Source organism: Streptomyces sp. NPDC020996 (assembly GCF_040641355.1).
Lineage (GTDB): Bacteria > Actinomycetota > Actinomycetes > Streptomycetales > Streptomycetaceae > Streptomyces.
Window position 1 is genome coordinate 1 of sequence record NZ_JBFADM010000068.1, and the last position, 45,028, is coordinate 45,028.

31 protein-coding genes are annotated in these 45,028 nt (G+C 73.5%); 19 read left to right on the forward strand and 12 right to left on the reverse strand.

All coding sequences use genetic code 11. From position 1 onward, the window contains the following. Positions 1-59 precede the first annotated feature (59 nt). The 7 genes from pstB to pstC form a co-directional block, all read right to left on the reverse strand. The gene (pstB, locus tag AB0G63_RS32800; RefSeq protein WP_360757831.1) at positions 60-941 is read right to left on the reverse strand and encodes a phosphate ABC transporter ATP-binding protein PstB; all 882 of its coding nucleotides are present in this window, start codon (positions 939-941) and stop codon (positions 60-62) included. 41 nt (positions 942-982) lie between these two features. Then, the gene (locus AB0G63_RS32805) at positions 983-1,891 is read right to left on the reverse strand and encodes a sortase (RefSeq protein ID WP_360757833.1); all 909 of its coding nucleotides are present in this window, start codon (positions 1,889-1,891) and stop codon (positions 983-985) included. A 121-nt stretch (positions 1,892-2,012) separates the two neighbouring features. Continuing rightward, positions 2,013-4,007 (reverse strand): Ig-like domain repeat protein, encoded by a 1,995-nt coding sequence (locus AB0G63_RS32810; protein WP_360757835.1) that lies wholly within the window; start codon positions 4,005-4,007, stop codon positions 2,013-2,015. A gap of 129 nt (positions 4,008-4,136) precedes the next feature. Next, positions 4,137-6,929 carry a hypothetical protein gene (locus tag AB0G63_RS32815; protein ID WP_360757837.1) on the reverse strand — a complete coding sequence of 931 codons (2,793 nt, stop codon included), beginning with the start codon at positions 6,927-6,929 and terminating at the stop codon, positions 4,137-4,139. After that, positions 6,926-8,653, reverse strand: coding sequence for a phosphate ABC transporter substrate-binding protein PstS (locus AB0G63_RS32820; protein WP_360757839.1), 1,728 nt, complete (start codon positions 8,651-8,653; stop codon positions 6,926-6,928). Before AB0G63_RS32820 ends, AB0G63_RS32815 begins: the two co-directional genes overlap by 4 nt. After that, the gene (gene pstA, locus AB0G63_RS32825; protein ID WP_360757840.1) at positions 8,653-10,056 is read right to left on the reverse strand and encodes a phosphate ABC transporter permease PstA; all 1,404 of its coding nucleotides are present in this window, start codon (positions 10,054-10,056) and stop codon (positions 8,653-8,655) included. The genes AB0G63_RS32820 and pstA overlap by 1 nt, the downstream gene beginning before the upstream one ends. 1 nt (position 10,057) lies before the next feature. After that, on the reverse strand, positions 10,058-11,074 hold the full coding sequence (pstC, locus tag AB0G63_RS32830; RefSeq protein WP_360757845.1) for a phosphate ABC transporter permease subunit PstC: 1,017 nt from the start codon (positions 11,072-11,074) through the stop codon (positions 10,058-10,060). A 309-nt stretch (positions 11,075-11,383) separates the two neighbouring features. On the opposite strand from pstC, the gene AB0G63_RS32835 reads away from it, so the two are divergent. The 3 genes from AB0G63_RS32835 to AB0G63_RS32845 all read left to right on the forward strand — a co-directional run bounded on the left by AB0G63_RS32835 (position 11,384) and on the right by AB0G63_RS32845 (position 14,568). Next, the gene (locus tag AB0G63_RS32835) at positions 11,384-12,202 is read left to right on the forward strand and encodes an SAM-dependent methyltransferase (RefSeq protein ID WP_360757849.1); all 819 of its coding nucleotides are present in this window, start codon (positions 11,384-11,386) and stop codon (positions 12,200-12,202) included. Between the two features lie 223 nt (positions 12,203-12,425). Then, positions 12,426-12,935, forward strand: a complete 510-nt coding sequence (locus AB0G63_RS32840) for a hypothetical protein (protein ID WP_360757852.1) — start codon at positions 12,426-12,428, stop codon at positions 12,933-12,935. A gap of 100 nt (positions 12,936-13,035) precedes the next feature. Continuing rightward, complete coding sequence (locus AB0G63_RS32845) at positions 13,036-14,568, forward strand: SPFH domain-containing protein (RefSeq protein ID WP_360757855.1); 1,533 nt, start codon at positions 13,036-13,038, stop codon at positions 14,566-14,568. Between the two features lie 222 nt (positions 14,569-14,790). On the opposite strand, the gene AB0G63_RS32850 is transcribed toward AB0G63_RS32845, so the two are convergent. Then, positions 14,791-15,192 (reverse strand): metalloregulator ArsR/SmtB family transcription factor, encoded by a 402-nt coding sequence (locus AB0G63_RS32850; RefSeq protein ID WP_360757857.1) that lies wholly within the window; start codon positions 15,190-15,192, stop codon positions 14,791-14,793. Between the two features lie 133 nt (positions 15,193-15,325). Between AB0G63_RS32850 and AB0G63_RS32855 the strand changes: the two genes are divergently transcribed. The 3 genes from AB0G63_RS32855 to AB0G63_RS32865 all read left to right on the forward strand — a co-directional run bounded on the left by AB0G63_RS32855 (position 15,326) and on the right by AB0G63_RS32865 (position 19,277). Beyond that, the gene (locus AB0G63_RS32855) at positions 15,326-17,305 is read left to right on the forward strand and encodes a heavy metal translocating P-type ATPase (RefSeq protein ID WP_360757861.1); all 1,980 of its coding nucleotides are present in this window, start codon (positions 15,326-15,328) and stop codon (positions 17,303-17,305) included. Further along, the gene (locus tag AB0G63_RS32860; RefSeq protein ID WP_360757864.1) at positions 17,302-17,700 is read left to right on the forward strand and encodes a (2Fe-2S) ferredoxin domain-containing protein; all 399 of its coding nucleotides are present in this window, start codon (positions 17,302-17,304) and stop codon (positions 17,698-17,700) included. Before AB0G63_RS32855 ends, AB0G63_RS32860 begins: the two co-directional genes overlap by 4 nt. 302 nt (positions 17,701-18,002) lie before the next feature. Further along, positions 18,003-19,277, forward strand: a complete 1,275-nt coding sequence (locus AB0G63_RS32865) for an MFS transporter (protein ID WP_360757867.1) — start codon at positions 18,003-18,005, stop codon at positions 19,275-19,277. 52 nt (positions 19,278-19,329) lie between these two features. Here the strand turns inward: AB0G63_RS32865 and AB0G63_RS32870 are convergent, their stop codons facing one another. Next, positions 19,330-19,992 carry a hypothetical protein gene (locus AB0G63_RS32870; RefSeq protein WP_360757869.1) on the reverse strand — a complete coding sequence of 221 codons (663 nt, stop codon included), beginning with the start codon at positions 19,990-19,992 and terminating at the stop codon, positions 19,330-19,332. A 185-nt stretch (positions 19,993-20,177) separates the two neighbouring features. Between AB0G63_RS32870 and AB0G63_RS32875 the strand changes: the two genes are divergently transcribed. Further along, the gene (locus AB0G63_RS32875) at positions 20,178-20,909 is read left to right on the forward strand and encodes a hypothetical protein (RefSeq protein ID WP_360757871.1); all 732 of its coding nucleotides are present in this window, start codon (positions 20,178-20,180) and stop codon (positions 20,907-20,909) included. 61 nt (positions 20,910-20,970) lie between these two features. Here AB0G63_RS32875 and AB0G63_RS32880 read toward each other — a convergent pair whose 3' ends face one another. Further along, positions 20,971-22,146, reverse strand: coding sequence for an acyl-CoA dehydrogenase family protein (locus tag AB0G63_RS32880; protein WP_360757874.1), 1,176 nt, complete (start codon positions 22,144-22,146; stop codon positions 20,971-20,973). A 137-nt stretch (positions 22,147-22,283) separates the two neighbouring features. Here AB0G63_RS32880 and AB0G63_RS32885 point away from each other — a divergent pair, with 137 nt between their 5' ends. The 11 genes from AB0G63_RS32885 to AB0G63_RS32935 all read left to right on the forward strand — a co-directional run bounded on the left by AB0G63_RS32885 (position 22,284) and on the right by AB0G63_RS32935 (position 36,752). Further along, positions 22,284-23,474 carry a CoA transferase gene (locus tag AB0G63_RS32885; protein WP_360757877.1) on the forward strand — a complete coding sequence of 397 codons (1,191 nt, stop codon included), beginning with the start codon at positions 22,284-22,286 and terminating at the stop codon, positions 23,472-23,474. 190 nt (positions 23,475-23,664) lie between these two features. Then, complete coding sequence (locus AB0G63_RS32890; protein ID WP_360757880.1) at positions 23,665-24,330, forward strand: GntR family transcriptional regulator; 666 nt, start codon at positions 23,665-23,667, stop codon at positions 24,328-24,330. 122 nt (positions 24,331-24,452) lie between these two features. Continuing rightward, complete coding sequence (gene pepN / locus AB0G63_RS32895) at positions 24,453-26,888, forward strand: aminopeptidase N (protein ID WP_360757883.1); 2,436 nt, start codon at positions 24,453-24,455, stop codon at positions 26,886-26,888. Positions 26,889-27,098: 210 nt separating this feature from the next. Then, positions 27,099-27,860: a calcium-binding protein gene (locus AB0G63_RS32900; protein ID WP_360757886.1), complete on the forward strand. Its 762-nt coding sequence runs from the start codon at positions 27,099-27,101 to the stop codon at positions 27,858-27,860. 913 nt (positions 27,861-28,773) lie between these two features. Then, positions 28,774-29,652, forward strand: coding sequence for a BTAD domain-containing putative transcriptional regulator (locus AB0G63_RS32905; protein WP_360757888.1), 879 nt, complete (start codon positions 28,774-28,776; stop codon positions 29,650-29,652). 720 nt (positions 29,653-30,372) lie between these two features. Continuing rightward, the gene (locus AB0G63_RS32910) at positions 30,373-32,499 is read left to right on the forward strand and encodes a condensation domain-containing protein (RefSeq protein WP_360757891.1); all 2,127 of its coding nucleotides are present in this window, start codon (positions 30,373-30,375) and stop codon (positions 32,497-32,499) included. A 278-nt stretch (positions 32,500-32,777) separates the two neighbouring features. After that, positions 32,778-33,662, forward strand: a complete 885-nt coding sequence (locus tag AB0G63_RS32915; protein ID WP_360757895.1) for an AfsR/SARP family transcriptional regulator — start codon at positions 32,778-32,780, stop codon at positions 33,660-33,662. 175 nt (positions 33,663-33,837) lie between these two features. Next, on the forward strand, positions 33,838-34,716 hold the full coding sequence (locus tag AB0G63_RS32920) for a 4'-phosphopantetheinyl transferase superfamily protein (protein ID WP_360757899.1): 879 nt from the start codon (positions 33,838-33,840) through the stop codon (positions 34,714-34,716). Between the two features lie 190 nt (positions 34,717-34,906). Beyond that, positions 34,907-35,728, forward strand: a complete 822-nt coding sequence (locus tag AB0G63_RS32925) for an AfsR/SARP family transcriptional regulator (protein ID WP_360757902.1) — start codon at positions 34,907-34,909, stop codon at positions 35,726-35,728. A 183-nt stretch (positions 35,729-35,911) separates the two neighbouring features. Beyond that, complete coding sequence (locus AB0G63_RS32930) at positions 35,912-36,133, forward strand: DUF5988 family protein (RefSeq protein ID WP_351893895.1); 222 nt, start codon at positions 35,912-35,914, stop codon at positions 36,131-36,133. 118 nt (positions 36,134-36,251) lie between these two features. Then, positions 36,252-36,752, forward strand: coding sequence for a MarR family transcriptional regulator (locus tag AB0G63_RS32935; RefSeq protein WP_360757905.1), 501 nt, complete (start codon positions 36,252-36,254; stop codon positions 36,750-36,752). A 145-nt stretch (positions 36,753-36,897) separates the two neighbouring features. Here AB0G63_RS32935 and AB0G63_RS32940 read toward each other — a convergent pair whose 3' ends face one another. Both AB0G63_RS32940 and AB0G63_RS32945 read right to left on the reverse strand, forming a co-directional pair. Next, positions 36,898-38,622 (reverse strand): 3-hydroxyacyl-CoA dehydrogenase NAD-binding domain-containing protein, encoded by a 1,725-nt coding sequence (locus AB0G63_RS32940; RefSeq protein ID WP_360757908.1) that lies wholly within the window; start codon positions 38,620-38,622, stop codon positions 36,898-36,900. A 31-nt stretch (positions 38,623-38,653) separates the two neighbouring features. Next, the gene (locus AB0G63_RS32945) at positions 38,654-39,682 is read right to left on the reverse strand and encodes a beta-ketoacyl-ACP synthase 3 (RefSeq protein WP_360757911.1); all 1,029 of its coding nucleotides are present in this window, start codon (positions 39,680-39,682) and stop codon (positions 38,654-38,656) included. A gap of 548 nt (positions 39,683-40,230) precedes the next feature. Here AB0G63_RS32945 and AB0G63_RS32950 point away from each other — a divergent pair. Continuing rightward, positions 40,231-45,028 (forward strand): beta-ketoacyl synthase N-terminal-like domain-containing protein (locus AB0G63_RS32950; protein WP_360757913.1); only part of this gene is annotated, 4,798 nt, incomplete at its 3' end.

The following is a 45,028-nucleotide window of genomic DNA, read 5'->3' on the forward strand; positions in this document are numbered from 1 at the left end:
CTCGGAGCGACGATGGCGGGACAACGCGCCCCGTCAGCCGAAGCGGCTGGTGCGCCCCGTCAGCCGAAGCGGCCCGCCACGTAGTCCGCGGTACGGGTGTCCTGCGGGCTGGCGAAGATACGGTCCGTGGGGCCGTGCTCGACGATGCCGCCCGGGGTGCCCTGTTCGGCGAGGAAGAACGCGCACTGGCTGGAGACGCGCGCGGCCTGCTGCATGTTGTGCGTGACGATCACGATGGTCACCTCGCCGGCGAGTTCGTGGATCGTCTCCTCCACCCGGCGGGTGGAGGTGGGGTCCAGCGCCGAGCACGGCTCGTCCATCAGCAGCACCCGGGGGCGTACCGCCAGCGCGCGGGCGATGCACAGCCGCTGCTGCTGGCCGCCGGAGAGCGCGCCGCCCGGCTGGCGCAGACGGTCGCGGACCTCCTTCCACAGGCCGGCCCGGGTGAGCGACTCCTCCACCAGTCCGTCCTTCTCGTGGCGGTGCGCGCGGGTGCCCGTCAGCTTCAGCCCGGCCACCACGTTGTCGTAGATCGACATCGCGGGGAACGGGTTCGGCTTCTGGAAGACCATGCCGATGCGGCGGCGGGCGTCGGTCAGGCGTCGTCCGGGGCCGTAGATGTCCTCGCCATCGAAGAGCACCTCGCCGCCGAACCGCGCCGCCGGGATCAGCTCGTGCATGCGGTTGAGCGTGCGCAGGAACGTCGACTTGCCGCAGCCGGACGGGCCGATCAGCGCGGTGACCTGCCCGGCGGGCATCGTCAGGGACACCCGGCTCAGCACCTGGTGGCTGCCGAACCAGGCCGACACGGCACGGGCTTCGAGGGCGGCGGGGGCGACGGCCGGCCCGCCGGCCGCGGAAGGCAGCACGGCGGTGTCGGCCAAGGGGTCGGCCAGGGCGTCGGCCGGGGCGTCGGTCGGGGGGTAGGTGGTGTCCGTCATCTCGGTACCTCGGTTCACGGCGGGGCTGGGCGGGCGTGCGGTCACAGCAGGTTCGGCAGGAGTTCGGTCGCGCGCGTGGCCACCTCGAGGCCCAGCAGCGCGACGACCGGGGCGAAGACGATCCAGGTCTGCTGCCTGCCCCAGCGGTGCCAGGCCCAGACGGCGGCCACGGCGGCGGCCAGCAGCGCCTGCAGCCACATCACCAGCGGCCACGGCACCCCGGCCGGGCGGGCCAGCGGCTGTTCGGACTCCGGCAGCGTGCCGGGGCGGATGACGGCGGCCGGGGTCTGGAAGGCCGCGGAGACCAGGTCGGCGTCGACGCGCAGCACGCCGCCCGGCATGAAGCGCGGACCGGTGGCCGTCACCAGCACCAGGCGGCCCTTGCCGGCCGCCGGTGCCGCGGGTGCCGGATCGCCCGCCCGCCGTACGTCGAGCACCCGGTAGCGGGCCTTGCCCTGGCCGGTGACCACCGTGAGGGTGTCTCCGGCGGTGAGCCGCGCCAGGCGTCCGAACGGGCCGCCGTACGCCGCCGCACGGCCCATCAGCACGCTGCTGCCGGCCTGTCCGGGCATCGGGGTGTCCCGGCGGTGGCCGGGGCCGCCGGTCAGCACGGTGGAGTCGGTGCCTTCGAGGACGACCTGCCGGACACCGATCGCGGGGATCTCGATCAGGGCGAGCGGGGTGCCGGGCGCCAGCAGCGCACCCTGTTGGTCGGCCTGGGCCACCGGAGCGGTGCCCAGGGCGAGTTCGCCCCGCAGCTGGTCGAACGCGGCGTGCTGCGCGGAGCGTTCCTGGATCCCGCTCACCAGCAGCAGCTGAACGGTGATGCCCAGCAGCAGGGCGGCGACGCTGAGCAGGGCGCCCCGGGCGAGATGGCGGACGGCGGTGGCGGCCCGTACCCGTGGCCGTGCGGGGGACGAGGTGAGCGTGGTCTGCACGGCGACCGTCACGGCGGCCCGCCTCCTTCGCTGTTCATGGCGATATCGCCGGGGTGACGACTTCGCCGCTTGTGGGGGTTCGGGTGGGGTGGGCCCGGGGGACCGCGGCGTGGCGGTCCCCCGGGCGGTGGTGTCAGGTGGACTTGACGGTGAAGTTCGCGCCGTTCTTCGCGGACACCGTCGAGGAGCCCGCGTAGGAGGCGTGCAGGGTGTGGGAGCCGCGGCTCAGCAGGGGCAGGGTGACGGTCACCTTGCCGCCGCTCAGGGTGCCGGTGGCGATCACCCGCGTGCCCTCGTAGATCCGCACCGTGCCGGTCGGCGTGGTGCCGGTCGCGGCGACCTTCACCGCCACCTTGGCGTGCGCGGTGTGGCTGACCGTGCTGGGCGCGGAGGTGCTGACGGTCGGCGTGGCCTTCGTGACCGTCAGGCTGACGCTCGTCTTCGAGTCGAGGAGCTTGCCGTTGCCGCCGTAGGAGACCGTCAGCGTGTGCGTGGCCACCTTGAGGTGGTTCGACAGGCTGACCGTCGCCTTGCCGGAGCTGTCCAGGGTGCCGGTGCCCAGCGTGGTGGAGCCCTCCTTCACGGTCACCGTGCCGGTCGGGACCACCCCGTGCGTGCCCGTGACGGTGACGGCTACCTTCGGGGCCTTGCCGTACGCGGTCTTGGGCGCGCTCGCCGTCGTGGTGCTGCCGTACTTGACGGTGCCGGTCCAGGACGCGGCGGCGCCGGTGCCGTTGAGGTTGGCGGCCGAGACGGTGGCGGTGTAACCGCCGAGGGCCAGGTTGCCGAAGGTGTACGACTTGGTGGTGGCCGGGACGTCCTTGACGGCCGCCACGCTGCCGTCCGAACGGGTCAGCGTGAGCCGGTAGTCGGTCACCGGCAGCCCGGTGGCGGCGGGGGCCGTCCAGGTCAGCTTGACGCTCGCGTCGCCGAGGGTGGTCTTCAGGCCGGGCGCGGCCGGCGTCGAGGTGTCGATGCCCGACTCCTCCAGGCCGCCCAGCTTGGCGTGCTTGGCCACGCTGGTGGAGCCGTTGTACGGCTCGTTGACGAAGCCGAAGGCGGCGATGACCTGCTCGGCGGCGTCGGAGGCCAGCTCGGCGGTGTGGCTGCCGCTGGTGACGAAGACGTCGTAGAGGTCCTTGTCGAAGAAGATGCTGGTCGGGTCGATCGCCCGGCTCGGGACGACGTTGTAGACGTCGCGGCCGAAGGTGGAGTTCTCGTAGTAGGCGGTGACCGGCGAGAGCTTGCCGTTCACGGTCGTCACCGGGCTGGTGGCGCCGTTGTCGCCGGGCAGCTGCACCGCCGCCAGGTGGCCGCCCGCGGCGGCCGCGTCCTTGGTGTAGTCCGGGGCGACGCCGTTGACCTGCGCGATCCAGCTGCCGACGGAGAAGGGCGCCAGCGCGCCGTCCTCGGTCAGCGCGGCGTCGCCCTGGTTCTCCTGGACCGTCGGGACGTTCGGGGACAGCGTCGCGTCGGTCAGGCCGATCGCCGACAGGAAGAACTTGCGGGTGCCCGAGCCGCTCTGCGGGATCTTCGGGTGCACGGTCTGGCCGCCGACCTGGGTGAGCGAGCCGGAGTAGATGTCGTGCAGCTGGTCCACCGTCAGGGTGTCCAGGGCCGAGCCCTTCACCGCGACGCCGACCGCGTCCCGGGCGAAGGGGATGTAGGTGAGGGCGGTGCCCGACGTGCTCGGGGTGCCCGAGGAGCGGGCGAAGTCGACCTGGCCCTTGATGGAAGTGCCGGCGGAGTCCGGGTACTTGTCGCCGGTCAGCGACTCGCTCAGGGCGAGGCGGCCCTTGCCGGAGCCGTTCGGGCGCAGGAAGGACGGGCCGTCCGAGCGGGTCTGGATCGTCGAGGAGGTGGAGCCGGTTCCGGGCTCGATCGCGTCGTAGGAGGCGATGCCCGCGCCGTCCGCCGACTTCACGGCGGTGCCCGCGTAGCTCTTGCCGTTGACCGTGTCGCCGGCCAGCGCGTTCATCACGTCCTGCGTGGTGTCCGAGCCCACGCCGACGAGCTGACGGTAGGTTCCGGCGGGGGTGGGGTCGGCGTACGCCGGGCTCGTCAGAACCAGGCCGCCGGACACCACGGCCGCGGCGACGAGCACCGCAGTGGAGCGCGTTCTGCGCATCGAGAGTCTCCTGAGGGTAGTGCGGAGTGAGCGAGGTGATCTGGCAGGGTGGTACGGGCCGCCCGCCCCGACTCCCTTTCGGGGCGGACGGCCGTCTGTGGGGGGTGCGGGCCCCGCGGGGCCCGGTTCTCACCCCCGGCCGGGCGGCAGCAGCCTCCGCAGCCGCTCCGGCAGGGTGAACTCCGGTACGAGCGTCACCGTGCGGCCGCCCGGCAGCGGCACCCGCAGCGGCAGCCGCGGCCGGCTGCCGCCCGCGAAGGGGGCGCCCACTCCGGCGGCCGCGCCGAGGGCGGCGCCGACGGGTACGGCGTAGCGCAGCGGGTTGGCCGGGTCCGCGGGCGTGTTGCCCGCGGCCGTGGTCTGCAGCGCCTTGCCGCCGTCGTACGACGCCCGCGTGCTCGGGGTGGCGCCGGCGCCGCCGCCCGGCGCGGACTCGGTGCCCGTGCCGCCGCCGGCCGCGGTGCCGCCGGTGCCGGTGCCGCCCGCGCCCGTGCCGAGCGTCTCGGAGCCGCCGCCGCTGCCGCCGCTCGCGGAGGGGGTGTCACCCGTGGTGGTCGGCCCGGTGTAGTGCAGGAGCGCGTCGGCCGCGTGGGCGGTGCGGCTGCGGAGGGCCTGCGGCAGCGGGGCGTACCCGGCCGGCAGGCGGCCCGGGTCGGCGCCGCTGACCTGGCCGCCGCCCGCAGCGTACGTCAGCAGCGCCGCGTAGTCCTTGCGGGCGTCCGCCTTCAGCGAGCCCGGCCGGACCGCCGCGTACACCAGCTGGGCCAGCGGGTAGGCGCCCTTCGCCTTGGCGTTCTCCGGGGTGATCTCGGCGACGCCGGTGCCGGAGGCGCCCTTGGCCGCCTCGGTCAGCGAGCCGGCCGACGGGGCGACGAACCGGCCCGCCGTGTTGCGCAGTTCGGCGGTCTGCAGGCCGTACCGGGCGGCGGAGGCCGCGTCGGTGACCGTGATCACGAACCGGGAGCCGACCGTCTGCGGGCCGGTGCTCTTGTACGCGGGCGGGTTGGCCAGCGCGTCCCAGCTCGACTTCCACAGTGTGTCGGCGCGCCGGGTGTGCAGGGCGCCGGAGTGCATGTCCGCCACGTACGGGTGGAAGTCGGTCATGCACTGCTTCTGGTCGGCGGGTGCGTCGGTGCCCGGCGGGACCGTGCACCACGGGTCGCTCTTGGGGTAGTCGTCCGTCGCCGACGGGTCGAACGGGGCGCCGGTCGGGTTCAGGTCCGCGTTGGTGCTGTAGTACGGGTTGACCCGCATGCCGTAGTCGTCGGAGACGCCGTTCAGGAACTGCCGGGCCTCCTTGTCGGCCAGGATCCACCGCCACAGTGCGCGGGCGGTGTCGGTGTGGCCGAGCGAGGTGAGCAGGTCGGTGTCGGTGGCCGGGGTCTCGGCTACCGACAGGTACGCGAACTCCGGGTTCAGGTCGACGAATTCGGGGTCACTGGCCAGCCCCGCCGGGTTGTCCTTCGCCCAGCCGTAGCCCTTGGCCGTGGTGTCGCCGATCACCGCTCCCCAGGGCGAGTTGCGGTACGACTCGGTGAGCAGCTTGGCCACCAGCCGCGGGGTGAGCCTGATCGACTCGACCTTGGTGCCCGCCAGTTCGCGGATGTGGTCCGGCGCCCCGGCCCTGGGTCTGCGCTCGATGGTGAATCCGATGACGGCGCCGGAGAGGGCGACCGGAGCGTACGTCGTCGTCCCGGACGGCGCGGTCGTGCCCGGGTCGGCGCCCAGCGCGCGGGTGGTGAGGGCGAGACCGGAGGCGCCTTCGGCGGTGAGCCGGGCGCGGGTGTCCGGCTCACCGAGCTGCGTGTAGCCGTAGACCTTGCCGGCCGGGCACAGGGCGGCCTGCCAGCTGGTCATGGCGTCCGCGGCCAGTTCGCTGCCGAGGGTGGGCCGCTCCTTCGCGCCGAGCGCGCAGTTGGCGCCGACCGTGTTGAAGCCGAGCGGGATCGCGACGCGGTTCTTCCAGTTGGTGGAGGACACCGGGGAGCCCGCGTTGACCTGACTGTGGTCGGCGTACGGCTTGCCGTCCAGGTCCAGATGGCCCTGCGGGACGATCACGAGCCAGCAGGAGCGCGGCTTCGTGACGCCGTCGCGGGTGACCGGCATGCCGCAGCCCAGGTGCGGGGCCTCGTTGGCGGTCTGCACCTCGAAGTACTCCTGGCCGGTGCCGTCGGCGCCGGTGCGGGCGAAGTCGACCTCGTTGGTGGTGTTGCGGTTGAACAGCGCGTTGTTCTGCGTGCCGGTGGTGATGACCGTGCCGTCCACCGACTTGAACGGCACCTCGCCCGGCGCGCTGGGGTTGGCCGCGCCGTACCGGTCGTCCTGGCCGTAGTTGGTGGGGTCGGCGCTGTAGAAGACCTGGCGGGTGTCGTCCTGTCCGTTGCCGGGCCAGTTGCCGCGGTCGGTGGTCGGGGAGGCGCCGTACTGGCACTGGGTGCGCGGCGGGCCGGGGTTGGACGGCACGGTGCCGTCGTCGTCGCCCCAGCACTGCATGATCTGCACGAAGTCGGTGTCGAACAGGGTGCCCGCGAAGCTGGTCGGGGCGCCGCCCGTCCAGGAGACCTTGACGGCCTGGCTGGTGAGGTGGGTGGTCTGGCTGACGGTGAACCTCATGTCCTTGAACTCACCGCGGCCGGAGACGGTGACGGCGGAGCCGGTGGCGGTGCCGCCCGCGCCGAGGGGTGCCGCGGGCGCCGCCTGGGCGACGGCGAGCCCCGCGAGGGCGCCGGCCGCGGCACCGGCGACCAGGCGGACCAGGGCGTTGCGCAGGACCGGCGCGTTGCGCAGGACCGGCGCGTTGCGCAGGACCGGCGCGTTGCGCAGGGCGGGGGCGTTTCGTCGGGCCTGGGCGTTGCGCAGGACCGGGGAGTTCCGTCGGGCCAGGGCGTTCCGCAGGAGCATGGCGTGGCGTGGCAGTCTCATCGCCGGCCCCCGTCCGTGGCGTCGTCACGGGAACGGGCGCCGGTGAGCAGCCGCGACACGACGGACGGCAGCAGCACCAGCCCCAGCACCAGGAACGAGGCCAGCAGCATCAGCGTCTGGGTGCTCGTCCAGCCGCTCCGGCCGCTCACGGAGACGGGCTGGGCGAGGGCCACGGTGCCGCCCGCGCCCCCGGCGGAGCCGGCGGCGGTGCCGTCGGCGGCGACGGTCTGGCCGGTGTCGGGGTCGACGGCCGTTCCGGAGCCGCCGGACGCGCCGCCCGCCGTGCCGCCGCCGCCCGCTGCGCCGCCGCCGCCCGTCGAGCCGCCGGACCCGGACCCGGAGCCGCCCGAGGCGCCCCCGCCGGTCCCGGAGCCGCCGGACGCGCCGCCCGAGGTGCCGCCGCTGTCGGCCTTCGCTCCTCCGCTGCCGGTCGTGCAGGGTGCCGCGCCCTTCTTGTCGCACGCCGCGGGATACGGCGCGTCCTCGGCGAGCTTGTTGCGGCCGGAGGCGGTGAAGGTGGGGTTGTTGCAGCCCTTGATGTTGACGTTCTGCGCCACCACGCCCGGGATCCGGCGGATCTGCTCGAAGCCCGCCTGCACCAGGTTGATCGGCAGCGGCGAGTAGCCGAGCTGGGGCGCCGCCTGCTGGCCCTGGCACATGAAGTAGTACGAGAACGCGCCCAGCGTCTTGCCCTTGGCCTTGGTGAAGGTGCCCTGCACCTTCAGCGGCAGGATCATGTACGAGTAGCTGGACAGCGGGTAGTTGCGCTTGTCGGTGTCGTTGTAGACGCCGTTCAGCTTCTGGGTGAGGTAGTCCGGTGAGCCCTTGTCGGTGTTGATCTTCGCCTTGAGCAGCGAGACGGCGACGTTCTGCGGGGTCGGCTCGGTGTAGTAGCCGGAGTGGTTGAGGACCTTGGCGACCGGGAAGTGCGCGTTGAGAGCGTAGGAGTAGTTGACGTAGCCGATCGCGCCCTCGCCGTAGTTCTGGGCGACGTAGCCCGCCACGCCGAGGTCGCCGGACTGGGCGATCATGCCGGGGACGGTCGGGTAGTACGAGGTCTGCCCGCAGGCCCCGGACCGGCCGACGCGTCCGCAGTAGGCCTGCCACAGCTGCCTGTGCTGGTCGGCCATCCACGTCGTGAACTGGGCGGTGGAGCCGGAGCCGTCGGAGCGGACCACGGGCACGATGGCGCGGTGCGGCAACTGCAGGCCGGGGTTGTCGGCCCGGATGGCCGCGTCGTCCCAGCTCTTGATCACGCCCGTGAAGATCTTGGTGACGACGTCGCCGGACAGCCGCAGGTTGGTGATCCGCTTGCCGCCGGCGGTCAGGTGGTACATGAAGACCGTGCCGCCGGCCACGATCGGCATGTAGGCGTACGACCCCGAGGCCGGCCGCTCGGCGGCCGAACCGTCCGTCGGGTTGGTCTGGAAGGGGATGTCGGAGACCGCGAAGTCCACGGTGCCGCTGAGGAACTGGCGGCGGCCGTCGGAGGAACCGGTGCCGGCGTAACTGATCCGCATGCCGTACTGGTTGACGGCCCGGCGCCACTCGTCGACGGCGTTCTCCGCCCAGGTGGAGCCCGCTCCGGCGATCGGCGTGTAACTCTCCGCCGCGGCCGGCGCCGCGGCGGGCCCGGCCAGCAGCCCGGCGATCACACCGAGCATCGCGGCGAGGGCCGCCGCCGCCCGCAGGCGGCGGAGACGGGGGATGAGGTGGCTGAGCATCAGTCGGTCTCTCCGGTGTTCTCGCCGGGGGTGTCCTCGGGGCGATCTTCGGGGCGGTCGTCGGTGACGGGGGACTTGGTGGTGCGGATGCCGGTGCGCACCGCGGGGCCGGCGTTCACGACGGGGGCGTCTCCGGCGGGAGCGCTCGCGGCGGGGGCGTCCCCGGCAGGGGCGCTCGCGGCGGGGGCGTCGTCGAACAACGACAGTCGCGGGGCGTGCCGTTCGTCGAAGCGGGCGGCGGTGCGGCGCGAGGCGCGGGCGGTGCGGCGGGCCTGGCGGCGGCTCTGGTGGCCCGGCCCGCGGCCGCCGATGACCCGGGCGACGACGAACAGCACGAGTACGAGCACCATGAGCACCGCCGCCGCGCCGAAACCGCGGGCGATCATCGTCGGCTCCGGCGACTTGATGAAGGTGAACACCGCGAGCGGCAGCGAGAGCATCGGCCCCTCGGTGGGGTCGGCGTTGAGCGCGGCCGTGAAGCCCGCGGTGAGCAGGACGGGCGAGGTCTCGCCGATGCCGCGCGCGGTGCCGAGGATGACCGCGGTGGCCAGCCCGGAGCGGGCCGTCGGCAGCACCACGTGCCACACGGTCCGCCAGCGCGGGGCGCCCAGCGCCTCGGCGGCCTCGGTCAGCGTGCCGGGTACCAGGCGCAGCACCACGTCCGCCGCCCGGATCACGATCGGCAGCATCATCACGCTGATCGCGAAGGCCGCCGCGAGGCCGGACTTCTGCATGCCGAGGCCGAGGATCCAGGTGGCGTACACCATCAGGCCGGCCACGATCGACGGCAGCGCGGTCATCGCCTCGACGATGGTCCGTACGAACCGGGAGAACCGGCCGGGGATCTGGTTGAGGTAGACGGCGCAGGACAGGCCGAGCGGGACGGTGATCGCCAGGGCGATGGTGATCATGATGAGGGTGCCGAGCATCGCGTGGGCGATGCCGCCGCGGGTGAGCGGGTCGAGCGGGCCCGACGCCTGCATGTCCTGGGTGAAGAAGTTGGCGTGCGGCAGCGCGTCCCGGCCCCGCCAGGCGGTGAACCCGACGACGAGCACCAGCCCGGAACACAGCACCAGGGCCGCCGTCCACAGCACGACGGTCATCACCCGGTCCCGGACCGCCTGCGCGTCCTCCTCCAGCCCGGTGAGCACGGCGTAGATCAGGAGGAAACACAGATAGGCGGTGACGGCGAAGCCCAACGCACCAGAGAAGGGCGCGAGTTGCCCGAACAACAGCACGGCGATGCACAGCCCGGAGGCGGCGGCGCCGCACAGCGACAGCACCCCGGACCGGGTGGGGCCGCCGATGCGGCGGGGCTCCTCGGGCGGGCCGGTGTCCGGGCCGGTGGCCGCCGCGGCCGGCGCCGCGACGGGGGCGGTGGTGATCTCTTCCACTACGGTCATCTCATGCCTCGCTCTGTGCGCCGGACCGGGAGCGGGCCACGATGGAGGAGGCGGTGAAGTTGACCGCCAGGGTGAGCAGGAACAGCGCCAGGCCCGCCGCCATCAGCGCCGACATGCCGAAGGTGGACGCGTCGCCGTAGTGCAGGGCGATCAGCGAGGACACCGAGTTGGAGCCGGTCTGCAGGATGTGCGGCTGGATCACGAAGACCGGCGAGATGATCAGGTACACGGCGATCGTCTCGCCGAGGGCCCGGCCGAGGCCGAGCATCGTGCCGCCGATGACGCCGCCCTTGCCGTACGGCAGGACGACCGCGCGGATCATGCCCCAGCGGGTGGCGCCCAGCGCGTACGCCCCTTCCCGCTCGCCGGCCGGGGCCTGCGCGAACACCTCCCGCATCACCGAGCACTGGATCGGCGCGACCATCAGCGCGACGACGATCCCGGCGACGAAGGTGGAGGCGGTGTAGACGCTGTCGGAGGCGAGCGGATCGCCGGACCGGGTGCCGTCCACCGTGAACAGGGGGATCCACCCGAACCAGTCGGACAGCCAGCGCGACAGCCCGATCACGTGCTGCTGCAGGAAGAACAGCCCCCACAGCCCGTACACCACGGACGGCACGGCCGCCATCAGGTCGACCATGGTCACGAGCGTGCGGCGCAGCCGGCGCGGAGCCACCTCGGAGATGAACAGCGCCGTCCCGAGGGCCAGCGGCACGGAGAGGGCCACGGCCACCGCCGCGATCAGCAGGGTTCCGGTGAGCACCGCGGCGATGCCGAACCGGTGGACGTCCGGCTGCCATTCGGCGGTGGTGAGGAACGCCCACCCTCTGACCCGCAGCGCCTGACCGGCCCTCAGCAGCAGGAAGAGCCCGACGGCCGCCATGACGGCGAGAACAGCGACGCCGGTGGCCGTCAACTGAACCCGAAGGATCCGGTCACCGACACCCCGGCCCGTGTACAGCCGCCGTGGCTCGGATCTGCCGGATCTGCCGGACTCTTCTTCCTCAGCGGACTCCATGCAACGCACGCCCCTACAGACGAAACGACTCTCCCCGCACGCAGCCGAGTGGCTGCCGCGCGAGGAGAGTCAATGGCCGAACCTTTTCGAACGCGCCGTGCACACATGACCGGATCGGGAACAGATCATGTCTTCTCTGTGCGCCTCTTGTGGGCACGGCTGTTGCCCGGCCGGCGCGAGGTGACGGTGCCGCACGCGACGTGCGGCAGCGAAGCCGTGGGCCGGTGCCGGATCCGGCCCGGCGTGGGTCTGCGCCGGGACCGCCGAAGCGGCGGCAGGCAGGCGGTGCCATGGGGGAGGATGACCGGCATGACGGATCAAGGCTCCAGCATCGACCCCACCACGCCCAGCATCGCCCGCGTCTACGACTATCTGCTGGGCGGCAAGGACAACTACGCCGTGGACCGGGAGATCGGCGACGTCTTCAAGCGTGACCTGCCGGGGTCGGTCGCCATCGCCTTCGCCAACCGGGCCGCTCTGATACGCGCGATCGCGCAGATAGCGACGACCACCGACGTGCGGCAGTTCGTCGATCTGGGCAGCGGCCTTCCCACCGCGGACAACGTCCACCAGGTCGCCCAGCGGCACGCCCCCGAGTCCCGGATCGTCTACGTAGACACCGACCCGCAAGTACTCGTCCACGGGCGCGCCTTGCTGGAGCAGAACGAACGGACCCGGGTCGTCATGGCGGACGTCCGCAACCCCGCGGAGGTCCGTAACCACCCCGATACCCTGGAACTGATCGACTTCGACCGCCCCGTCGCCGTCATCTTCAGCGCCGTCCTCCACCACGTCAACGACGACGAGGACCCGGCGGGCATCGTCCGCTACTGGCGCGACCGCGTGCCCTCCGGCAGCTACTTCTTCGTCAGCCACTTCCGCTCCGGCGACAACCCCGAGACGGAGGAGGCCGAGCAGATCCTGCAGCGGACCTTCGGCCGCGGCCGGTGGCGCACGGACGCCGAGATCGCCGCCCTGCTGGAGGGCCTGGACATCCTCGAGCCCGGGATCGTGCCCGCACCCCTGTGGCGTCCCGACACCGTCGACAGCCTGTGGAGCGACGGCGGCGAACGCGAACTCACCGTCTGGGAACAACTCATCGTCGCCGCACTGGCCCGCAAGCCCTGAACGACGGTCCCGCGCCCCGGGTCTCGCCCCGCTGACCGCGCTCCCGCCCGGCGCGGGCCTCCTGGCCGCGGCCGTCGTGGCCGGGACGCGCGGCGCCCTCGCCGACGGCAGGCAGGTACGGCGCTCGAATGCTGCCGGAATCAGGAAAAGATCGATCCACCCTCGCCGTGTCAGGATTCCGTCAAGTCGGAGATCAGCGACGGGCGGGAGGGGGACGGCACGCATGGCCTGGTTTCTCGGCCTCGGCATCGCGGGGATCGTGCTGCTCGCCCTGTCGCTGGTCCTCGACGGGCTGCTGGACGGCGCGTTGGACGGCGTGCTGGGCGGCAGCCTCGACGGATGGCTGTCGCTGCCGGTGGTCGCCGGTTTCCTGTCGATGACCGGGTTCGGCGCCGTCATCGCCCAGGCGGCGACGGGCGCCGGCCCCGTGGGCGCCACCGCTGCCGGCGCGCTGGCGGGGCTGCTCACGGCGTGGCTCACCTACCGCTTCAGCCGTGCCCTGATGCGTGACCGGACCGCGGCGGCACCCACGGGCAACGACCTGATCGGCGTGTCCGGCAAGGTGGTGACCGCCATCCCGGCCGACGGTTTCGGCGAGGTGATCCTGCACGTCGCCGGCCAGCCGGTGAAATTCGCCGCGCGCTGCGTCGCGCCGGTGGCCCGGGGCGCCGAGGTGTGGGTGGAGGCGGCGCCGTCCGCGACCTCCGTACTGGTGCGTCCCGCGGAACCCTGAGCCGCCGGCTACGGCACGGCGGCCGTCCGACCGTCCGGTCATCGCCCCGATCGGGGCTCTTTCCCCACCCTTCGGGGTGCTGTCTGTCTGGGGGCATGTCATGACACCTGTCGTCTCCGCCGTGGTCGGAGTCGTCGTCCTTCTGGTGCTGATCGCGCTGGTCGTCGTCAGCCGCTACAAGGTGGCAGGTCCGAGCGAGGCGTTCATCGTCACCGGCCGGCGCGGCAAGAAGGCCACCGATCCGGAGACCGGCCGGGTCTTCACCGACAACAGCGGGCAGAAGGTCGTGGTCGGCGGCGGTGTGTTCGTCGTGCCGTTCGTGCAGCAGAAGTTCACCCTCGACCTGTCCTCCCGGCACATCCCGGTGGCGGTGCGCGGCGCGGTCACCCTGCGCGGCGTGAAGGCCAACCTCGACGGGGTGGCGATCGTCAAGGTCGGTGGGACGGAGGACGCGATCCGCGCGGCGGCGCAGCGGTTCCTGATGCAGCAGGACGGCATCGTCGGCTTCACACAGGAAGTGCTCTCCGGCGCGCTGCGGGCCATCGTGGGGCGGATGTCGGTGGAGGACGTCATCCGCGACCGGGCTGCGTTCGCCGGGCAGGTGGCGGAGGAGGCCGAGGCGAGCCTGTCCGGGCAGGGACTGGTGCTGGACGCGTTCCAGATCCAGGACATCACCACCGAGGGCTCCTACCTGGAGGATCTCGGCCGCCCGGAGGCGGCCCGCGCCAAGCAGGAGGCGGACATCGCGGAGGCCGAGGCGCGGCGGGCGGCCGAGCAGGCGCGGCTGAAGGCGGAGGAGGAGATCGCCGTCGCCCAGCGCACGCTCTACCTGAAGCAGGCCGAGATCAAGGCCGAGACCGACCAGGCCGCCGCCCGGGCCGACGCGGCCGGTCCGCTCGCCGAGGCTGCCCGGAGGCAGGAGATCCTCGCCGAGCAGGAGAAGGTCGCCGAACGGCAGGCCGCGCTGACGGACCGTCAACTCGACACGCAGGTCCGCAAGCCCGCCGACGCTCAGCGGTACGCCGCCGAGCAGGAGGCCGAGGCCAAGCGTGTGGCCCGCGTGAAGCAGGCCGAGGCCGAGCGGCTGGCCGCCATCGCCGCCGCGCAGGCGGAGGCCGAGCGGGCCCGGCTGGTCGGTGAGGGCGAGAAGCAGCGCCGGTCGGCGCTGGCGGAGGCGGAGGCCGTCGAAGGCCTGAAGCAGGGCGAGGCCGAGCGTGCCCGGCGCGCGGCCATCGCCGAGGCCGTACGACTGGAGGGCGACGCGGAGGCCGCGGCGATCGCGGCCAGGGGCGGCGCGGAGGCCGACGCGATGCGCAAGAAGGCGGACGCCTTCGGGCAGTACGGCGACGCCGCGGTCCTCCAGATGCTGGTCGAGGTGCTGCCGCAGGTCGTGGCGAAGGCGTCCGAACCGCTCAGCGCGGTGGAGAAGATGACGGTCATCTCCACCGACGGCGCGGGCCGGATCCCGCGGGCGGTGGCGGACAACGTCGCCCAGGGCCTGGAACTGCTCGGCTCCACCACGGGCGTCGACCTGACGCGACTGCTGAAAGGCATCACCGAGCGGGCCACCGGCGCCGTGCAGGGCGAACCGTCGGCCGCCTCGCCCAACGGGAAGGCAGAGATCGCCGGCTGAGCGGCGGTCGCCGGAGCGCAGGCCGCCGGAGCCCTCACCGCGGCCGGGCGCGGTGGTCCGGGAGGACCACGGCGCGGTGGCGCCGGCCGCGGTGCGGGTCAGCTGCCACGGCGGCCGGCCGGTGACGGTCCACCCGGTGACCGGCGGTCCGGCGACCGCCTGCTCCACGGCCCGGGCCGGAATCGGTCTTCCGCGGCGAACCGAGCCGTGCCGGGGCGGCGCTCAGCGGGCCCCGGCTGTCTCGGCCGGGACGTCGGCCGGGGTCCCGGCCGGGGTGTCGCGCAGGCCGAGGCGCAGGTGCTCCACGTGGTAGAGGGCCTGCTCCAGCAGCTCGGCGACGTGGTTGTCGTAGAGGGCGTAGATGACCGAGCGCCCCCGGCGCTCGCCGGTGACCAGGCCGAGGTTGCGCAGCAGGCGCAGTTGGTGGGAGCAGGCGGACTGCTCCATGCCGACGGCGTCGGCGAGTTCCGTCGCCGCGCACGGGCCTTCCTGGAGGCGGGACAGGATGCGCAGCCGGGACGGGGTGGCGAGGGCCTGGAGGGTGGCGGCCACGTCGGCGGCGCCCACGGTTTCGAGGCGCTCGCGCGCGGTGGCGGTGGTCTTGGCGTCAGCTCCGTGGCCCATGGCACTCATCCTACGGAGCGCCGTCCCGTGGATACATGAAAGCATCTTCATGTGATCCTGTACGGTGAGGCAAGCGGCGCCTCCTCCGGGCCGACCGCTGCCCTGTATGCCTTCTCGAAGGACTTCCGCTCCGATGACCTCCACCCTCGCCCCCGCTCCCGCCGACCGGGCGGCGTCCGCAAGCGACACGGGTACGCCCCGGCGCGGCACCCGCCTCCTCGCCCTGCCCGAGGCGCGCTGGGCCGCCTCGGCCGCGGTGTGCTTCCTGCTCGCGCTGCCGGCGCAGCTGACCGGGGCACCGGCGTGGGCATGGGGCCCGCTGTACGCGCTGACGTATGCGGCCGGCGGCTGGGAGCCGGGCCTGGCGGGCCTGCGGGCGCTGAAGGAGAGGACCCTCGACGTCGACCTGCTGATGGTCGTCGCCGCGCTCGGGGCGGCGGCGATCGGGCAGGTCATGGACGGCGCGCTGCTGATCGTCATCTTCGCCACGTCCGGCGCGCTGGAGGCGCTGGCCACGGCACGCACCGCCGACTCCGTGCGGGGGCTGCTGGATCTCGCGCCCGCCACGGCGACCCGCGTCGGCGCGGACGGCGCCGAGGAGACCGTCCCCGTCGAGGAACTGTCCGTCGGCGACACCATCCTCGTACGGCCCGGCGAACGCATCGGCGCCGACGGCCGCGTGCTCGACGGAGCCGGCGACGTCGATCAGGCGACCATCACCGGCGAGCCGTTGCCCGTCGCCAAGGAGAAGGGCGACGAGGTCTACGCGGGCACCCTCAACGGCACCGGCGCCCTCAGCGTCCGCGTCGAGCGCGACGCCTCCGACACGGTGATCGCACGGATCGTGCGCATGGTGCGGGAGGCGTCCGAGACCAAGGCGCCCACCCAGTTGTTCATCGAGAAGGTCGAACAGCGCTACTCGCTCGGCATGGTGGCCGTGACCCTCGCCGTGTTCCTGGTGCCGCTCGCCTTCGGCGCGAACCTCACCGACTCGCTGCTGCGGGCCATGACCTTTATGATCGTGGCTTCGCCCTGCGCGGTCGTGCTGGCGACCATGCCGCCCCTGCTGTCCGCGATCGCCAACGCCGGACGGCACGGTGTCCTGGTCAAGTCGGCCGTCGTCATGGAGAGGCTCGGACAGATCGACGCGGTGGCGCTCGACAAGACCGGCACCCTCACCCAGGGCACCCCGAGGGTCACCGACATCCTGCCGCTGACCGGATCCGGCCTGGACGAGGACGAGTTGCTGGTCCTCGCGGCCGCCGCGGAGCACCCGAGCGAGCATCCGCTGGCGCACGCCGTCGTGGACGCCGCGTGCCGGCGCGGGCTCGCCCCGCCGGTGGCCGAGGACTTCGACTCCACGCCCGGTGTCGGCGTGACCGCCACCGTCGACGGACGCGTGGTCGCGGTCGGCGCGCCGGCCCGGCTGCTGAACGGCGCGACCGACGCGGACTCCGCGCGGGCGTCGGTCCTGGCCGGTGGACTGGAGGACGACGGGCGCACCGCGGTGCTGGTCACCGTGGCCGGTACGCCGGTCGGCGTGCTCGGCGTCGCGGACCGGCTGCGCCCCGACGCCGGCGCCGCCGTCGCCTCCCTCACGGTCCTGGCCGGGACCGCGCCCGTGCTGCTGACCGGCGACAACCCGCGCGCCGCCGCCCGCCTCGCCGCCGAGGTCGGCATCGGGGACGTGCGCGCCGGACTGCTGCCACAGCACAAGGTGGGCGCCGTCCGGGAGCTGGCGGACACGGGCCGCAAGGTGATGATGGTCGGCGACGGCGTCAACGACGCCCCGGCGCTGGCGGCCGCCCACACCGGTGTGGCCATGGGCGGGGCAGGCTCCGACCTCGCCCTGGAGACCGCCGACGCCGTCATCGTCCGCGACGAACTCGCCGCCGTCCCCGCCGTGATCTCCCTGTCCCGCAGGGCCCGCAGGCTCGTCGCGCAGAACCTGGTGATCGCCGGTGTCTTCATCACGGGCCTGGCGGTCTGGGACCTCGTCGGCAACCTTCCGCTGCCGCTCGGCGTCGCGGGCCACGAGGGCTCCACCGTCGTCGTCGGCCTCAACGGGCTGCGGCTGCTGCGCGAGACGGCCTGGAAGCGGGCCGCCGAATGAGCCGCCGCAAGGCCCCCGCCCAGGCGGCGGCACCCCGGTGCACGGTCACCGTGTGCCGCGGCTGCTGCTGCGGCACGGCCAAGATTCCCGGCGTCGACCACGCCGCCCAACTCGCCGCGCTGAAAGCCCAGCTGGGGCCGGTCGCCCAGGTCAGGGCGGTGAACTGCCTCGACGCCTGCGAGCAGGCCAACGTCATCGTCGTACAGCCGTCACCGGCCGGGCGGGCCGCGGGCGGGCGGCCGGTCTGGCTCGGGCTGGTCAACGACCCCGACGCGACGGCCGACATCGTGACCTGGGTCAGGGCCGGAGGCCCGGGTGTCGCCGATCCGCCGGTGATCCTCGACCTGTACGAGTTCGGTCCGTCCCGGCGTGTACGGCGCTCGGTGGAGGACTGAACCCACGGGGGAGGCGGCCCCGTTCCCCGGCACCCCGGCACCCCGGCACCCCGGCCTTCGTGACCGAGGAGACGGCCCGTGGCCCTGGCCGCGCCGGATGCGGCATGACGCAGATCACTGCGCGCGGGGCCCGATCTTGGAATTGGCGGCCTGCCGTCGCTGCTGAGCTGTCGGGGGCTTTCCCTGCCCCGGGGTGGGCCGGGCAATGGTGCGCGGCGCGGCAGGCCACAGGATCCGGACGGTTTCGGGCCCTTCTGCCGTCCTGCTCCTGTACCGCGCTCTTCGAAAGGTTCTCCCGCACCATGCCTCTGGCTCTGCTGGCGCTGGCTGTCGTCGCCTTCGGTATCGGCACGACCGAGTTCGCCACGATGGGGCTGTTGCCCCAGATCGCCGACGGTGTCGGCGTGTCCGTGCCGCACGCCGGCAACCTCGTGTCGGCCTACGCGCTCGGTGTCGTCGTCGGCGCTCCCGTGCTGACGGGCATCGGCGCGCGGGTGCCGCACAAACGGCTGTTGCTGCTGCTGTCCGGGCTCTTCGTGGTCGGCAACGTCGCGTCCGCGCTGGCTCCCGACTTCGCCCTGCTGTTCGCCGCGCGGTTCCTGGCGGGCCTGCCGCACGGCGCCCTGTTCGGCGTGGGCGCCGTCGTCGCCTCCCGGCTCGTCGCCCCCGAACGGGCCGCGCGCGCCGTCTCGAAGATGTTCCTGGGACTCACCGTCGCCAATATCGTCGGAGTCCCCGCCGGCACCGCACTCGGCCAGCAGCTGGGCTGGCGGTCCGCCTACGGCGCGGTCGCCGTCATCGGCCTCGTCGCGCTCGCCTCGCTGGCCTGCTTCGTCCCGCACCAGCCGCGCGGCCGGCAGTCCGGCATCCGGCACGAACTGCGGGCCATGGGCAACCGGCAGGTCGTGATCGGCCTGGCCACGGCGGTGGTGGGCTTCGGCGGGTTCTTCGCCGTCTACAGCTATCTGGTGCCGATGCTGACCCGTGTGACGGGCATCTCCGACTCCTCGACCACGCTGGTCCTCGCGCTCTACGGGGTCGGCATGACGGTCGGCACCCTGGTCGCCGGCCCGCTCACGGACCGCGCGCTGCGGCCGACCCTGTACGGGGGGCTGACCGCGCTCGCCGCGGCGCTGGTGACGTTCTACCTCACCGTCCACAGCACCGTGCCCGCCCTGGTGACGATCACCTTCATCGGCGCGATGGGCGCCTTCATCACCACGCCGGTCCAGATGCTGCTGATGGCCAAGGCGAAGCACGCCCCCACGATGGCGGCGGCCTCCAACCACTCCGCCTTCAACCTGGCCAACGCGGGGGGCGCCTGGCTGGGCGGCCTGGCCATCTCGGCGGGCTGGGGCTGGGCCTCGCCCGCTCTGGTCGGCGCCGCTCTGGCCGTGGCGGGCCTCGGTCTCGCCGTCGCGGGAGGCGTCCTCGACCGCGGCGGCCCGGACTCCGAGGTGGTCGTCTCCTCCGGCGCCGAGGACCCGGCCGACGCCGGACGCGCCGCCACCGGGCAGCCCGTGAGCGAGGCGACTGGTTCCTCCCGGACGTCGGCGGCTGCCGGGGAGCGGGGATAGCGCGCACGCCCGCGCACGCCCCGGCATCCGTCAGGTCCCCTCTGCCGCCGGGCTACCGCGCATCGCTCGTGGGTCTGGCCTCCTTCTCCGCCGCGGGCTTGATCGCCTGCAGCGCCGCGCGCATGACGATGCCGGCACCGGGCGACACGAGCGTCCAGTAACGGGCGAAGCGCCGGGTGGTGGCCGGGTCGGTGCAGGCCGTGCGCACCTCGTAGGTCAGCAGGCAGCGGCGGGTGCCGTAGGGGTGGACCACCAGCGCGGCGGCGATCTTCGCCCAGCCCGGCTCCGCGAACTCCACGAAGTCGCCGGGATCGACCCGCCGCCACTGGATGGACGGCTGCCACACCTTCCCGACGACGCCGAAGACCAGCTCTCGCCCCGGATCCTCGGCCAGCCCGACCCACGGCTGCTCCCGCTCCTGCCGGTCGTGCGGCTCGTGCCGCTCGTCCTCCTCCGTGACCGTGTCGAAGAGATCGGCCAGCCGCAACGAGGGCGGAGGCGGGGCGGAGTCGCCGCGCAGCCGGTCGGGCACGCCGCGGGCCCGGGCGGCCAGCTCGAACAGCGGAGAGTGGATGGTCAGCAGGTCCAGCTCGCGCGCCGCCCGATAAGTCCGCGACGCCCCCGCGGCGACGGCCGTGCACTCCAGGCGGCTGAAGCGGAAATCCGGCAGCACCCCGTCCAGCAGCAGCGGTCGTGCACCGGTGTTCGTGTCCATCGCAGCCTCCTCCGGCCGGCATCTCCAGTGTGGTCGGCGAGCGGCTCCCCGGCGCGACGGGCGGCCGGAGGAGGCCGGGGACGGGGAACCGGCGCCCGAAGGCCGCCCGAAATGTGCTTACGGGCAACCCCGGGGCCCTCCATCGGCGTGGAGGTGGGTGAGGGGGCCTGAAGGGGGCGGCGCGCGTGCAGTTCATCGAGGTGACGGAGCTGGCCGGCGTGCGGTCGGCGGTGATCCGGTTCGAGCGGCCGGGGACGGGGCTGGCCTTCCTGCTCTTTCCCATGATCCATCTGGCCGAGGAGGCCTTCTACCATGAGGTGACCGCACGGCTGCGCGACTGCTGCGACCTCGTGATCGCCGAGGGCGTCGGCGAGGGGTCGGCGGGCGCCGACGCCCTGGTGGCGTCGTACCGACGGCTGGACGGGCACGAGCGGCTGGGGCTGGTGGTGCAGGACATCGACTTCGACGCGCTCGGGCTGCCGGTGGTGTGCCCGGACATGAGCGGCGAGCGGTTCCAGGAGGGCTACCGGCGACTGCCGTGGAAGGAACGCGCGATGGTGGCCACGGTCATCCCCGCCGTGACGGCGGGGATGCGGCTGCTGGGAACACGCCGGTGGCTCGCCCGGCACCTGGCGACGGAGGACTTGCTGAGCGAGGCCGAGGAGGCGGCGGCGGACTTCTGGCCTGGCCTGGACGACCTGGTGCTGCGTCGCCGTGACCGGCTGCTGGTCCGGTCCCTCACCGACTTCGACCGGGGCTACGCGGGCCGGAGCGGCCCCTTCACCGTGGCCGTGGTGTACGGCGCCGCCCACCTGCGCGCCGCCTCCGAGGCACTGACCGAACTGGGCTACCACGCCTCGGACGCCGAGTGGATCAACGTATTCGCCCTGGACCCACCCGCCGGGCCCCGGCCGTGACAGCCGGGCCCCGGCCCCCGCTGACGCGGAGGAGACAGCGGGCGGGTCCGAGGGGGCGGGCTCAGCGGAAGGCGGCGATGCCGGTGAGGGCGTTGCCGATGACGAGGGTGTGGACCTCGCTCGTTCCTTCGTAGGTGAGGACGGACTCGAGGTTGTTGGCGTGCCGGATCACCGGATACTCCAGCGTGATGCCGTTGGCGCCGAGCACGGTGCGGCACTCGCGGGCGATCCGCAGGGCCTCGCGGACGTTGTTGAGCTTGCCGAGGCTGACGCGCTCGGGGGTGATCTGGCCGGAGTCCTTCAGGCGGCCCAGCTGAAGGGCGAGCAGCATGCCCTTGCCGAGTTCGAGGCACATGTCGGCCAGCTTCTGCTGGGTGAGCTGGAAGCCCGCCAGGGGGCGGTTGAAGACCGTGCGGTCGGCGGCGTAGGCGAGCGCGGTCTCCAGGCAGTCGCGCGCGGCTCCCAGGGCGCCGAAGACGATGCCGAAGCGGGCCTCGTTCAGGCAGCCGAGCGGGCCGGACAGGCCCCGCGCACCGGGGAGCATCGCGTCGGCGGGCAGGCGTACGTTGTCCAGCACGAGCTCGCTGGTCACGGAGGCCCGCAGGGAGACCTTGTGCTTGATGTCGTTGCGGGTGAAGCCGGGGGCGCCGGCGGGGACGAGGAAACCGCGCACGCCGTCGTCGGTGCGGGCCCACACCACCGCGATGTCGGAGACCGAGCCGTTGGTGATCCACATCTTGGTGCCGTTGAGGACCCAGTCGGAGCCGTCGCGCTCGGCGCGGGTGCGCATGGCGCCCGGGTCGGAGCCGGCGTCCGGCTCGGTCAGTCCGAAACAGCCGATGAGCCGGCCGGCGGCCATGCCGGGCAGCCACTGCTGCTTCTGCTCCTCCGAGCCGTACGCCCGGATGGCGTACATCGCGAGCGAGCCCTGCACGGACACCAGGCTGCGCAGACCGGAGTCGACGGCCTCCAGCTCCAGGCAGGCCAGGCCGTAGGAGACGGCGCTCGTCCCGGCGCAGCCGTAGCCCTCCAGGTGCATGCCGAGAACGCCCAGCTCACCCAGGGATGCCGCGAGTTCGCGCGCGGGGATGGCGCCCTGCTCGAACCACTCGGCGACGTGCGGCCGCAGTTCGCGCTCGCCCATGGCGCGCACGGTGTCGCGGATGTCCCGCTCCTCGTCGCTGAGCAGGGTGTCGATGGCGAACAGGTCGAAGGGGTGGACGGGGGAAGTCGTCATCGAGGCCTCTCCTGACGGCTGACAACAGCGGGTGACTGTGGATACGATCCCACCCGAGATTCGGATATCGGATCTTGGATCCAATTTGCAGCGTAGCCTCAGACCCGGTCGCTGCCAAGACACGAGAGGAGAGCCACATGCCGTCCGACCACCCGCAGCCCGAGCAGGCCCTGTCCGGCATTGTCGTCGCCGACTTCGGCCGCGTGCTCGCCGCCCCGTACGTGACGATGCTGCTGGCCGACCTCGGCGCCGAGGTCATCAAGATCGAACGCCCCGGCGCCGGCGACGACACCCGTGCCTGGGGCCCGCCCTACGCCGACGGCGAGGCGACCTACTTCCTCGGCGTCAACCGCAACAAGCGCTCGGTCGCGCTGGACCTCACCGACGCGCACGGCAGGCGGGCCGCCCAGGAGATCGCCGCCCGCGCGGACGTGCTGGTGGAGAACTTCCGCCCCGGCACGATGGACCGCCTCGGCCTCGGCTACGACACCCTGCGCGCCCTCAACCCGAAGCTCGTGTACTGCTCGGTGACCGGATTCGGCGCCGGCCGAGGCGCCGCGCTGCCCGGCTACGACCTGCTGGTGCAGGCGATGGGCGGTCTGATGAGCGTGACCGGCGAACCGGACGGCCACCCCACCAAGGCCGGCGTCGCCCTCGTCGACGTCATCACCGGACTGCACGCCGGCATGGGCATCCTCGCCGCCCTGCGCCACCGCGAACGCACCGGCCAGGGCCAGCGGGTGGAGGTCTCCCTGCTCACCTCGCTGCTGTCGGCACTCACCAACCAGGCCTCCGCCTACGTGGCCGGCGGCGTCGTACCGCAGGCCATGGGCAACCGCCACCCGTCGATCGCGCCCTACGAGGTCGTCGACGCCCAGGACCGCCCCCTGGTGCTGGCCGTGGGCAACGACCGCCAGTTCACCGCCCTGTGCGCGGCGCTCGGCCTGCCCGAACTGGCCCGCGACCCCCGCTTCGCCACCAACCCGGCACGGGTGGCCCACCGCACCGAACTGCTCGCCGCGCTCGACGGGCCGCTGCGCAGCCGCCCGGCCGACGAGTGGTTCGAGGCCCTCACCGCCGCGGGCGTCCCCTGCGGCCCGATCAACGACCTCGCGGCGGCGTTCGCCCTCGCCGACGGCCTGGGCCTCGAGGCCCGCGTCCGCGTCGACGACCCGCACCGCGACCGGCCGGTGGAGCAGGTCGCCAACCCCATCCGGCTTGATGTCACCCCCGCCGCCTACCGCAGCGCGCCGCCACGCCTCGGCGAGCACACCCAGGAGGTCCTGAGCGAACTGGGCCTCGCCGACCCGCAGGAGGCCACCGCCTAGCCTCCGGTCCCCGGCGACGCCGGTTTGCGCCGGGCTCGGTGCGGCCAGCCGGCCGGGCAGGGCGGGATCTCCCGCGCCAGATCTCAGGCCACGACAGGGCGGACGTGATCTGAAGCGGCACTAGGATGAACGCGCCCACCAGCCGACCCGCCAGCCGACCCCCCCTTCCGCGCAGTGGAGACATCCCGCCATGACCAGCCCCACGCACCGGCGGCGCCCGCCGACCGCCCAGCAGTTCGTGCTGGCAGAGGTGCGCCGGGCCATCACCAGCGGGCAGCTGGGACCCGGCGCCCCCATCCGGCAGGAGGCCCTCGCCGAACAACTCGGCGTCAGCCGCCTGCCGTTGCGGGAAGCGCTGAAGAGCCTGGAAGCCGAGGGCCTGGTCGTCCACGAGGCACACCGGGGCTACTTCGTCGCCGAGTTGTCCCTCGCGGACCTGCGCGAGGTGTACCGCATCCGGCAACTCCTGGAGGCCGAAGCCGTACGCCAGGCGTCCGAGAACCTGGACGGGCCGGCTCTCGCGGCCATCGAAGCGGCCCAGCACGAGGTCGAACAGGCAGCCGCGGCGGGCGACGTGTCCGCCATGACAGCCGCCAACCGCCGCTTCCACTTCGCCCTCTACGAAACCGCCGGCATGCCACGACTGGCCAGGCTCATCACCACCCTCTGGGACGCCACGGACGCCTACCGCTCCCTCTACTACGGCGAGCCCGCCAACCGCGACCACGTGGTGAAGGAGCACCGCACGATCCTGGACGCCCTGCGCGGCGAGGATCCCGAGCGAGCGGTACGACTCCTCGACGAGCACCGCTCCCACGCCGTCGCCGCCCTGGAGACCATGCTCCACCAGGACTGACGGCCCCACGCCACCTCCGACGGTCTCGGACTCCCTTCGCCGACGGCCGGGGAAAAGGCCCGTGATCGCCGCCGTGCTCCGTCGTACGCTGACGCGCGACCATGACGAGGGAGGACGGACGCATGGGGACCCGAAGCCTGACCCGTACCGAAGCCGAGCGCCGGGCGGCGCTGCTGACGGTCGAGCGGTACGACGTGGACATCGACCTCACGGCCCTGCCCGACGGTCCCGAGGTCCGGTGCGTGTCCACCGTGACGTTCACCTGCCGTGAGCCGGGCGCGGAGACGTTCGTGGACTGCGCGGCCGACGTGCTGAGCGCCACCCTGAACGGCACCGCGCTCACCCCCGCCGGGGACGGCCGCATCCGGCTGCCCGGCCTCGCCGCGCACAACGTGCTGCGCGTGGAGAGCGTGCAGGCCGACACGGCCACCGGAGAGGGCGTGCACCGGGCGGTCGACCCCGCGGACGGCGAGGTCTACGTGTGGATGAGCTTCGAACCGGACGAGGCCCGCTTCGTCCGGGCCTGTTTCGACCAGCCCGATCTGAAGGCCCCGCACGCCTTCACCGTCACGGCCCCGCCCACCTGGACCGTCACCGGCAACTCCGCGGCGGCGCGCGTCGAGGAGCTGGCGTCGGCCCGCCGCTGGAGCTTCGCCGACACCCCGCCCCTGTCCGTGTACAACACGGTCGTCAACGCCGGACCCTTCCATGAGATCCGCCGCCAGGCCGACGGCCACGACCTGGGCCTGTACGCCCGCCGTTCGCTCGCCGAGGTCCTCGACCGCGACGCCGAGGAGATCTTCACCCTCACCCGCCAGGGACTCGCCTTCTACGGCGAGGCGTTCGCGATGCCCTTCCCGCAGCGCAAGTACGACCAGGTGTTCATGCCCGAGTTCGGCGGGGCGATGGAGAACTACGGCTGTGTGACCTGGTCCGACGCGTTCCTGCGGCGGGCGGAGCCGACGCCCGCCGAACGGGAGCTGTTCGCCAAGGTGCTGCTGCACGAGATGGCGCACATGTGGTTCGGCAACATCGTCACCATGCGCTGGTGGGACGACCTCTGGCTGAACGAGGCGTTCGCGGAGTTCGCCTGCCACTGGGCCGCCGAGCGCGCCACCCGGTACACCGACGCGTGGGCCGGCCACCTGGTGGGCGACAAGCTCAAGGCGTACCTCGCCGACCAGGGCCCCGTCTCCCACCCCATCCACCAGCCCATCCACGACGTCGCCCAGGCCGCGTCGATCTTCGACAACATCACCTACCCCAAGGGCGCCTCCGTCCTTCAGCAGCTCATGACGTACGTCGGCGAGGAGAGCTTCACGGCCGGCATGGCCGCCTACTTCGCCCGCCACGCCTGGGGCAACACCACCCTCCAGGACCTCGTCGAGGCGCTCGCGAAGGCCGGCGGGCGCGACCTGGACGCCTGGCGCACGGCCTGGCTCGCGACGGCGGGCACCGACCGCTTCCGCCTGGAACGGGACGGTGAGACCGTCACGCTGGTGGCCGACGGCACGCCGCGCCCGCAGGTCATCGCGGTGGGCGCCTACGCCCGCGACGGCGAGGTCCTCGAGCGCACGGCGCTGGTACGGGTCGAGGTGGCGCAGCCCCGCACCCCGGTCACCGGCCTGCCGCCCGCGGCGGAGTTCCTGCTGGCGAACGACGACGACCTCACCTTCGCCACCACCCGTCCCGACCCGGCGGGCAGGGACGCGCTGTTCCGCACGGCGGCGCAGCTTCCCGCGGCCGTCTCCCGGGGCGTCGCAGCCGCGACCGTCTGGGACATGCTGACCAACGGCGAGGCCACGGCGGCGGAAGCCGGGCGGTGCCTCACGGCGGTGCTGACCGCCGAGACGTCCGACGCCGTGATCGAGCCGTATCTGACACTCGCCGCGGACATCGCCGAACTGTGGGCGCCGCCCGCCGAACGCGCCGCACTGACCGCCCAGGTGGCCGCGGCCTGCCGGCGTCTGGCCGAGGAACCGGGCCGCCGCCAGGTCGCGCTGCGCGGTCTGGCCCGCACCGCCGCCGGCGCCGACGACCTGGCCTGGCTGCGCACCCGGGCGGGCGACGACGTGGACCTGCTCTGGCGGGCGCTGGTCCGCGAGGCGGAACTGGGCGGCCAGGTGGCGTCCGGGTCCGCCGCCCTGCTGGAGCGCGACCCCGACCCCGACGCCTGGGTGCGCGTCCTCACGGTACGGGCGGCCCTGCCCGACCCCGCCGCGAAGGCCGAGGTCTGGCAGCGGCTCGCCGTGGACCGCGCCGTTCCCGTCAGCTCCGTCGGTCAGGTGGCGACCGCCTTCTGGCGCCCGGCCCAGGACGAGCTGCTGACCCCCTACACCCAGCGCTACCTCGACCTGCTTCCCCAGCTGCACCAGGGCGGGATGATCCCGGCGATGGTCTTCACCAGCCGCCTCTTCCCCCCGTACGCCATCGACGCCGCCTACGTCGAGAAGGCCCGGCAGGCCGTTCGTGACGCGGCCCCGGTGGTCCGCAACATGCTCCTGGAGCGTTCGGACGCCGTGGCGCGGATGCTGCGCGCCCGCGCGGCGGCTTCGTAGCGCTTCGGATCTCAGGCCTCCGGCGGCCATGTGGAGACGTGGTGGGAGCGGTACAACGATCGGGCCGGTTCGGTGGTCGTACGGGGTGACACATCGGTCTGCGGCGTTCGCCGTCGGTCGCTGCTGCTCGTGAGGTGCGGCAGCAGGGCCTGTTGTTCCTGGGGAGGATTCATGAGCCGCTTCGTCGCACCATTCAGTGACAGACAAGGCATGGCGAGCCGCGGGGTCGTGGTGGGGGTCGTCGCCGTTCTGCTGGCGGGGATCGGCGCGACGGCCGACGCCGCGTCCGGAACCACGCCCGGCGACCCGGTGGTCAGCGGCGCCACCGTCAACTCCGGGCACGACGTCATCGTGGGGATCACGCACGACGTCGTCTTCCCGGTGACGGTCACCGGATCGGACGACTCCGGCCTGGCCTTCGTCGACGTCGATCTGAAAGGCCCGCACGGCGGTTTCTACACCACCGACGCGTTCTGCGAGACCGCGACGGCCTGCACGACCGTGTTCACCGTCAACGCCCACCCGGCTCCGGGCAGCGACGATCCGGTGGACCTGGCCAACGCCAACGCGGGAACGTGGTCGGTCGACGCGTTGGCCGACGCCAACGACGGTGGCAGCGTCTTCGCCCCCGGTATCGGGTCCTTCGGCCTCAAGCGTGCCGCACGGCTCACCGTCGACGCCGCCCCGGAACCGGTGGCCAAGGGCGCCCGGATCACCGTCACCGGCAAGCTCGTGCGGGCCAACTGGGACACCTACCGATACGCGGGATACGCGGGCCGTGCCGTGAAGCTGCAGTTCCGCCCGAAGGGCAGCAGCACCTACACCACCGTGGGGACCGTCCACACCAGCAGCACCGGCACCCTGCGCACCACGGTCAAGGCGGTCAAGGACGGCTACTGGCGCTGGAACTTCACCGGCAGCGCCACCACCGGGCCGGCCAAGGCCACCGGCGACTACGTCGACGTACGTTGACGTACGTTCCTGACTCAGGCTGGCCACGGCCGAGCGCCCCCGGCGCCGTCCACTCCCTGGTCAGCCGGCCGGTGCGGCCCTCTGTGCCGCACCGGCCGTGACTGGCCCGAGTTCCAGTCGCATCCTGCCGGCCCAGTCGCATCCCGTCCGGCTGGGACCGGCCCGACTTCGTCCTCACGGACGAGGAGAACGGCTGTGTGGCCGTCAAGAACGGCCGCGAACTGCCCTTCGCCTCCCTGTACTGGCGAGCCCGGCAGTGCGTCAACAACTACGCCCGCGTCCGCCACGTCCCTCGGCGTCCACTTCGACGGCGTCGAGACCATGCTGGTGGGTCGCGCGCCCTTCTCCCTGAGAAAGGGGCGATTTCCCTCGCGCACTGCCAAGGGCCGCGCCCGCGGTACGCGAGGGAAATCGACCGATCGGACTCGGAATGTCATTGCCGTAGGGGAGAGCGGCAAATGGGTTTCGGCCGGATGTCCGCGCGGAATCGTTTCGCCTGCGAAGAGGGCGGTCCGGAGGCCGCTGTACGTCCGGCGGTGCCGCTGGAGCGGGGCGTTCGAACTGTTCACGGCATCGATATTCCGGCGGCTTCGCCACGCCGTTTTCCCGGTCACGCCCAGCGCGCGACTGGCTTGAAACCGCCGGTGCGTTGTCACCGAGCGGGACTGCGAGCAGGGAGGATTCAGCGCGAGTCGGCATCCCGTGGCGTGACTCGTCAGCGTGAGGGCAAACAGCGGGTCCGAGCGGAACGCCGGAAGGAAACGTCCCACAGGGCGCGTACTTGGCTCGAAATCGCGTCCTGCCCGGCCAATGCGGCCGGCAGGTACGGTGTTGATATGCCACGCGCCCTGTCTTTTACTCAAGACGGCAGGACATCGCTTCCGAGCGGACAGCAGGGAAACGGGGGAGACGCGTGGACATCGGCATACTGGGCCCACTCGCCGTACGGATGAACAGCGTATCCGTCACACCTACCGCACCCAAGCCTCGCCGGGTGCTGGCGCTGCTGGTCCTCAACGCCGACAGAACCGTGCCGGTCGACACCCTGGTCGAGGAACTCTGGGGGCACCAGCCGCCGCGCAGCGCGCGCCCCACGCTGCAGACGTACATCCTGCAGATCCGCGAGATGATCACGGCCGCGCTGGCGCACGACCCGGACGGATCACCGCCGCGGACCGCCAAGGACGTCCTGCTGACCGTGCCCGGCGGCTACCTCCTCAACAGCGGTGGAGGCGTCCACGACGTCAGGGAGTTCGAGCGGCTGAGCGGCATGGGCTACCGGGCCATGGACGCCGAGGACTACGCCGCCGCCGCCGAGTTGCTGCGCGAAGCGCTGCGGTTGTGGAACGGCCCGCCGCTGGCCGACGTCACCCCCGGCCCGCACCTGAGCACCCAGGCCAGGCGGCTGGAGGAGAGCCGGCTGTGCGCCCTCGACCAACGCATCGAGGCCGACCTGCGGCTGGGCCGGCACCGGGAACTGCTCGCCGAACTGACCGTGCTGGTCAGTCTGTACCCCGGCCACGAGAGCCTGTGCGGCCAGTACATGCTGGCCCTGTGCCGGGCGGGACGCAGAGGGGAGGCCCTGGACGCCTACCGGCGGCTGCGCACCACACTCGTACGCACCCTCGGTCTCGAACCCTCCCCGCCGCTCGCGAAGCTGCAGCGGTCCATCCTGTGCGCCGGCCCCGAACACGCGGTGCCTGCCACCGCCCCGCGCGTTGCGGCACCCCGCTCCGACCGGCTGACCCAGGCCCGCCTCAAGCAGCGGTCCAGCGGGGCGGCGCACCCTTGATCCCCGCCGGAGAAGGGGCGAGCACGGGCGGCGCGCGGACGGTTGCCCGAGCGGGACCGGACCGCGCTCCGGGCGGCACCCGACGGCCGCGGGACGAATGGGCTTCGGCTGCCCGCGGCACCTCGGCCCGATCGGGGCGGACGTCGAACGGGCGGACCGGGTGGTTCCCTTCAGCCTGCCCGTCGGGCGGGCCGGGACGCCTGCCGGGGCCGCGGTCCCGGCAGGTCAGCCCGGGCGGGAACTCCGGGCCCGGCCGATGCGGCGGTGGACGCTGAAGGGGACGTACGGCCAGGCGTCCGGCCACGGTCCGCGCCGCAGGTTCTCCGCGCCCCTTCCACCTGGAGGATGCGGGGGGTTCGCGGCCCACCGGGGTGCCGGACACCGCCGGGTGGGGCTGCGGGGCCCCCTGGTGGCGGGCGGGTGCCCGGTGGATGAGGCTCACCGCGGCGCGTCCGGCGAGGTTCACCGCCGGACCGGCTCCGCACCGGCCGTCCGGTGGAGTTCCGATGCCCTCCCGCCGGAGGGGGCGGGGGAGGGGGAGGTGCCGCGCCCACGATCGGGACCGGGTGCGGCCACCGGTGCGTGAGAAGAGGCGGCGGCAGGGGCGGGCCTGCCGTGCCGAGACAGGGGACCGGAAGCACAGCGAGACGGACAGGGGAGAGGGGGAAGGGGAGCCGCGTCCCCGCCGCCGCGGTGGACCAGGGCGCCCCTGGACATCGGATGAACACCCATCACGCGGTGCCGGGCACCGTCGTGTGCGTGGTCCACGAACCGGGCGGGTCGGCCACAGACCGCTCGCATGCGTTCGGCCTGCACGGACTGCCCGCCCGTGGCCAGGCCGAACGGCTCGCGGCCCGGATCGTCGAACGCCACGGCACCTTCTCGGTGATGCTCGACAGCCACGGCTCCGGCCGGCACACGCTCACCCTCGTGAGGCACGGCCCCGACGGCGGCACGGGCCGGCTGCCCCCGGAACTCCTCGCCGACCTGATGGTGCTGCCCGCCGACGCGGAGACCGTGCCGCTGGGCGGTGCCCAGCGCGGCCTGGTACGCGAGGCCGTGCAGAGCGACGGGGACCGCAGCCGCCATGTCGAGCAGCTGACCTGGAGGTGGACCGGCCCGCTCGACACGGCAAGGTTCGTCGCCGCCTGGCAGTCCGTGGTGGAACGCGAGTCGGTGCTGCGCGCCTCGGTCGACTGGGTGGCCGCTCCACGCCTGGTGCTGCACGAGCGGGCCGCCGTCGACGTCGTACGTCACTCGCGGACCGCCCTGCCCTGGCGTGACCTGCTCGCCCGCGACCGGTCGCAGGGGTTCGAGCTGCACCGGGCCGGACTGCTGCGGCTGACGCTGCTGGACGACACACCGGCCGTCGGCGCCGGGGCCGGGCCGTCCACCCGGGTCCTGCTGACGTACCACCGCGCCCTGTTCGACGAGCGGGCCGTGAGTGTGCTGCTGCGCGAGTTCTACCGCGCCTATCTGGCGGGCGGGCCGCTGCCCGGCGGTGAGCGGCGGCCCGACGTACGGGACCACGCCCGGTGGCTGGCCGGGCAGAACACCGATGCCGCCCGCGCGTACTGGACGCGTGCCGCGCCGCCGCGGGACGCGGCGCTCAGCCCTGGGCGGCCCGGTGCGCCGACCGGGCAGAGCGGGCCCGCGCAGCTGCAACGCCGCCTCGGGCCGGCCCGGACCCGGCGGCTGAGGGAGTGGGCGGCGGGCTGGGGCGCGGGGGAGAGCAGCGCGCTGCACCTGGTGTGGGCGCTGCTGCTGTACCGGGCCACCGGCGCGCGGCAGCCGGTCCGGGTGGCCTTCGGGGTGTACCTGTCCGCGCGGGACATCGCCCTGCCGGGAGCGGCGCACGCGCCCGGACTGCCGGGCGGCTCCCTGCCGTTGACCGTAACCGTCGACCCCGCGGCGCCGGTGGGCCCGCTGGTCCGGCGGGTCCGGGACGCGGTGCTCGACATGTCGGCCTACCCGTGGGTCTCCGACGAGCTGATACGGGAGTGGACCGGGCGCGGCGAGGACGCGGACACCATGCACACCACCCTCTTCTTCGACAGCCTCCCCCACCTGTCCCCGGCCGTGCGCGGTGAGCTGGCCGCCCAGGGCATCCGGGTCGGCGTACCGCACCTGGTGGGCGGCGACACCAGCCTGGCCGTCACGCTCGTCGCCCGGCGCGACGCCGACGGCGGCCTCTGCCTCACCGCGCTGTACGACCGGCAGGTGCTGCGCGACACGGACGCGGCGCAGACCCTCGCGCAGTGCGTGCGGCTGCTGGGCGCTCTCGCGGACTTCACCGAACCGCACGCCACCGTCGGGCAGGTACTGGGCGCGCTGGACGGCACCCACGTGCCGCGGGCGGCGCCGCGCCCGCCGCGCACCGGCGTCACCGGCCTGACCGTGCTGCGCCGCGGGGAGCCCGGCGCGGACGTCATCTGCCTGGTGGCGGGGGCGGGCGTGGTGCCCGGCGCGTACGAACGTTTCGTAGGCCGTCATGACGGCCCCGAGCGGATCGTGCAACTGCGCTGCCGGGGCGTGCCGCCCGTGCTGCCCGCCGCACTGTCCGACGCGCTGGCCGGCGGGGGCCGGCTGCTGCTGTGCGGCTGCGGGCCGGGCGCGCTCACCGCGTACGGGCTCGCGCACACCCTGCCCGCCGTGGTGGACCCGGTCGTCGTGATGACGGGCGTGGGCGGTGCCGAGGAGAGCGCGCAGGCGTTGTCGGCGGGGCTGCGGTCGGTGACGGCGCGGCCGGGGACGACGAGGACGGGGACCGGTGGGAGGGGGACCGGTGGGAGGGGGACCAGCAGGACGGGGACCACGAGGACGGGGACCGCGAAGACGGGGCCGTGAGGCGGTTCGGTGCTGGTGCTGGTGCTGGTGCGAGGGCAGCCCCGGTGCAGGTGCCGGCGCCGGGGTCGGGGCAGGGACCGGGGCCTCGGCCGCTCGGTGCTTCGGCGCACTGGCGCGGCCCGACCGGTTCTCGAGCGGTGTCGACGACCGTGGCGGAAGTGGGAGGAGGCCGTCATGAGCAACGCCGCCGCACTCGACCCGCGTGAGCACCGAACCGGCCGCGGCGACCGTGCGTGTCGGGATACAGGTGTGAGCGTGAGCACGGAAGGCGAGGCAGCGTGGACATTGACCTTCTAGGAGCGCTGGACGTGCGCGAGAATGGGGTCTCCGTCGCCCCCACCGCGCCCAAACCCCGCCAGGTGCTCGCCCTGCTGGCCCTGCACGCGGACCAGGTCGTGCCGCTGTCCGTGTTCCTGGAGGAGCTGTGGGCGGGCGCGCCGCCGCGCAGCGCCCGCACCACCCTGCAGACGTACGTCCTCCAGCTGCGCGAGCTCATCGGCGCCGCACTGCTCGAGGACGCCCCGGACACCCCGCCGCGCACCGCGAAGGACGTCCTGGTCACCGCGCCCGGCGGGTACACCCTGGTCAGCGGCGACGGCGTCAGCGACGTCCGGGAGTTCGAACGGCTCGCCGGTGTCGGCTACCGGGCGATGGACACCGGGGACTTCGCCGGAGCCTCCCGTGTCCTGCGCGAGGCGCTCGACCTGTGGACCGGCACGGCGTTCGCCGGGGTGCAGCCCGGCCCGCGGCTGGCCACCGAGGCCAAGCGGCTGGAGGAGAGCCGGCTGTGCGCCCTCGACCAGCGCATAGAGGCCGATCTGCGGCTGGGCCGCCATCGCGAACTGCTGGCCGAGCTGACCGTGGTGTCCAGCCGGTACCGCACCCACGAGGACCTGCACGCCCAGTTCATGATCGCTCTTCATCGCTCGGGCCGCCGCGGGGAGGCCATGGATGTCTACCGTCGTCTGCGCACCACGCTCGTGCAGGAGCTGGGCCTGGAACCCTCCCCGCGGCTGACCCGGCTCCACCAGCACCTGCTGGCGTCCCCCGGCGACGGCTCGGCCCCCTACCCCGGCCCGGAAGGCGACCTGCCCCCGGCCGAGGAGCGCATGGCGGCGGCGGGCCGGCCCGGAGCCGGTACCCGGGCTCACTCTTCGTACTGACGTCTTACTGACTTCGTACCGAGGGCGGCGGACGCGCCTCCCTCCCGGACGCCGGGGCTGCTCCACGTGGCGATGACCAGCGGGACCCGCGCGCGAGAGCCGGAAGCACCAGCGGCCGCCGCCGAGGCCGGGGCGCGGCCGGCACCCCGCGACTGACGCCGGACCTTACGACTCCATGGACGCGGACAGGACGCCGGAGCGCACCGGTGACGGCCGCACGACCGCCGATTCCGGTGCCGGAACGGGCCGGCCGGTGCGGCTGTGGCTGTGCGCCGACGAGGACCTGCCCCCGCAGGTAGCCGGAGCGCTCGCCGAGCGCTGGCTGGACCGGCGGGAGAAACAGACCGCGCGCGAGTTCGTCTCCGAGCGCGACCGGCGGCGGTACCTGCTGGCCCACATTCTGGTACGGCGGGTCCTGGCGGGGGAGACCGGGCTCACCGAACCCGAGCTGGTGATCCGGCGCTCCGCGCGCGGCCGGCCCTTCCTGCGGTGTCCCGCGGGCGGACCGCCGGGCGGCGCGGACCGACTGGACTTCAACCTCTCCCACAGCGGCGGATACAGCCTGCTCGGAGTGGCGCGGCGCCGGCGCATCGGCGTCGACCTCGAACTGATCGAGCGGCTCGACCGTGCCGGCCTGCCGCCGGATGCCGTCACCGGCACCTTCGCGCCCGAGGAGCGGGCGTGGATCGCGCGCGCGAGGACGGACGCACTGGGGGCGCGGCGCGTGCTGCGCCTGTGGACCCTGAAGGAGGCCTACGCCAAGGCGCGCGGCCTCGGTCTCGGCCTGCCGTTCGACTCCTTCGCCTTCACCCTCGCCGCCGACCGCGGCGTCCTCGCCTTCCGGCTGCCCGAGGACGACCCGACGGGACGGTGGAGCTTCCTGGAACTGGAGCCCGTGCCCGGCGTCCTCGTCGCCGTCGCCGTCCAGGCCGACGACGGCCCGCCGCCCCCGCTCCAGCTGCACCACGGCTTTCCCCGGGCGGGCAGAGGAGAGCCCGACACCCTCACGCTGCCCGAACCGCCGGGGCGGGCCAGGGGCGTGGCGGACGGCTGACCGCCTGACAGGGGAACCGGCGATCCTGCGGAATTGAAAATTCCGGCAAAGACGGACCTCTTGCATGGAACTCCGCTACAGAGCCGCTTGAGAAAAGCGCTCAGGGCGGAAGGGCCCGGCTAGCTTGCCTTTCGGCACGGGTGCGGGACCGGGCACGGTGTCGTCGAACGTGAGCAACGGGGAGGATTGTGTGAGGATTCAGCTTCTTGGTCCGTTGAATGCCCAGGTCAAGGGCAGATCGATTGTTCCGACCGCCGGCAAGCCGCGGCAGATCTTAGCGCTGCTCGCGCTGTATCCCGGTCGAGTCGTGCCCGTCTCGACGCTCATGGAGGAACTGTGGGCGTCGACGCCTCCGCAAAGCGCGCTCACCACGTTGCAGACGTACATTCTTCAACTGCGCCGAAGGATCGGCGCCGCGATGGGGACCGGCTCCTCGCACGCCGTGAAGGACGTGCTCGCCACCCGGCACGGCGGATATCTGCTGCAGATCCCGGGGGAACGCGTCGACGTGCACGAGTACGAGAAGCTGGTGCGCGAGGGGCAGGAGGCCTTCGGGGCCGGGGACAACCAGGTGTCGGCCGACCGCTTCCGGGCCGCGCTGGACCTGTGGCGGGGCCAGACGTTGGTGGACATCAAACTCGGGCCCGTGCTGGAGATCGAGGCCATGCGCCTGGAGGAGAGCCGCCTGGTGACCGTGGAGCGGCGCATCGACGCCGACCTCCGGCTCGGCCGGCACACCGAAGTCATCGCCGAACTCAGAGAACTGACGGCACGTCACCCACGGCATGAAGGCCTGCACTCGCAGGTGATGGTGGCCCTGTACCGTTCCGGACGGCAGAGCGCGGCCCTGGACGTCTACCGCGGGCTGCGCGCCCGGCTCATCGAGGAACTGGGCGTCGAGCCGTCCCCGCAGCTGCAACGGCTGCACCAGGCGATGCTGTCGGTCGATCCGATGCTGAACGTGCTGGCGGGGCCGCGGCGGACGTCCACATTCGATCTGTTCGCGGCCTGAGCGCGGGGAGAAGACCATCCCTCCAGTGCGGCTTGAGCGGGGTTGCGCATCCTGGCCGTGGACGACCGAGAGGGGAGACGCCCCCGAGCCGTACGCCGTTGCCGGGCCGCGTGCCGGACAGCGTCCGCAGACGACGGCACAGCGTCTGGAGCACACCAGGACGACGACCGCGAGGAGACCCCCATGCTGACGACGACCCCGTCCCCGAACGCCCTGCTGCTCGGCGCGCCGTACCGGCCGGACGAGCGCGAGATCGTCGTGCACGTCGACGACCACACCGAGACCTTCAAAATGCGGGTGGAGAACCGTTACGACCACTTCGAGCCGACCGACGAGTTCGTCCGCCGCGGCGAGAGCGAGCTGCGGGTGTTCCGCTACATCCGCTACACCCGGGTCGCGGAATAGCCTGCCCCGCGCATTCCCTTGACACGCCGGGCGGGACGCTTCCCGCCTGCTGTGGTGACGTGCAGCGGCGGCGACGTCGAGCATCCGGTGCGACGGAGAGGGCGAGGGAGAGGGCAGCGTGGAGACACCGGCGCGGCAGGAGGCCGACGGTGAGGCCGTGGCCGCTTTCGTCGAGCGGTTCGCCGCGGACCTGACCGAGGCGGGCATCCCGCGGATGTCGTCCCGGATCTTCGCCTGCCTGCTCGCGGAGGCGGACGGCGTGCTCACCGCCGCCCAGCTGGCCGAGCGGCTGTGCGCCAGCCCGGCCGCGGTGTCGGGTGCGGTGCGCTACCTGGCGCAGCAGCACATGCTCAGCCGCGAGCGGGAGCCCGGTTCGCGGCGCGAACGCTACCGGCTCCACACCGACATCTGGCACGAGGTGGTGGCCGGCCGCGACAAGGTGTTCGCGCGCTGGAGCGCGACCATGCGGGCGGGTGTGAAGGCCGTGGGGGAGGACACCGCCGCGGGACGGCGCCTGGCCGAGGCCGCCGCGTTCTTCGATTTCACGAAGGCCGAACTCGCCGCCATGGTCGACCGCTGGCACCGGAGCCGGGCCCTGACGCGGGAGAACCAGGCCTGACGGGGCCGTTCCCCGGCACGGGGCCGTGGCGCCGTTCCCCGGCATGGCGCCGTTCCCCGGCACCGGGCCGGGTGACGGCGAGCACACACGACGGCCCGGCGGGCAGCGTCCCTCGACGCCGCCCGCCGGGCCGCTGCCCGTGCTCTCAGTGCGCCCGGAAGCCGCGCCCCGACTTGCGGCCCAGGTAACCGGCTGCCACCAGGTGCCGCAGATGGCGGGCCGGTTCCAGCGTGGGCTCCTGGAAGGCCCGGTGGAGCGTCTCCTGGATCTGCAGCGAGACGTCCAGGCCGATCACGTCCAGCAGGGCGAGCGGGCCCAGCGGATAGGCGCAGCCCGCCGTCATGACCGTGTCGATGTCCTCGGCGCTCGCGCGGTGCTGCTCCAGCAGCCGCACCGCGCCGTTGAGATACGGGAACAGCAGCGCGTTGACGATGAACCCGGCGCGGTCGCCGCACGACACCGGATGCTTGCCGAGATCCGCGCAGACCGCGCGGACCGTGCCCAGCGCCTCCTCGGAGCTCAGCACCGTGCCCACCACCTCCACCAGGCGCATCACCGGCGCCGGGTTGAAGAAGTGCATCCCGAGGACCGACTCGGGACGGGAGGTGACGACGGCGCACTCCACCACCGGCAGGCTCGACGTCGACGTGGTCAGCACCGCGCCCGGCCGGCACACGCGGTCCAGCCGGCGGAACACCGCGCGCTTGACGGCCAGATCCTCCGCGACGGCCTCCACCACCAGGTCGCACTCGGCGACCGCGGCCATGTCCTGGGTGCCCGTCAGCCGTTCCACGGCGGCGTCGCGGTCCGCGGTGTCGATCTTGCCGCGGTGGACACCCCGGTCCAGGGAACGGGCCACACCGTCCAGGGCCTCCTTCGCACGGACCTCCGTACGGGCCACCAGCACCGTCCGGCGGCCGGAACGGCCGAACACCTCGGCGATGCCCCTGGCCATCGTGCCGGAGCCGATCACGCCGACCGTGCGCACCGGCCGCGCGACGGCCAGGGCCGCGGGCGCGAGCCGGGCGGGTGCCTCCTGCGGATGTCGGTAGAAGCCGCGGCCCGACTTCACACCCAGCAGCCCAGCCGTCACCATGTGGTCGAGCAGCGGCGGCGCCAGATAGCGGGACTCCCCGGTGAGTTCGTACAGACCACGTAAGCCGTCACGGATCGTGTCCAGGCCGATCAGGTCCGCGTGGGCCAGCGGGCCCAGCGGCAGGCCGCAGCCCAGCCGCATCGCCGCGTCGATGTCGTCACGCGAGGCGTAACGGCGCTCGAACATCGCGATCGCGCCGTTCAGGTACGCCAGCAGCAGGCCGCCGCCGACGAACCCTGGCTGGTCGCTCACCGCGACCGGGGTGCGCCCCGTACGCCGTACCAGCTCCTCGACGGCCGTGCGCACGGCCGGATCCGTGACGGGCGTGTGCACCACCTCCACGCAGCCCCCCTCGGGGGCGTGCCCCACCGGATGCAGGCCGACGGTGCGCGGCAGCCGTCCGCAGGCGGCCGCGATCCGGGTGACCGGCAGCGACGTCGTGGTCGCGAACACGGTGTCCGCGCCGCACAGGTCGGCGGCCCGGCGCAGCAGGTCCGCCTTGAGCGCGAAGTCCTCCGGCACCGCCTCGATCACCAGGCCGCTGCCCGCGACCGCCTCCAGTTGGGTGGTGTACGTGACCGGTGCGGCGGACGCCCGGTCGCCGGCGACCCGTGCGGTGCGCTCGGCACCGCGCGCGAGTGACGCCTCGTCCGTCTCGACGGCCACCACCGGCACACCGGCCCGGGCCAGCGTTCCGGCGAGGGCGGAGCCCACAGTGCCCAGGCCGAGCACCGCGACCCGCGCGAAACCGGGGGAAGCTGCTGTCGTGGTCATGCCGCTGATTCCTTTCGTCGGGGCTGAGGCCCTAGACGAGCAAGTCCGACGGGTTGGTCCCGGCGGCCGCCGTCCCGCCCCAGCGCACCAGGACGGTGCCCAGCGACATGCCGCCGCCGAATCCGGCCAGCAGCAGCAGATCGCCCTCGTGCAGCAGACCGCTTCTGCGGGCGTCGTCGAGGGCGAGGGGGATGGAGGCCGCACTGGTGTTGCCGTGCCGGGCGACGGTCAGATGGGTGCGGGCGCGGTCCAGACCGAGCCGCGGCACCGCTTCGGCGAGCATGACCCCGTTGGCCTGGTGCGGAACGAAATGGTCCACGTCGCACAGGTCGAGGCCGTGCTCCTCCACCACCCGCCGTACCGCACGCGGCAGTTCGGCCATGACGAACTCGCGCACGCCGCGCCCGTTCATGCGGAAGTGGTGCAGTCCTTCGGCCAGCGTCTTCTCCGATGCGGGCAACCGGCTGCCGCCCGCCGCCACTTGGATCAGATCGTGCCGGTCGCCGCGGCTGGCCAGGTGTGCGCCGAGCACTCCGGACCCGTCGGCGGCCGGGCCGAGCACCACCGCGCCGGCGCCGTCCCCGAAGAGGATCGCGGTGCGCCGGTCGGTCCGGTCGATGATCCGCGAGTAGGTGTCCGCGCCGATCACCAGGGCGTACCCGGCGGACCGTCCACCGGGCGCGGCCGGCAGCAGCCGGGCCGCCGCCACCAGCGCGAACACGAAACCGCTGCACACGGCGTTGAGGTCGAAGGCAGCCGCGTCCGGCGCGCCCAGCCGGTCCTGCACCAGGCAGGCGGTGGCCGGCTGCGGGCAGTCCGGGGTGGACGTCGCCACGACGATCCAGGACAGCTCCGCCGCCGTGATCCCGGCCGCGTCCAGGGCCGCGCGGGCCGCTTCGACCGCCAGGTCGGAGGTGGCCTCCGAGTCGGAGGCGTAGCGCCGTTCGAGGATGCCGGTCTTGCGCTGGATCCACTCGGCGGAGACCCCGGCCCGGGCCGCGCACACGCTGTTGGAGACCGTGTCGGCAGGCAGATACGATCCGGTGCCCAGGATCCCGATTCCCGTTCCGGCACCACCGGGACGACCGGGACCGGCCGGACCACCCGGAGCACCGGCACCGCCCGGACCCCCGAGAGTACTGGGACCGCCCGAAGCACCGGGGTCATCGGGATTGCCTGATTTCCCTGTCATGACGGCTCCTGACCGTTCCGCGGCAAGCGCCGGCACAGGAACGTCGTTCGCCAGCCGCCGCCGCTCGAAGGGACTTTCCGCAAGGTTCTCCGTGCGGCGGCCGGGCCGGTAACCCTTGTCTGCCCCCCTAAGCGCCCCTACGAGCCGCGTCCGGCCGTGACCAGGACCCCGGCTTGGCCGCACCTTTGAACCGCGCTTCAGCGTCCGGCCGTCGCCGCACGGAATTCCCCGGATCCGGTCCACCCGAGCCGACGGAGCCCTGGAGACGCGCCAGGAAATCAGCGAAGGGGGAGCTCGTGGCTGAGCCAGCGAATTCGGCGGGACGGACGGCGGCACCGGAGGCCACCGAGGCCACCGAGGCGTCCCGGCCGGCCGGGACGGCCGGCCCGGCGACCGCACCCGTCGCCGTCGTCGGCCTGTCGTGCCGCTTTCCGCAGGCCGACGGCCCCGACGCCTACTGGCGGCTGCTGCGTACCGGCACCGACGCGATCACACGCGCGCCCGAACACCGCCGCGACACCGTCGCACCCGACGCGCCCGAGACCGTCTGGGGCGGCTTCCTCGACCGCGTCGACACCTTCGACGCCCGCTTCTTCGGCATCTCGCCGCGCGAGGCCGCCGCCATGGACCCGCAGCAGCGGCTCGTCCTGGAACTGGCCTGGGAGGCCCTGGAGGAGGCCGGCATCCTGCCCGGCACGCTGAAGAACACCGCCGCCGGCGTGTTCATCGGCGCCATCTGGGACGACTACGCCCCCCTCGTGCACGCCGACCGGGCCGCCACCGCGCACGCCTTCACCGGACTCAACCGCGGTGTCATCGCCAACCGCGTCTCCTACACCCTCGGCCTGACCGGCCCCAGCCTCACCGTCGACACCGCCCAGTCCTCCTCCCTCGTCGCTGTCCACCTAGCCTGCCAGGCCCTGCACAGCGGAGAGGCCGACCTGGTCCTCGCCGGCGGCGTCAACCTGCGCCTCGGCGCCACCAGCGCACAGCGCACCGCCGGATTCGGCGCGCTGTCCCCCGACGGCCGCTGCCACACCTTCGACGCCCGCGCCAACGGGTTCGTCCGCGGCGAGGGCGGCGGCATCGTCGTACTCAAACCCCTCGACCGCGCCCTCGCCGACGGCGACCGCATCCACGCCGTGCTGCTCGGCAGCGCCGTCAACCACGACGGCGCCACCGACGGCCTCACCGTGCCCAGCGCCGCCGCCCAGGCCGCCGTCGTCCGCCGCGCCCTGCGGCAGGCCGGCACCGATCCGCACGACGTCCAGTACGTAGAACTCCACGGCACCGGCACCCCCGTCGGCGATCCCGTCGAGGCCACCGCGCTCGGCGAGGCCGTCGGCCGCGGCCGCGACGCCGACGACCCGCTGCCCGTCGGCTCCGCCAAGACCAACGTCGGACACCTCGAAGCCGCCGCGGGCATCGCCGGCCTGATCAAGACCGTGCTCGCCGTCCGCCACCGCGAACTGCCGCCCAGTCTCCACCACGAGACACCCCATCCGGCCATCGACCTGGAGGGCCTGCGGCTGCGCGTGCAGACCGCCACCGGTCCCTGGCCGCACCCGGAGCGGCCCCTGATCGCCGGGGTCAGCTCCTTCGGCCTCGGCGGCGCGAACTGCCACGTGGTGGTCGGACCGCCCCCGGCCCCGCCGGCCGACGACAGCGCCGCCGAGCCCGCGGCGCCGGGCCGCACGCTGCTCTTCCCGCTGTCCGCCCGCGGTTCCCGGGCCCTGCGCGCCCAGGCCGGCCGGCTGCGCCGCCACCTCGACGCGCACCCCGCCGCCGACCCGGCACGCCTGGCACAGGCCCTGGCCACCACCCGCACCGCGCACGAGGACCGCGCGGTCGTCCTCGCGCAGGACCTCGACCAGCTCGCCGAGCACCTCGACGCGCTCGCCGCCGGCAGGGACACCGCCCGCCTCGTCCAGGACCGCGTCCGCACCGGCGCCACCGCGTTCCTCTTCTCCGGGCAGGGCAGCCAGCGACCTGGCATGGGGCGCGAACTGCACGCCGCCCAGCCGGTGTTCGCCGCCGCGTTCGACGAGGCGTGCGCCGCCCTCGACCCGCACCTGGACCGGCCCCTGCGCGACATCGTCTTCGCCGCCCCCGGCAGCGCTGACGCCGCCCTGCTCGACCGCACCGCCTGGACCCAGCCGGCCCTGTTCGCCCACGAGACCGCCCTGTTCCGGCTTCTCGACCACCTGGGCGTGCGCCCCGACTACCTGGTCGGCCACTCCATCGGCGAACTCGCCGCCGCCCACGCCGTCGGCGTCCTCGCCCTCGACGACGCCGCCGCTCTGGTCGCCGCGCGGGGCCGCCTCATGGACGCCCTGCCCGAAGGCGGCGCCATGGCGGCCGTCCAGGCCACCGAGGAGGAAACGCACCCGCTGCTCACCGACCGGGTGCGCCTCGCCGCGATCAACGGGCCGCGCTCCGTCGTGGTCTCCGGCGACGCCGACGAGGTCGCCCGCATCGTAGAGCACTGGCGCGCCCGGGGCCGCAGGACCAAACGGCTGAGGGTCAGCCACGCATTCCACTCCCCGCACATGGACGGCATGCTCGACGCGTTCCGCACCGTCGCGGCCGGCCTCACCTACCGGCCCGCCCGGCTGCCCGTCGTCTCCAACGTCACCGGCCGCATCGCCGCCCCCGAGGAACTGGCCGACCCCGAGTACTGGGTGCGCCACGTCCGCGACGCCGTACGGTTCGCCGACGGCATGCGCACCCTGCTGGACGCCGGCGTCACCACCTGCGCCGAACTCGGCCCCGACGGTGCCCTCGCCTCCGCCGGCCGCGAAATCGCCGCCGAGCAGGCCGCGTTCGTACCGCTCACCGGCGGCGGCCGCCACCCGGAAGCGGAGGCGTTCACCACCGCCCTGGCCCGCCTCCACACGCTCGGCGCCGCCGACGGCCTCGACTGGGACGCCGTCCTCGGCACCCCCGGCACCCCCCGCTGGGCTCTGCCGGCCCTGCCCGGCTACGCCTTCCAGCGCAAGCGCCACTGGGTCACCCCGGACACGAGCGCGGGCACGCACGGCACGGCGACCGCGCACGACGCCGCGGGCGCGGCCTCCGCATCCGACGCCGACGCCGGGGTCGATGCCGCGGCGGCCGATGCGGTGGGCAATGCGGTGTTCGACCCCTACGCCGACCCCTACGCCGACGCCGAAGCCGGCGCCGGGATCGACGTCGTGACCGACGGCGCCGGCGCCCCCGCGGCCGGCCGGCTGCGCGCGCTCCTCGAACCGCTGCCCGCCGAAGCGCGCGAGCAGGCCGTCCTGGACCTGCTGCGCGGCGACATCGCCGTCGTCCTGCACCACGACGACCCCGCCGACATCGACCTGCGCGACACCTTCCACAGCCTCGGCTTCGACTCGTGGAGCGCCGTCGAACTGCGCGACCGGCTAAGCCGCGGCACCGGCCTCGACCTGCCCAGCAGCCTCCTGTTCGACCATCCCACGCCGATCGCCCTGGCCCGCCACCTGCGCGACCGCGCCCTCGGCGCCGACCACGGCACCGCCGTCCCCGTCGCCGCCCAGCGTGCCGACGACGGCGGGGATGGCGGCGACGACCCCGTCGCGATCGTCGCCATGGGCTGCCGCTTTCCCGGCGGCACCGACTCACCCGAGGCGCTGTGGCAGGTCCTCACCGAGGAACGCGACGTCATCGGCCCCTTCCCCACCGACCGCGGCTGGGACCTCGACGGCCTCTACGACCCCGAGGGCCGACCCGGCAGGCACTACGTGCGCGAAGGCGGATTCCTCGACGGAGCCACCCTCTTCGACCCGCAGTTCTTCGGCATCTCCCCGCGCGAGGCCGCCGCCATGGACCCGCAGCAGCGGCTCCTGCTGGAGACCTCCTGGGAGACGCTGGAGCGCGCCGGCATCGACCCGCACTCCCTGCGGGGCTCCGCCACCGGCGTGTTCGTCGGCGCCACCTTCCAGGACTACGGACCCCGCCTGCACGAAGGCACCGAGTCCACCGAGGGCTACCTGATGACCGGCAGCACGCCCAGCGTCGCCTCCGGCCGCATCGCCTACACCCTCGGCCTCGAAGGCCCCGCCGTCACCGTCGACACCGCCTGCTCGGCCTCCCTGGTCGCCCTCCACCTGGCCGCGCAGTCCCTGCGCTCCGGCGAGTGCTCCCTGGCCCTCGCCGGAGGCGTCACCGTCATGCCCACCCCCGGCATCTTCGTCGAACTCACCCGCCAGCGCGCCCTGTCCGCGGACGGCCGCTGCAAGTCCTTCTCCGCCTCCGCCGACGGCACCGGCTGGTCCGAGGGCGTCGGCCTGGTCCTGATGGAGAAGCTGTCCGACGCCCGCCGCAACGGCCACCGCGTCCTCGCCGTCGTCCGCGGTACGGCGGTCAACCAGGACGGCGCCTCCAACGGCCTGACCGCCCCCAACGGAACCTCCCAGCAGCGTGTCATCCGCCAGGCCCTCGCCAACGCCGGTGTCACCGCCGACTCCGTCGACGCGGTCGAGGCGCACGGCACCGGCACCCGCCTCGGCGACCCGATCGAGGCCCACGCCCTGCTCGCCACCTACGGACAGGACCGACCCGAGGACCAGCCCCTGTGGCTCGGCTCCGTCAAGTCGAACATCGGCCACACCCAGGCCGCCGCCGGCGTCGCGGGCGTCATCAAGATGGTCATGGCGATGCGGCACGGAGTGCTGCCGCGCAGCCTCCACTGCGAGGAACGCTCCCCCCACATCGACTGGGACAGCGGCGCCGTCGCCGTCCTCACCGAACACCGCGACTGGCCCGTCACGGACCGCCCCCGCCGCGCGGGCGTCTCCTCCTTCGGCATCAGCGGCACCAACGCCCACCTGATCCTCGAAGAAGCCCCTGAGCCTCCGGAGACCGGCGTCGGCGAGGAGAGCGCCGCCGGCCCCGTCGCCTGGCTCCTCAGCGCCCAGAACGACGACGCCCTCACCGCACAGGCCGCCCGGCTGCGCGCCTACGCCGACTCCCACCCCGACACCCCGCTCGACGCGGTGGCCTCCGCTCTTGCGGCGCATCGTGCGGTGTTCGATCACCGTGCGGTGGTGGTGGGTGCGTCGCGGGAGGAGTTGGTGGCGGGGCTCGAACGTCCGTTGGCGCGGGGGGTGGCGGGCACCGGGGGGAGGGTGGTGTTCGTGTTTCCGGGTCAGGGGTCGCAGTGGGTGGGGATGGGGGTGGAGTTGCTGGATTCGTCGCCGGTGTTCGCGG

Bases quoted from the DNA above. Each gene is read 5' to 3' on its own strand.
- pstB (WP_360757831.1), bottom strand. From the start codon at position 941: ATGACGGACACCACCTACCCCCCGACCGACGCCCCGGCCGACGCCCTG.
- AB0G63_RS32810 (WP_360757835.1), bottom strand. From the start codon at position 4,007: ATGCGCAGAACGCGCTCCACTGCGGTGCTCGTCGCCGCGGCCGTGGTG.
- AB0G63_RS32815 (WP_360757837.1), bottom strand. From the start codon at position 6,929: ATGAGACTGCCACGCCACGCCATGCTCCTGCGGAACGCCCTGGCCCGA.
- AB0G63_RS32820 (WP_360757839.1), bottom strand. From the start codon at position 8,653: ATGCTCAGCCACCTCATCCCCCGTCTCCGCCGCCTGCGGGCGGCGGCG.
- pstA (WP_360757840.1), bottom strand. From the start codon at position 10,056: ATGACCGTAGTGGAAGAGATCACCACCGCCCCCGTCGCGGCGCCGGCC.
- pstC (WP_360757845.1), bottom strand. From the start codon at position 11,074: ATGGAGTCCGCTGAGGAAGAAGAGTCCGGCAGATCCGGCAGATCCGAG.
- AB0G63_RS32835 (WP_360757849.1), top strand. From the start codon at position 11,384: ATGACGGATCAAGGCTCCAGCATCGACCCCACCACGCCCAGCATCGCC.
- AB0G63_RS32840 (WP_360757852.1), top strand. From the start codon at position 12,426: ATGGCCTGGTTTCTCGGCCTCGGCATCGCGGGGATCGTGCTGCTCGCC.
- AB0G63_RS32845 (WP_360757855.1), top strand. From the start codon at position 13,036: ATGACACCTGTCGTCTCCGCCGTGGTCGGAGTCGTCGTCCTTCTGGTG.
- AB0G63_RS32850 (WP_360757857.1), bottom strand. From the start codon at position 15,192: ATGGGCCACGGAGCTGACGCCAAGACCACCGCCACCGCGCGCGAGCGC.
- AB0G63_RS32855 (WP_360757861.1), top strand. From the start codon at position 15,326: ATGACCTCCACCCTCGCCCCCGCTCCCGCCGACCGGGCGGCGTCCGCA.
- AB0G63_RS32860 (WP_360757864.1), top strand. From the start codon at position 17,302: ATGAGCCGCCGCAAGGCCCCCGCCCAGGCGGCGGCACCCCGGTGCACG.
- AB0G63_RS32865 (WP_360757867.1), top strand. From the start codon at position 18,003: ATGCCTCTGGCTCTGCTGGCGCTGGCTGTCGTCGCCTTCGGTATCGGC.
- AB0G63_RS32870 (WP_360757869.1), bottom strand. From the start codon at position 19,992: ATGGACACGAACACCGGTGCACGACCGCTGCTGCTGGACGGGGTGCTG.
- AB0G63_RS32880 (WP_360757874.1), bottom strand. From the start codon at position 22,146: ATGACGACTTCCCCCGTCCACCCCTTCGACCTGTTCGCCATCGACACC.
- AB0G63_RS32885 (WP_360757877.1), top strand. From the start codon at position 22,284: ATGCCGTCCGACCACCCGCAGCCCGAGCAGGCCCTGTCCGGCATTGTC.
- AB0G63_RS32890 (WP_360757880.1), top strand. From the start codon at position 23,665: ATGACCAGCCCCACGCACCGGCGGCGCCCGCCGACCGCCCAGCAGTTC.
- pepN (WP_360757883.1), top strand. From the start codon at position 24,453: ATGGGGACCCGAAGCCTGACCCGTACCGAAGCCGAGCGCCGGGCGGCG.
- AB0G63_RS32900 (WP_360757886.1), top strand. From the start codon at position 27,099: ATGGCGAGCCGCGGGGTCGTGGTGGGGGTCGTCGCCGTTCTGCTGGCG.
- AB0G63_RS32910 (WP_360757891.1), top strand. From the start codon at position 30,373: ATGAACACCCATCACGCGGTGCCGGGCACCGTCGTGTGCGTGGTCCAC.
- AB0G63_RS32920 (WP_360757899.1), top strand. From the start codon at position 33,838: ATGGACGCGGACAGGACGCCGGAGCGCACCGGTGACGGCCGCACGACC.
- AB0G63_RS32930 (WP_351893895.1), top strand. From the start codon at position 35,912: ATGCTGACGACGACCCCGTCCCCGAACGCCCTGCTGCTCGGCGCGCCG.
- AB0G63_RS32940 (WP_360757908.1), bottom strand. From the start codon at position 38,622: ATGACCACGACAGCAGCTTCCCCCGGTTTCGCGCGGGTCGCGGTGCTC.